This is a genomic window from Gordonia sp. QH-12 (genome assembly GCF_001578675.1).
GTDB lineage: Bacteria > Actinomycetota > Actinomycetes > Mycobacteriales > Mycobacteriaceae > Gordonia > Gordonia sihwensis.
The window spans coordinates 56897-113959 of the sequence record NZ_KQ969286.1 but is presented as its reverse complement, the minus strand read 5'-3'; the positions used below and the strand labels follow the sequence as shown (position 1 = coordinate 113959).

Annotated in this window: 57 protein-coding genes (2 of these 57 only partly in view); 13 read left to right on the top strand and 44 right to left on the bottom strand. The window is 69.6% G+C overall.

The window, feature by feature from the left end; genetic code table 11:
* Positions 1-191, top strand: partial view of an amino-acid N-acetyltransferase gene (locus Y710_RS06310; protein ID WP_006896255.1) — the end only. 343 nt of this gene lie to the left of the window's left edge; 191 of the gene's 534 nt are visible here — the last part of the coding sequence; its start codon lies beyond the left edge, outside the window; its stop codon occupies positions 189-191.
* Between the two features lie 22 nt (positions 192-213).
* Complete coding sequence (locus Y710_RS06305) at positions 214-495, top strand: YciI family protein (RefSeq protein WP_006896254.1); 282 nt, start codon at positions 214-216, stop codon at positions 493-495.
* Here Y710_RS06305 and Y710_RS06300 read toward each other — a convergent pair.
* The 6 genes from Y710_RS06300 to thyX all read right to left on the bottom strand — a co-directional run bounded on the left by Y710_RS06300 (position 489) and on the right by thyX (position 8903).
* Positions 489-1496, bottom strand: a complete 1008-nt coding sequence (locus Y710_RS06300) for a TerC family protein (protein ID WP_006896253.1) — start codon at positions 1494-1496, stop codon at positions 489-491. The two genes, Y710_RS06305 and Y710_RS06300, sit on opposite strands and share 7 nt — an antisense overlap.
* Before the next feature lie 171 nt (positions 1497-1667).
* Complete coding sequence (locus tag Y710_RS06295) at positions 1668-4595, bottom strand: FtsK/SpoIIIE family DNA translocase (RefSeq protein WP_169317714.1); 2928 nt, start codon at positions 4593-4595, stop codon at positions 1668-1670.
* Between the two features lie 84 nt (positions 4596-4679).
* Positions 4680-5312 (bottom strand): TIGR03085 family metal-binding protein, encoded by a 633-nt coding sequence (locus Y710_RS06290; protein WP_006896250.1) that lies wholly within the window; start codon positions 5310-5312, stop codon positions 4680-4682.
* Positions 5309-7210 (bottom strand): ribonuclease J, encoded by a 1902-nt coding sequence (locus tag Y710_RS06285; RefSeq protein ID WP_006896249.1) that lies wholly within the window; start codon positions 7208-7210, stop codon positions 5309-5311. The genes Y710_RS06290 and Y710_RS06285 overlap by 4 nt, the downstream gene beginning before the upstream one ends.
* Positions 7210-8115: a 4-hydroxy-tetrahydrodipicolinate synthase gene (dapA, locus tag Y710_RS06280; protein WP_006896248.1), complete on the bottom strand. Its 906-nt coding sequence runs from the start codon at positions 8113-8115 to the stop codon at positions 7210-7212. Before dapA ends, Y710_RS06285 begins: the two co-directional genes overlap by 1 nt.
* A 38-nt stretch (positions 8116-8153) precedes the next feature.
* On the bottom strand, positions 8154-8903 hold the full coding sequence (gene thyX, locus Y710_RS06275; RefSeq protein ID WP_006896247.1) for an FAD-dependent thymidylate synthase: 750 nt from the start codon (positions 8901-8903) through the stop codon (positions 8154-8156).
* 133 nt (positions 8904-9036) lie between these two features.
* On the opposite strand from thyX, the gene Y710_RS06270 reads away from it, so the two are divergent.
* Entirely contained in the window at positions 9037-9882 is an 846-nt protein-coding gene (locus tag Y710_RS06270) for a tyrosine-protein phosphatase (RefSeq protein ID WP_006896246.1), read from the top strand.
* A 24-nt stretch (positions 9883-9906) separates the two neighbouring features.
* Here the strand turns inward: Y710_RS06270 and Y710_RS06265 are convergent, their stop codons facing one another.
* The 10 genes from Y710_RS06265 to Y710_RS06220 form a co-directional block, all read right to left on the bottom strand.
* Complete coding sequence (locus tag Y710_RS06265) at positions 9907-10671, bottom strand: HAD-IIB family hydrolase (RefSeq protein WP_045540388.1); 765 nt, start codon at positions 10669-10671, stop codon at positions 9907-9909.
* A 67-nt stretch (positions 10672-10738) separates the two neighbouring features.
* A complete protein-coding gene (locus Y710_RS06260; protein ID WP_006896244.1) occupies positions 10739-11686 on the bottom strand; it encodes a beta/alpha barrel domain-containing protein in 948 nt (315 codons plus the stop codon).
* Positions 11683-12909 carry a CaiB/BaiF CoA transferase family protein gene (locus tag Y710_RS06255; protein WP_006896243.1) on the bottom strand — a complete coding sequence of 409 codons (1227 nt, stop codon included), beginning with the start codon at positions 12907-12909 and terminating at the stop codon, positions 11683-11685. Before Y710_RS06255 ends, Y710_RS06260 begins: the two co-directional genes overlap by 4 nt.
* 13 nt (positions 12910-12922) lie before the next feature.
* Positions 12923-14152: a winged helix-turn-helix domain-containing protein gene (locus Y710_RS06250; RefSeq protein WP_062366889.1), complete on the bottom strand. Its 1230-nt coding sequence runs from the start codon at positions 14150-14152 to the stop codon at positions 12923-12925.
* A gap of 8 nt (positions 14153-14160) precedes the next feature.
* Complete coding sequence (locus tag Y710_RS06245) at positions 14161-14508, bottom strand: nitroreductase/quinone reductase family protein (RefSeq protein WP_006896241.1); 348 nt, start codon at positions 14506-14508, stop codon at positions 14161-14163.
* Positions 14509-14540: 32 nt separating this feature from the next.
* On the bottom strand, positions 14541-14948 hold the full coding sequence (locus Y710_RS06240) for a VOC family protein (protein ID WP_006896240.1): 408 nt from the start codon (positions 14946-14948) through the stop codon (positions 14541-14543).
* A gap of 78 nt (positions 14949-15026) precedes the next feature.
* On the bottom strand, positions 15027-15440 hold the full coding sequence (locus Y710_RS06235; protein WP_006896239.1) for a helix-turn-helix domain-containing protein: 414 nt from the start codon (positions 15438-15440) through the stop codon (positions 15027-15029).
* A gap of 1 nt (position 15441) precedes the next feature.
* Positions 15442-16173: a class I SAM-dependent methyltransferase gene (locus Y710_RS06230; protein WP_062366828.1), complete on the bottom strand. Its 732-nt coding sequence runs from the start codon at positions 16171-16173 to the stop codon at positions 15442-15444.
* The gene (locus Y710_RS06225; protein WP_006896237.1) at positions 16170-16658 is read right to left on the bottom strand and encodes a dihydrofolate reductase; all 489 of its coding nucleotides are present in this window, start codon (positions 16656-16658) and stop codon (positions 16170-16172) included. Before Y710_RS06225 ends, Y710_RS06230 begins: the two co-directional genes overlap by 4 nt.
* A 33-nt stretch (positions 16659-16691) precedes the next feature.
* Entirely contained in the window at positions 16692-17498 is an 807-nt protein-coding gene (locus Y710_RS06220; protein WP_006896236.1) for a thymidylate synthase, read from the bottom strand.
* 236 nt (positions 17499-17734) lie between these two features.
* On the opposite strand from Y710_RS06220, the gene Y710_RS06215 reads away from it, so the two are divergent.
* Complete coding sequence (locus Y710_RS06215; protein ID WP_062366827.1) at positions 17735-18262, top strand: hypothetical protein; 528 nt, start codon at positions 17735-17737, stop codon at positions 18260-18262.
* A gap of 179 nt (positions 18263-18441) precedes the next feature.
* Here Y710_RS06215 and Y710_RS06210 read toward each other — a convergent pair whose 3' ends face one another.
* Genes Y710_RS06210 through dapB form a run of 3 tightly spaced genes read right to left on the bottom strand, consistent with a single transcriptional unit; the run spans position 18442 to position 20169 of the window.
* Complete coding sequence (locus Y710_RS06210) at positions 18442-18894, bottom strand: flavodoxin family protein (RefSeq protein ID WP_062366825.1); 453 nt, start codon at positions 18892-18894, stop codon at positions 18442-18444.
* A gap of 27 nt (positions 18895-18921) precedes the next feature.
* A complete protein-coding gene (locus Y710_RS06205) occupies positions 18922-19410 on the bottom strand; it encodes a hypothetical protein (RefSeq protein WP_006896233.1) in 489 nt (162 codons plus the stop codon).
* Positions 19411-19416: 6 nt separating this feature from the next.
* Positions 19417-20169 (bottom strand): 4-hydroxy-tetrahydrodipicolinate reductase, encoded by a 753-nt coding sequence (gene dapB / locus Y710_RS06200; protein WP_006896232.1) that lies wholly within the window; start codon positions 20167-20169, stop codon positions 19417-19419.
* 175 nt (positions 20170-20344) lie between these two features.
* Here dapB and Y710_RS06195 point away from each other — a divergent pair, with 175 nt between their 5' ends.
* On the top strand, positions 20345-22387 hold the full coding sequence (locus Y710_RS06195; RefSeq protein WP_006896231.1) for a neutral/alkaline non-lysosomal ceramidase N-terminal domain-containing protein: 2043 nt from the start codon (positions 20345-20347) through the stop codon (positions 22385-22387).
* 34 nt (positions 22388-22421) lie between these two features.
* Here the strand turns inward: Y710_RS06195 and Y710_RS06190 are convergent, their stop codons facing one another.
* The 5 genes from Y710_RS06190 to Y710_RS06170 all read right to left on the bottom strand — a co-directional run bounded on the left by Y710_RS06190 (position 22422) and on the right by Y710_RS06170 (position 28603).
* A complete protein-coding gene (locus Y710_RS06190; RefSeq protein WP_039867346.1) occupies positions 22422-23060 on the bottom strand; it encodes a response regulator in 639 nt (212 codons plus the stop codon).
* A gap of 43 nt (positions 23061-23103) precedes the next feature.
* Positions 23104-24345 (bottom strand): sensor histidine kinase, encoded by a 1242-nt coding sequence (locus Y710_RS06185; protein ID WP_006896229.1) that lies wholly within the window; start codon positions 24343-24345, stop codon positions 23104-23106.
* 179 nt (positions 24346-24524) lie between these two features.
* Entirely contained in the window at positions 24525-26792 is a 2268-nt protein-coding gene (locus tag Y710_RS06180) for a polyribonucleotide nucleotidyltransferase (protein ID WP_062366823.1), read from the bottom strand.
* Positions 26793-27216: 424 nt separating this feature from the next.
* Positions 27217-27486 carry a 30S ribosomal protein S15 gene (gene rpsO / locus Y710_RS06175; protein WP_006896227.1) on the bottom strand — a complete coding sequence of 90 codons (270 nt, stop codon included), beginning with the start codon at positions 27484-27486 and terminating at the stop codon, positions 27217-27219.
* A 154-nt stretch (positions 27487-27640) separates the two neighbouring features.
* Entirely contained in the window at positions 27641-28603 is a 963-nt protein-coding gene (locus Y710_RS06170; protein ID WP_081598100.1) for a bifunctional riboflavin kinase/FAD synthetase, read from the bottom strand.
* A gap of 58 nt (positions 28604-28661) precedes the next feature.
* On the opposite strand from Y710_RS06170, the gene Y710_RS06165 reads away from it, so the two are divergent.
* A complete protein-coding gene (locus Y710_RS06165) occupies positions 28662-29342 on the top strand; it encodes a metal-dependent transcriptional regulator (RefSeq protein WP_197462915.1) in 681 nt (226 codons plus the stop codon).
* 499 nt (positions 29343-29841) lie between these two features.
* On the opposite strand, the gene truB is transcribed toward Y710_RS06165, so the two are convergent.
* Genes truB through Y710_RS06150 form a run of 3 tightly spaced genes read right to left on the bottom strand, consistent with a single transcriptional unit; the run spans position 29842 to position 32409 of the window.
* Positions 29842-30741, bottom strand: a complete 900-nt coding sequence (truB, locus tag Y710_RS06160) for a tRNA pseudouridine(55) synthase TruB (RefSeq protein WP_045538520.1) — start codon at positions 30739-30741, stop codon at positions 29842-29844.
* A 1-nt stretch (position 30742) separates the two neighbouring features.
* The gene (locus Y710_RS06155) at positions 30743-31417 is read right to left on the bottom strand and encodes a 4'-phosphopantetheinyl transferase family protein (RefSeq protein WP_045538518.1); all 675 of its coding nucleotides are present in this window, start codon (positions 31415-31417) and stop codon (positions 30743-30745) included.
* Positions 31414-32409 carry a metallophosphoesterase family protein gene (locus Y710_RS06150; RefSeq protein ID WP_039867345.1) on the bottom strand — a complete coding sequence of 332 codons (996 nt, stop codon included), beginning with the start codon at positions 32407-32409 and terminating at the stop codon, positions 31414-31416. Before Y710_RS06150 ends, Y710_RS06155 begins: the two co-directional genes overlap by 4 nt.
* An 89-nt stretch (positions 32410-32498) precedes the next feature.
* On the opposite strand from Y710_RS06150, the gene Y710_RS06145 reads away from it, so the two are divergent.
* Positions 32499-32954 carry a GNAT family N-acetyltransferase gene (locus Y710_RS06145; protein ID WP_331436954.1) on the top strand — a complete coding sequence of 152 codons (456 nt, stop codon included), beginning with the start codon at positions 32499-32501 and terminating at the stop codon, positions 32952-32954.
* Between the two features lie 53 nt (positions 32955-33007).
* Here Y710_RS06145 and Y710_RS06140 read toward each other — a convergent pair whose 3' ends face one another.
* The 8 genes from Y710_RS06140 to rimP form a co-directional block, all read right to left on the bottom strand.
* Positions 33008-33889, bottom strand: a complete 882-nt coding sequence (locus Y710_RS06140; protein ID WP_006896219.1) for a type IV toxin-antitoxin system AbiEi family antitoxin domain-containing protein — start codon at positions 33887-33889, stop codon at positions 33008-33010.
* A 45-nt stretch (positions 33890-33934) separates the two neighbouring features.
* Positions 33935-35209, bottom strand: coding sequence for an MATE family efflux transporter (locus Y710_RS06135; protein ID WP_062366821.1), 1275 nt, complete (start codon positions 35207-35209; stop codon positions 33935-33937).
* Between the two features lie 15 nt (positions 35210-35224).
* Positions 35225-36187 (bottom strand): DHH family phosphoesterase, encoded by a 963-nt coding sequence (locus tag Y710_RS06130; RefSeq protein WP_006896217.1) that lies wholly within the window; start codon positions 36185-36187, stop codon positions 35225-35227.
* Entirely contained in the window at positions 36184-36654 is a 471-nt protein-coding gene (rbfA, locus tag Y710_RS06125) for a 30S ribosome-binding factor RbfA (RefSeq protein ID WP_006896216.1), read from the bottom strand. Before rbfA ends, Y710_RS06130 begins: the two co-directional genes overlap by 4 nt.
* Before the next feature lie 3 nt (positions 36655-36657).
* On the bottom strand, positions 36658-39510 hold the full coding sequence (infB, locus tag Y710_RS06120; RefSeq protein ID WP_062366819.1) for a translation initiation factor IF-2: 2853 nt from the start codon (positions 39508-39510) through the stop codon (positions 36658-36660).
* A gap of 102 nt (positions 39511-39612) precedes the next feature.
* On the bottom strand, positions 39613-39843 hold the full coding sequence (locus Y710_RS18425; RefSeq protein WP_231875687.1) for a YlxR family protein: 231 nt from the start codon (positions 39841-39843) through the stop codon (positions 39613-39615).
* Between the two features lie 93 nt (positions 39844-39936).
* Positions 39937-40980 (bottom strand): transcription termination factor NusA, encoded by a 1044-nt coding sequence (gene nusA / locus Y710_RS06115; protein WP_006897857.1) that lies wholly within the window; start codon positions 40978-40980, stop codon positions 39937-39939.
* A gap of 67 nt (positions 40981-41047) precedes the next feature.
* Positions 41048-41593, bottom strand: coding sequence for a ribosome maturation factor RimP (rimP, locus tag Y710_RS06110; RefSeq protein WP_006897858.1), 546 nt, complete (start codon positions 41591-41593; stop codon positions 41048-41050).
* Between the two features lie 111 nt (positions 41594-41704).
* On the opposite strand from rimP, the gene Y710_RS06105 reads away from it, so the two are divergent.
* From Y710_RS06105 to Y710_RS06095, 3 genes are read left to right on the top strand one after another with little or no spacing between them, the layout of a single operon-like run.
* Positions 41705-42235, top strand: coding sequence for a hypothetical protein (locus Y710_RS06105; RefSeq protein ID WP_062366817.1), 531 nt, complete (start codon positions 41705-41707; stop codon positions 42233-42235).
* Complete coding sequence (locus tag Y710_RS06100; RefSeq protein ID WP_006897860.1) at positions 42232-42657, top strand: ferritin-like domain-containing protein; 426 nt, start codon at positions 42232-42234, stop codon at positions 42655-42657. The genes Y710_RS06105 and Y710_RS06100 overlap by 4 nt, the downstream gene beginning before the upstream one ends.
* A gap of 47 nt (positions 42658-42704) precedes the next feature.
* On the top strand, positions 42705-43076 hold the full coding sequence (locus tag Y710_RS06095; protein ID WP_006897861.1) for a VOC family protein: 372 nt from the start codon (positions 42705-42707) through the stop codon (positions 43074-43076).
* Between the two features lie 9 nt (positions 43077-43085).
* Here the strand turns inward: Y710_RS06095 and Y710_RS06090 are convergent, their stop codons facing one another.
* Positions 43086-44816: a proline--tRNA ligase gene (locus Y710_RS06090; RefSeq protein ID WP_039868026.1), complete on the bottom strand. Its 1731-nt coding sequence runs from the start codon at positions 44814-44816 to the stop codon at positions 43086-43088.
* Between the two features lie 60 nt (positions 44817-44876).
* On the opposite strand from Y710_RS06090, the gene yaaA reads away from it, so the two are divergent.
* A complete protein-coding gene (yaaA, locus tag Y710_RS06085) occupies positions 44877-45617 on the top strand; it encodes a peroxide stress protein YaaA (protein WP_006897863.1) in 741 nt (246 codons plus the stop codon).
* Positions 45618-45669: 52 nt separating this feature from the next.
* On the opposite strand, the gene Y710_RS06080 is transcribed toward yaaA, so the two are convergent.
* From Y710_RS06080 to Y710_RS06070, 3 genes are read right to left on the bottom strand one after another with little or no spacing between them, the layout of a single operon-like run.
* A complete protein-coding gene (locus tag Y710_RS06080) occupies positions 45670-46116 on the bottom strand; it encodes a hypothetical protein (protein ID WP_006897864.1) in 447 nt (148 codons plus the stop codon).
* A 13-nt stretch (positions 46117-46129) separates the two neighbouring features.
* Positions 46130-47347, bottom strand: a complete 1218-nt coding sequence (gene cobA, locus Y710_RS06075) for a uroporphyrinogen-III C-methyltransferase (RefSeq protein ID WP_006897865.1) — start codon at positions 47345-47347, stop codon at positions 46130-46132.
* A 32-nt stretch (positions 47348-47379) separates the two neighbouring features.
* Complete coding sequence (locus Y710_RS06070) at positions 47380-48360, bottom strand: acyl-ACP desaturase (RefSeq protein WP_039868014.1); 981 nt, start codon at positions 48358-48360, stop codon at positions 47380-47382.
* Positions 48361-48458: 98 nt separating this feature from the next.
* Between Y710_RS06070 and Y710_RS06065 the strand changes: the two genes are divergently transcribed.
* A complete protein-coding gene (locus Y710_RS06065) occupies positions 48459-49112 on the top strand; it encodes a response regulator (RefSeq protein WP_006897867.1) in 654 nt (217 codons plus the stop codon).
* Between the two features lie 9 nt (positions 49113-49121).
* Here the strand turns inward: Y710_RS06065 and Y710_RS06060 are convergent, their stop codons facing one another.
* Genes Y710_RS06060 through mqo form a run of 5 tightly spaced genes read right to left on the bottom strand, consistent with a single transcriptional unit; the run spans position 49122 to position 56210 of the window.
* Positions 49122-50747: a GAF domain-containing sensor histidine kinase gene (locus Y710_RS06060; protein WP_006897868.1), complete on the bottom strand. Its 1626-nt coding sequence runs from the start codon at positions 50745-50747 to the stop codon at positions 49122-49124.
* Complete coding sequence (locus tag Y710_RS06055) at positions 50744-52165, bottom strand: cobyrinic acid a,c-diamide synthase CobB (RefSeq protein WP_062366815.1); 1422 nt, start codon at positions 52163-52165, stop codon at positions 50744-50746. The genes Y710_RS06060 and Y710_RS06055 overlap by 4 nt, the downstream gene beginning before the upstream one ends.
* The gene (cobO, locus tag Y710_RS06050) at positions 52159-52776 is read right to left on the bottom strand and encodes a cob(I)yrinic acid a,c-diamide adenosyltransferase (protein WP_045541006.1); all 618 of its coding nucleotides are present in this window, start codon (positions 52774-52776) and stop codon (positions 52159-52161) included. The genes Y710_RS06055 and cobO overlap by 7 nt, the downstream gene beginning before the upstream one ends.
* Before the next feature lie 28 nt (positions 52777-52804).
* Positions 52805-54721 (bottom strand): AAA family ATPase, encoded by a 1917-nt coding sequence (locus Y710_RS06045; protein ID WP_062366813.1) that lies wholly within the window; start codon positions 54719-54721, stop codon positions 52805-52807.
* A 4-nt stretch (positions 54722-54725) separates the two neighbouring features.
* Positions 54726-56210 (bottom strand): malate dehydrogenase (quinone), encoded by a 1485-nt coding sequence (gene mqo / locus Y710_RS06040; protein ID WP_039868029.1) that lies wholly within the window; start codon positions 56208-56210, stop codon positions 54726-54728.
* Positions 56211-56371: 161 nt separating this feature from the next.
* Between mqo and Y710_RS06035 the strand changes: the two genes are divergently transcribed.
* A protein-coding gene (locus Y710_RS06035; RefSeq protein ID WP_039868030.1) for an alpha/beta hydrolase crosses the window boundary here: on the top strand, positions 56372-57063 show its 5' portion. The gene runs 340 nt beyond the window's last position; the window shows 692 of its 1032 coding nt (coding positions 1-692); its start codon is at positions 56372-56374; its stop codon lies beyond the right edge, outside the window.

Genomic DNA, 57063 nt, shown 5'->3' with positions numbered 1-57063 from the left:
TCTTCGTCCTCACCTTCGAGACGCAGTTCTTCTCCCGGCACGGCTTCGTGGAGATCGACGGCACCCCGGTCTCCCGCGAGGTCTTCGAGGAGATGTGCCGGTCGTACGACACAGGTGTCGCCGAGTTCCTCGATCTCAGCTTCGTCAAACCCAACACCCTCGGAAACACCCGGATGCTCGCGCATCTGTGACCGCCACGGAAGGACATCGGACATGGCCGGCTTCTTCGCCGTCGAATACACCTACGCCCCGGAGGCCGCGGCGGTGCGGGACCGGTTCCGGCCCGAGCACCGGACCTGGCTGAGTGCACAGCACGAGGCCGGCCGTCTCCAGTTCGTGGGTCCGTACTCCGACGGCAGCGGCGCGCTCCTGATGATCACGGCCGACGACGCCGACGCCGCTCGCGACCTGCTTGCGCAGGACCCGTTCGCGCGCGAGTCGGCCGTCGCCGCCGTCTCCGTCAAAGAGCTGACGCAGGTCTTCGGCCCCTACTGACGCGAGGGTCGGACGTCGGCCGCGTCGCGACTGCGCTTGCGGCTGACCACCAGGCTGGCCACCGTGGTCGCCAGCAGGGTGCCGCCGATGATGCCCAGCGACAGAGGAGTGCCGATCTCCGGCACCGGAACGGACTCGCCGCCGTTGATGAACGGCAGCGTGTTCTCGTGGAGCGCGTGCAGGACCAGCTTCACGCCGATGAAGGCCAGGATCAGCGACAGACCGTACGAGAGGTAGATCAGCCTGTCGAGCATGCCGCCGAGCAGGAAGTAGAGCTGCCGCAGACCCATCAGCGCGAAGGCGTTGGCGGTGAACACCAGGTACGGCTCCTGGGTGAGTCCGTAGATCGCCGGAATGGAGTCGAGGGCGAACAGCACGTCGGTGAAACCGATGATGATCAGCACCACCAGCAGCGGGGTGATGTAGCGCTTGCCGTCGATCTTGGTGGTGAGACGGTCACCGTCGTAGACGTCGGTGGCGCGGAACCACTTCTTGACGAACCGTTCGAGGCGGCTCTCGCGCTCGCGTTCGTGCACGGCGGGCTCGTCGCTCTCCTTGAGCAGCTTCACCGCCGTCACGAGCAGGATGAGCCCGAACAGATAGAACACCCAGCTGTAGGCGTTGATGGCGGCGGCGCCGACCGCGATGAAGGCGCCGCGCATGACGAGCGCCATCACGATGCCGAGGAGCAGCACCTTCTGCTGGTAGACGCGCGGTACGGCGAACGACGTCATGATGACCACGAACACGAACAGGTTGTCGACCGAGAGCGCCTTCTCGGTGACGTAACCGGCGAAGTACTCGCCGCCGTAGGTTCCGCCCCATTTCCACCAGACGAATCCGCCGAACAGGACGGCGATGCCGATGTAGACCGCCGACCAGAATCCGGACTCGCGGAGCGTGGGCTCATGCGGGGTACGGACGTGGGCGAAGAAGTCGAAGACGAACAGGCCCAGGATCACCGCCCCGGTGACCAACCAGGTCACGACAGTGGCATTCATGAATTCCTCCAACACGTAGCACGAAGCGACGATGCTGGAGGTCTCTCCCACCGGCGGCGCCGGCGGCGGCCCCGGGAGCGGTGCACGGCATCCGATCCGCGGATGCCGCACCACCGTTCCGTACTGACGGGAACGCCTGCGAGGCGGGGATACTCCCCTCCAAGATCTCCGTCAGTTTAACGGATCGGCGTCCTCGCCGCCTCCCCCGGTGATCGAGGCGATGACACCGGCGAGGTCCTCGGGCTTGACCAGGACCTCGCGGGCCTTCGATCCCTCGCTGGGGCCGACGATGCCGCGCGTCTCCATCAGGTCCATCAACCGGCCTGCCTTGGCGAATCCGACGCGCAGCTTCCGCTGGAGCATCGACGTCGAACCGAACTGGCTCGACACCACGAGCTCGATGGCCTGCAGCAGATCGTCGAGATCGTTGCCGATGTCGGCGTCGATGTCCTTCTTCTCGCCGGCCTTGGCCGTCGTGACGCCTTCGGTGTAGTCCGGTTCGGACTGCTCGCGGGTGAACTCGACGACGGCCGAGATCTCCTCGTCGGTGATGAACGCGCCCTGCATGCGGATCGGCTTGTTCGCACCCATCGGGAGGAACAGACCGTCGCCCATGCCGATCAGCTTCTCCGCCCCCGGCTGGTCGAGGATCACCCGGGAATCGGTCAGCGAACTGGTGGCGAAGGCCAGTCGGCTCGGGACGTTCGTCTTGATCAGGCCGGTGACCACGTCCACCGACGGTCGCTGCGTGGCGAGGACCAGGTGGATGCCCGCGGCACGCGCCTTCTGCGTGATGCGGACGATCGCCTCCTCCACGTCACGCGGCGCCGTCATCATCAGATCGGCGAGCTCGTCGACGATCGCGACGATGTACGGGTACGGCTTGTACACCCGCTCCGATCCGAGCGGAGTGGTGATCTCACCCGATCGGACCTTGGCGTTGAAGTCATTGATGTGCCGCACCCGGGACGCCTTCATGTCCTGGTAGCGCTGCTCCATCTCCTCCACCAGCCAGGCGAGCGCGGCCGCCGCCTTCTTCGGCTCGGTGATGATCGGTGTGATCAGATGCGGAATGCCCTCGTACGGCGTGAGTTCCACCATCTTCGGATCGATGAGGATCATCCGCACCTCTTCGGGTGTGGCGCGGGTCAGCAGCGACACGAGCATCGAGTTCACGAAGCTCGACTTGCCCGAACCGGTGGAACCCGCCACCAGCAGATGCGGCATCTTCGCGAGGTTGGCGCTCACGAAGTCGCCCTCGATGTCTTTGCCGAGACCGATGACGAGCGGATGATTCTCCTTGCGCGTCGTCGGCGCCGCGAGGACGTCCGAGAGGCGCACCATCTCACGGTCGGAGTTCGGCACCTCGATGCCGACCGCCGACTTGCCCGGGATCGGCGCCAGCAGACGCACGTTGTCGGTGGCGACGGCGTAGGCGATATTGCGCTGCAACTGGGTGATCTTCTCGACCTTGACGGCCGGGCCCAGCTCCACCTCGTACCGCGTCACCGTCGGACCCCGGGTGTATCCGGTGACCGCGGCATCGACCTTGAACTGCTCGAGCACACTGTTGATGCGGTCGATCATCTCGTCGTTGGCAGAGGTCCCCAGCTTGGCGGGCTCGCCCTGCACCAGCAGGTCGGCCGGCGGCAGGAGATATCCCGATTCGGGGTCCTGATCGAGGAACGAACCGCCCGACGGCGCTGCGGGAGGAGCGGTCGTGACCGGCTTGCGAGCGGTCGCCGGTGCGGGAGCCGGCCGGCGGCGCGGGCGCGCCGCGGGAGTCGGCTCGTACGACTCGTGGTCGTCGGCGTCGAAGGCATCGCTGTCGAGAGCACCGGAGTCGAGAGCGCCGCCGTCCAGACCGTCGTCGCCGAGGACATCGCTGAGGTCGCCCAGCGGCGCGGTCGGATTGTCGTCGACGGGAACGTCGAAGGAAGGCTCCCCCGCCCCGGACCGGCGTGCGGACGCCGGCAGCGGCGCGTCGATCAACGGCTCGGTCAGCAGATCGGCCATGTGCGAGTCGCGGTCCTGCCCGGCGGTCCTGCGCCTGCGCGGCGACGCACCGCCGGAGCGGGGACGGCGCCGCGTATCGGGCGGGTAGTTCCGGTACGGGTCGCCGTAGTCGATCGCCGCGTCCGGATCGGCACGGCGCTCGTCCGCCGCATCCGGCTTCGGCTCGTCGCCGTAGTCGTCCGGTCCGTACTCGTCGTACTCGTCGTCGGGCCCGTAGTCGTCGGGCCCGTAGTCGTCGTACTCGTAGTCGTACTCCGCCCCCAGGCCCAGGTAGTCCGACGTGGCGGCGACCACCTCGCCCAGTGTCCGTCCGCTGAGGGCGAGCACGCCGAAGGCGGCCAGAAGCAGGAACAGGGGGACGGTGACCCAGACCGTGACCGCGTTCGTCAGCGGCGAACCCAGTACGTAGCCGACGAAGCCCGCCGATCGGGCGCGGGCGTCGTAGCCGGTCGGTGCGCCGTGCATCAGGTGCGTGAGGGCGAGCACCGGAACTGCGATCAGCAACGTCCCCGCGACATTGCGCAGACGACGCTCCGGGTTGGCCGGAAACCGCATCACCAGCACCGCGACGGCGACCAGGAACACGGGGACGCCGTAGGCGAGCGCGCCGAAACCCGCCCGGACGAGCGTGTCGACGAATGCCCCGACCGGCCCCAGTGCGGTGAACCAGACGCCGAGCGCGACCAGCGCTGCGGCGAGTGTGAGAGCCAGACCCGCGCTGTCGCGTCCCTGCGACGGCGCCTCGTCCCGGTGAGCACCGATGCGTGCGACGCCGCCCAGACCGCGTGCGGCGAGGTTCCAGGTCGCCGCTGCGGCCCGGCCCATCCCCCGCGCCACCGACGACCGTTCCGCCGGCCGGCGCTTGAGATCCTGCGAGTGCGCCGGGCGGCGCGCGGTTCCGGCCCGGTCTGCGGGCGGCTTGCGCGCACCGCCGCGGCCGCCCTGTCCGGACTTGGGCCGTGCCGTCGCCGTGGCCCGAGTCCCCCCACGTGAGGCGCCGCTGCGCGACCGGCCGCCGGCCGACGACTTCGGCTTCCCCGAAGTCTCGGATGAGCGGCTGCGCGTTGATGCATTGGAAGCCATGGCCTCCAGCCTAATGCCCGCCAATCACATCAGTCACACTGGCAACACCGCAGAGATCACGGTCGTGTCGATTTCGTGACCGGTTCACAACGTCCGGTGGGCACTGCGCAGGCTCGCTATCGCTGCCGGAGAACCGGAGAACTCCACGTCGACCGGTGCACGGCCGAACGCGAAGAGCAGCAGTTCCCCGACCGAGCCGGACACTCCCACCGGCTGGCCGCGGCCCACGCTCATCACCTCCCGACCGTCCCCGGTGCGCAGGGTGGCCCGCACGGGAGAGCCCGCCATGATCCGGCGTCCCACCGTCCGCAGCGGAAGCTCTAGAGCCCGCTCGAGATCCGGCGACACCTGCCGCGGCAGGAACGGACCGGCCGGATCGGCGCCCCCGCGCAGCACGTCCTCGTGATGAACGAACATCTCGGCGAGGTTGAGGAAGCGGTCGGCCACCCGGAACGGCGAGTACCAGGGCGGCCCGTCCGACAACATGGCCAGCAGCTCGTCCCAGGGCTTGTCGGCGTAGCTGTCGGCGACGGCAGCGGTGTGTCCGGCCAGCGGGCCGATGAAGATGCCCGCTGTCGCATCGAGCCTGCGTTCCCGCAGGATCAGGTGGATCGCGAGATCACGGTTGTCCCAGCCCGCACACAGCGTGGGGGCGTCGGGCCCCGTCCGGCGCATCGTCTCGACGAGCGCCGCCCGCTCGGATCGGGCGAGATTCACCGCCGCTCCCCCACCGCGATGACGGTCGGGACGATCATCGGCCGGCGCCGGTACTTCTCAGCCACCCATCGACCCACCGCGCGCCGCACGCCCTGAGCGATCCGGTGTGTGTCGGTGACCCCTTCGTTGGCCAGTTCGACGAGCGCCTTGTTCACCAGTTCGGCGGCGTCGTTCAGGGCGCCGGGATCGTCGGAGAAGCCGCGGCCGGACACCGTCGGCTTGCTCACCGCGGCACCCGTCGACGCGTCCACCGCCACCGAGATGGAGATGAAGCCGCCTTCGCCGAGCACGAGGCGGTCCGAGAGCGTCGATTCCCCGACGTCGCCGACCGAGAGTCCGTCGACGTAGACGTATCCGACCGGCACGCGGCCGGTGATCCTGGCGCGTCCGTCCACCAGGTCGACGACCACTCCGTCCTCGGCGAGGACGATCCGGTCGGCGGGAACCCCTGTGGCCTCGGCGAGCGCGGCATTGGCGCGCAGGTGGCGCCATTCACCGTGCACGGGCATGGCATTCGACGGGCGCACCGCGTTGTAGAGGTACAGCAACTCGCCCGCGGAGGCATGGCCGGAGACGTGGACCTTGGCGCTGGCCTGGGTCACCACGGTGGCGCCGCGCTTGGCGAGACCGTTCACCACGGCGAACACGGAGTTCTCGTTGCCCGGGATCAGCGACGACGCGAGGACCACGAGGTCGTCGGCGCGGATGTTGATCTGGCGGTGCTCACCGCGAGCCATGCGCGAGAGGGCCGAGAGCGGCTCTCCCTGCGAGCCGGTGGAGATGAGCACCAGCCGGTGGTCGGGCAGGGTGGCCGCGGTGTCCATGTCCACCACCACGCCGTCCGGCACCGTGAGGTAACCGAGGTCTTGCGCGATCTGCATGTTCCGGACCATCGACCGGCCGACGAAGGTCACGCGCCGACCGTGCCGGTGTGCCACGTCGACGATCTGCTGGATCCGGTGGACGTGGCTCGCGAAGGAGGCGACGATCACGCGCTGGCGGGCCTTGCCGATGACGGTGTCGAGGACGCCGCCGATCTCACGCTCGGGGGTGACGAAACCGGGGACCTCGGCGTTGGTCGAGTCCACCAGGAACAGGTCGACGCCCTCGTCGCCGAGTCTGCTGAAGCCGGCCAGGTCGGTGAGACGGTTGTCCAGCGGCAGCTGATCGAGCTTGATGTCGCCCGTGTGCAGGACCAGACCGGCCGGTGTACGGATCGCGACGGCGAGCGCGTCGGGGATCGAGTGGTTCACCGCGAAGTACTCGCAGTCGAATCCGCCGTGCGAGAGGCGATCGCCCTCGGCCACCTGGACCAGCTTCGGCCGCAGGCGGTGTTCGCGGCACTTGGCCGCGACCAGTGCGAGCGTGAACCGGGAACCGACGATCGGGATGTCGCCGCGGAGCTTGAGCAGGAAGGGCACTGCGCCGATGTGGTCTTCGTGGCCGTGCGTCAGGACCACTGCTTCGATGTCCTCGACGCGGTCTTCGATGTAGCCGAAGTCGGGCAGGATCAGGTCGACGCCGGGCTGCTGGTCCTCGGGGAAGAGCACGCCGCAGTCCACGACGAGCAGCTTGCCGTCGTACTCGAAGACGGTCATGTTGCGGCCGATCTCACCGATGCCGCCGAGCGCGACGACGCGGAGTCCGCCCTTGGGCAGCTTCGGCGGGGCGGGCAGCCGGTCGATGACGTCGCCCGTGACGCTCGATCCGGTGGCCGCGGCCACCTGCGGAGGCAGTTTCGCGGCGCCTGAATCGGCCGCCCGCGCCTTGTTCGGGTGGTCGGCGGGCGGGCCCGCCTTGCGTGAGGCCCGCCGACGACCGCCGCCCTTGCGGCCGCCCCCGTCGGCGTTGCCGTTACCGCTGTTGTCGCCGGCGGTGTTGTTGCTGTTGTCGGCCATCAGGAGATCACCTCGGCTGCGCGCAGATCCGTGATGAGTGCTTCGATCTGGGCGGGTTCGGCCGCGACCTGCGGCAACCGCGGATCCCCCACTTCCAGACCGGTGATGCGCAGGGCCGTCTTGACCATGCACACTCCGCCGAGCCGACCCATCGCGTCGACCAGCGGTGCCATCGAGTCGGCGAGCCGGCGCGCCTGCGCGAGGTCGCCGGCGAGCACGGCGGCCCGCAGATCGCGGAGCCGGCCCGGCACGAGATGGCCGATGACGCTGACGAAACCGGTGGCGCCGATCGACAGCCACGGCAGGTTCAGTGCGTCCTCCCCGGACAGGTACTCCAGGTCGGTGGCCGCCAGGATCTTCGACGCCGCATGCAGATCGCCCTTGGCGTCTTTGACGGCTTTGATGTTGGGGTGCTCGGCGAGGCGCAGGATGGTCTCGGTCTCGATCGGGATCACCGACCGCGGCGGGATGTCGTACAGCATCACCGGCAGACTCGACGCGTCGGCGATGGTGCGGAAGTGTGCTAGGACACCCGACTGGGGCGGCTTGCTGTAATACGGGGTGACGATCAGCACGCCGTCCGCGCCGATCTCCTCCGCTTCGCGGACGCGCCGCGCCGACTCGGCGGTGTCGTAGCTGCCGGCCCCGTGGACGACCTTCGCGCGGTCGCCGACCGCGTCGAGCGCGACCCGCAGAAGGTCGTTCTTCTCCTGCACCGTGGTGGTCGGCGACTCACCGGTGGTGCCGTTCACGACGATGGCGTCACAGCCCCCGTCGACCAGGTGAGCGGCCAGCTCCGCGGCTTTGTCGAGATCGACCTTCCCCTCCCGAGTGAAGGGGGTCACCATTGCCACCGAAACCGTCCCGAACGGGTGTTCCGCAATTCCTGCGTCAGCCGAGTTCATGCCGCTCAGGCTACCGTCTGACGGGCCGATCGCCGCGCTCAGCCCTCGAATACGAAGGGCGAGGTCGCGACTTCGGTTCCGTCGGCGAGTTCGCCGATTTCGAAGTCCCCGAACGCCGTCGGTGCCACCTCGCGGAGCCGGCGCAGGCATTCCACGGCCAGCTGGCGGATCTCGACGTCCGCGTGCTCGGTCGCCCGCATTCCGATGAAGTGGCGCCAGGCCCGGTAGTTGCCGGTCACGACGATCCGCGTCTCCGTCGCATTCGGCAGCACCGAGCGGGCCGCCTGTCGGGCCTGCTTGTGCCGCAGGATCGCATTCGGGACGTCGGCGAACTTGGCCTCGAGCTCGGCCAGGAGGTCGGCATAGGCGCGCCGCGCCGCGTCGGTCGCTTCGACGAACAACTCCTCGAGGCGCTCGTCACCGCGGATCGCCGGCGGCGCGACCACGTTGGAATCGTGTTCGGGGACGAAGCGCTGCGAGAGCTGCGAGTAGGAGAAGTGGCGATGACGGATCAGCTCGTGCGTGCACGACCGGGAGATCCCGGTGATGTAGAAGGTGCACGTGGCGTGTTCGAACAACGACGTGTGGCCCACCTCCAGGACGTGACGCAGATAGCCGGCGTTGGTGGCGGTGCGCGGATTCGGCTTGTGCCAGCTCTCGTAGCAGGCGCGACCGGCGAACTCGATGAGGGCCTCACCACCGTCGGCGTCGGTATCCCAGTCCACCTCCGGCGGCATGAACTGCGTTGCCGCGACCAGCTGGACCTTCAGCGGCACTAATTCGGACACGTCGCAACTCCTCGGCACTGCAGCGGCTCATGACGGGCTCTGCGGGTCATGGCACCCGGACAGCCTCGAGCCTCGATTGTCTCGCATCCGGTTCGTCCTGCGGCATCCGGGCCGGTGGTGCATCATCGGTCCAGTGAGCTCTTCGATCCGCCGCCGTCGCCTCGCGGCCCTCGCCCTGTCCGCCGCCCTGTCCGTCACCGCCCTGTCCGTCACCGTGGTCGTTCCGACGGCCTCCTCTCCGGCCCTGGCCGCACCTGCCGCCGCATCACCGGTGGCCACGGCCGCCGTCACGAACTCGGCGATCACGCCCGGACGGGAGATCGGGCTGGAGGGGACGATCAACACCAGGACGCTCGAGGGCTATCGCGCCGCCGACGGTCGGCATGTCAACGGACTCGTGCTGCGGAGCGACAATCTCTCGCGGCTCACCGCATCCGACATCTCAGCGCTGCGCGCCCGCGGTCTGGCGACGGTGATCGATCTGCGGACCGGTATCGAGCGGGCAGTCCAACCCGACCGTCGCGTGCCCGGCACGCGCCAGGTGAGTGCGGACGTCCTCGGACAGGTGTCGCCGCTGAGTCTGATCGACGTCGCGTCGGCGTATCCGGAATTCGTCACCGACGCCAACGCGCGCGCTCAGCTCCGCACGGCCGTCCTCGAGATCGCGAAGACGGCGAAGACCGGCCGGACCACGCTTTTCCACTGTTCGGCGGGCAAGGACCGCACCGGCTGGGTGGCGGCCGTCCTGCTGACCGTCCTCGGTGTCGACCGCGCGACGATCGAGGCGGACTATCTCGCCTCCAACCACTATCGGCGTGCATCGGCCACCGACCCGATCAACGGCGTGGACATCTCGATGCTGAACTCGGCCTTCGCGGCCGCTGATCGCGTCTACGGCTCGATGGACGGCTACCTCCGCAAGGGGCTGCGCCTGACGGATGAGGACGTCGACTCGCTCCGGAGCAGCCTGCTGAGCTGAGGCCCCGGTGGCCGGCGCGGCGCGTCAGCCGCGGACGATGGCGCCCAGCTTCGCGTAGGTGTCCTGCCAGCCGTGGACGGCGACCGCGTCGATGCCGAGTTCAGCCACCGGACGGTCGTTGCCGCCCTCGTCGAGACGGTCGCCGAAGAACAGGATGTCGTCGGTGCCCAGGCCGAGGATCTCCATCAGACGGCGCGCCCCGTAGGCCTTGTCGATCCCCTTCGCCGTGATGTCGACCGACGTCGATCCGCCGCTGCGGACCTCGAGGTCGGGCAGCCGCTCGGCGGCGTACGCACGCAGCGACTCCTTCTTGCGCCCGTCCGGATCCCACGCCGCCTTCGCGTCGACCGGCGCGGACTGGCCGAGCGCGGAGAAGGTGACCTGACTGCCGCGGTCCTCCAGGATCGGGCCCCAGGTCTTCTCCTCCCAGAGCCCGAGCTCACGTGCGCCGGCCTCCACCACCCGCATGGCCTCGGCCTTCTGGTGGTCGGAGAGGTCCTCGGCGTACACCGTCTCCCAATCCCGGCCGGACCACCGGACGTAGCGGGTGCCGTTGGTGGGCATCAGGTGCAGGTTGCCGCGGTCCGCGAAGTCGCCGAGCCGGTCGAGGACCTGCGACTGGAATTGCCCGTACTGACCGCCGGAGATGATGCAGCCCATGCTTCCGGCGAGCAGTTCCCGGAACAGCCCGACCATCTCGTCGCTCATCGCGGTCTTCGACGGCGCCAGGGTGTCGTCGAGATCGAACATGACGAGTCGGTAGGTCTTGCCGTTGTGCGTGACGGACACGTGTCCACCCTTCCGTTAAGTGTGCGCGCAGAAGTGTAGCCGGGCGCCGGTCCCGGGCCGGTGCGGGTCAGTCCCCGGCGATGACCCAGTCGAAGGCCTGCGCCTTGGACCGCGCTCCCTGCGCGGCCTTCGACCGCGACCGTTCACCGAGTTCGGCGAGCAGCCGTTCACCCGCACGGACGAGGTCCGCGAGCACGGCCGGCGTCAGGTATCCGGGGCGAGTGGCGAAGAGGAGGTCCTCACTCGCGGTGTTGCCGCTGGCGCCGGGAGCGAACGGGCAGCCGCCGAGTCCGCCGAGCGCACCGTCCACCAGTCGGGCGCCGCCGTCGGCGGCGGCCAGCGAGTTCGCGACGCCCATCCCCCAGGTGTCGTGTCCGTGGAAGACGAGCCTGCGTTCGCCCGCGCCGACGGTCGCGAACAGGTCGCGCACCTGATCGGGGTGGGCCTGGCCGAGCGTGTCGGCGAGCACCACGTCGTCGGCGTCCGCCGTGCGCGGGTCGGCGACGATGCCGCGGACACGATCCGGGTCCACCGGACCGTCGAACGGGCAGGTGAACGCGGTGGCCAGACAGAGTTGGATGCGGCCGCCCGCCTCCTTGGCCGCCGCGACGGCTCGCGGCATGGCGGCGATGCTGTCCTCGGCGGACCGGCCGATGTTCGCCTTGTTGTGCGCGTCCGACACCGACAGGCAGTACTGAAAGTTCCGGACGCCCGCCGCGGCGGCCTTCTCGACGTGTCTCGGGGTGGCGACCCACACCCAGCAGCGGTCGAGTTCGTCCGGCGTCAGTTGCGCGACGATGTCGAGGGTGCCCGCCATCGGCGGAACCAGATCGGGTCGCGCCATCGAACCGATCTCGAGTTCGGGCACACCCGCCGCCAACAGGGTGCGTGCCAGTGCCACGCGGACTTCGACGTCGAGCACCTTGCCGGTGAGCTGCAGTCCGTCACGCAGGGTCACGTCCCGGAGGGCGACCTGCGAATAGTCCGTGGCTCCGGAGGCCGACTGCGCGCTCATCGCCGTCCTCCCAGAAAACGCGCGCGGATCTCGTCGGTGTGCTCACCCAGGTCGGGGCCGACCGAGCGGATCGGCAGCGAGGTCTCGCCGAGTACCGGGACGATGCCCGGGAACGCGACCCGGCGCGGCTCGGGGCCGCCGGCGTCGACGTCGAACTCCTGAATCATGTTCCGTGCGCGGTACTGCTCGTCCGCGACGATGTCGGCGGCGGTGTAGATCGGGCCCGCGGGGACGGCCGCGTCGTCGAGCACGGCGAGCACCTCGTCGCGCGACCTCGCGCCGGTCCACTCCCCGATCGCCGCGTCGATCTCGTCGCGCCGCCGCCACCGGCCGTCGTTGGTGGCCAGATCGGGGTCGTCGGCGAGATCGTCGCGGCCGATCGCTCTCATGTAGCGGGGGAAGATCGCATCCGCGTTGCCCGAGATGACGACGGAACTGCCGTCCCGGCAGAGATAGCCGTTCGACGGTGCGATGCCCTCCATGCGTCCGCCGGTCCGTTCTCGCTTCACCCCGTACGCCCCGAGGTCGGGCACCAGCGACTCCATCATCGAGAAGATCGCCTCGTTCAGGGCGACGTCGACGATCCGATCGGCCAACGGCAGTCCGGGCTCACCGTCGCCGCCGCGGTTCTCGTCGCGCCTGCGCAGACGCTCGTAGAGCGCCATCACGGCGCCGAAGGCTCCGTAGAGTCCAGCGATCGAATCCCCGATCGAGACCCCGACGCGCACCGGCGGCCGATCGGGGTCGCCGACCAGTTCGCGGAACCCGCCGTAGGCTTCGGCGACCGCCGCGAAGCCCGGCCTTTCCGAATAGGGGCCGGTCTGACCGAACGCGGAGATGCGGACGAAGATCAGGTCCGGGTTCGCCTCGCTGAGCGCCTCGGGGCCCAGCCCCCATCGCTCCAGAGTCCCGGGACGGAAGTTCTCGAGAACCACATCGCAGTGCGCGGCAAGGCTTTTGACGTCCTCGCGCCCCTGTTCGGTCTTGAGGTCGAGCACCACGGACTTCTTGTTCCGGTTGATCGTCCGGAACAGCATCGACGTCTCGCCGTCGTACAGGCGCCAGTTGCGGAGTTCGTCGCCGGTCTCACGTTCGATCTTGATGACCTCGGCGCCGAAGTCGGCCAGCATGCGCCCGGCGGTCGGCGCCGCGATGTAGTTGCCGAGCTCGAGCACCCGGACCCCGTCGAGCGGCAGCCTCCGCTGGTGTTGTGGAGAGTTCACGCCTGCCAGCCTATTAGCCGGGGGCGGCTTCGGAGCGCAAGGCGGGACCGAGGTCGCCGCGTCCGGTGACCTCCACCCGGTCGAGGCCGCGCCAGTCGGCCAGCGCCGCCAGGTCGACGGCCAGCGACCGCGCGACCCGCGCGGTGTCGGCGCCCGGCTCCGCGTGTGCCGAGAGCACCCGGAGGACTCCCGCGGCGCGGTCGGCTTTGAGGTCGACGCGAGCCGTCAGTTCCTCGTCCATAAGATACGGCAGCACGTAGTATCCGTGCACCCGTTTGTGTTCGGGTACGTAGATCTCGATCCGGTAGCGGAAGCCGAAGAGCCGCTCGGTGCGCGGGCGGTAGAACACCAGCGGATCGAAGGGCGACAGCAGCGTCGAATGCGGTACTCGGCGCGGCAGCCGCGCGTCGCGGTGCAGATAGGCCGGCTCGCTCCAGCCGTCGACCCGCACCTGCGCCACCACTCCGGCGTCGACGAGGTCGCCCAGCACATCGCGGACCTCGGCGGTCCGCAAGCGGTAGTAGTCGGCCAGGTCGGCCGCCGTCGCGACCCCGTGCGCGGCCGCGGCGCGGGACACCAGCTCGCGGTGCGCATCTCGCCGGCCGACCGTGACACCGACGCGCTCGGCGCCGACGACGCGCTCGGCGAGGTCGTAGTGCCGGTGGAAGTGCGGGCTCCGCACCGCCGACAGCGAACCGGCCGCGAACATCGCCTCGCACAGATGCTTCACCTCACCGCGCATCCACCAGGAGCCGCGCTCGGCCGGAGCCCGCGTGATGCCGAGCGCGTCCTCGATCTCGCGCGGGGTCATCGCACCTTGATCGGTGATCACGGCGAGCACGTCGGCCGCACGGGACCTGTTGCGCTGCAGCACCTCTCGCGTATGGCGGTAGCGGCCGTCGCGGTACTCGTCCATCCGCCAGCCGAACAGCGGCCAGTCGTCGACCGGAACCAGGGCCGCCTCGTGTGCCCAGTACTCGGCGAGCAGCCGCGGGCTCCGCGCCCTCGGGCGCCAGGCCGCGCCGTCGAGAAGCCCGTCACGATACGCTCCGAGCCGGCTGAACGCGGGGAGGTAGTGCGCTCGCGCGAGGACGTTCACCGAGTCGAGCTGAAGCAGCCGTGTGCGGCTCAGCACTCGTCGCAGATGTCTACGGGTCGGCTCGCCCGCCGGCGGCGGATCCGCGAATCCCTGCGCCGCAAGGGCGATGCGGCGGGCCTGCGCCACCGAGAGTTCGGCGCGCATCGCCGTCATCAGTGTACGGCGTCGAGGGTGATGTACACCGCGGTGCCCTCGTCCGTGGACTTCGCGACAGCCGTGCCGGTGCGGTCGACGCCCTCGAGCCGGATCCCGATCGGCGCCGGTCCGGGATCGAAGTTGCGCCACCAGTTCTTCTTGTCCGGCATCGCGACGCCGACGATCACCTCGTCGGCGCCGCGGCGGCGGTATGCGACCGGCAGCGAGAACTGCTTCCCACTCCGCCGGCCGGTGTAGGTGATCTCGGTCATCGATCTCGACAGCATCCCACCGACCACGGGCGCCCTCAGAATCGGGGCCACCAGCCTGTTGACACCGTGCGCGACTCGCTGAAACGTGTTCATCTCGACGAGCCTAACCGCGCCGCGCCCGCGCGTCAGCCGGCGGCGTTGATGCGGACCATGTTCCCGGCGGGGTCGCGGAACGCACAGTCCCGCGGCCCCCACGGCTGATCGATCGGCTCCTGGAGCACTTCGGCTCCGGACGCGGAGACCTTCTCGAAGATCGCATCGAGATCGTCGGAGCGGAACACGATCGGCGGCATCATGCCCTTGGCGACGAGACGGTGGATCGCCTCGGCGTCCTCGGGCGAGCGGCCGCCTCCGGGCTGCGACAGCACCACCTCGACCGACGGCTGATCGGGCAGGCGCAGGGTGACCCAGTGGTGGTCGCCGTTGGCGACGTCGCGCGTCACCTCCAGACCGAGGGCGTCGCGGTAGAAGCCGAGTGCGGCGTCGATGTCGTCGACGGTGATGGGACAGTAGGTCAGTTCGATGTTCGTCATGCGGACAACGCTAGAGGTCCCGCCGTCGCCGTGCTTCTCGAAAACTGCTCGGTTCCCACGGCCGTGCTCCTCGGGGCGTCAGCCGAACGGCATCGGACGCGCGAGGATCTTGGTCATACACGACGGCAGCCCCTCGAGAGGCTCGTGCGAGCGCGCCCGGTAGGCGCTGGGCGTCTCCCCCGTCAGGCGCCGGAACGTGGAACTGAACGAGCCGAGCGAGGTGAACCCGACCTCGACGCACGCATCGGTGACGCTCATACCGGACCGGAGCAGCGCCATCGCCCGTTCCACCCGCCTCGTGACCAGGTAGCCGTACGGGGTCTCGCCGTACGCGATCTTGAACTCCCGGCTGAAATGCGCCGTGGACATCAGCGCCCGGCGCGCCATCGTCGGCACGTCGAGGGGTTCGGCGTATTCGCGATCCATCAGGTCCCGAGCGCGACGGAGGTGGGCGAGCGTCTCCGGAGACTGCGGGGTGGACGGACCGGGCATGTCAGCGCACCCTCCCGGCGATGACCGTCACCGGCCATCGCACGACGCGGCGGTCGTCGCCCCAGCGCGGCGCGAGGTCGGCGGCGAGTGCGTCGACGAGCCCGCCGGCATCGGCCTCGCCGGCGCGGCGGACCGCGGACCAGGTGCCGAGGTAGCCGACGAACTCCTCGAGCGTCCACGATCGTTCGATGGTGACCGCCGGTGTGTCGAGACGCTCGAACGGGAACTCCAGCTCGGCGTAGCCGTTGTCGACGTGCCGGCGCTCGGACGGCCAGTAGGGTCCGATCTCCTCGCGGTAGAACGTCCCGAACCGGTCCGCCAGATCGTCGTCGAGCACGAGGACCCCGTATGTGATCAAGGCCAGCACTGCGTCGTCGACCGCGATCCGGCGCACCTCGCCGTAGAACGCGCTCAGATCGAACCAGTGCGCGGCCTGCGCGGCCGTGACCAGGTCCGCGGTGTGGTCTTCGACTGCGAGGTGCTCGGCCGCACAGACGCGGTAGTCGATGTTGCCCGCGGTCACCGCGTGATGAATCTGCTCGCCCGCCGGATCGAGTCCGACGACGCCGGTGAAGCGCTCGGCCAGCAGCGCGGTGAGCTGGCCGGTTCCGCAGCCGACGTCGACCGCGCGGCGAGTGTCCGGCGCCGCCGAGGCGAGGGCGTCGACCAGTGCGACCGGGTACGTCGGCCGATAGCGGGCGTAGTCGTCACCGCCCGCGCTGAACCACCTCACCGTCGCCGGTAGTCGATGAACCGGTACAGCGTGCCGGTCGACGAGTACAGCCACTCGCCGACGGTCACCGACTCCCATCGGTCGGGATCCACGACGGGTGCGAAGGCGTCGGCGCCGTCCACCAGCACGTCGATCTCGGTGACCCGCAGGTGTGTGGCCCGGTCGATGGCCGCGGCGTAGATCTCCCCGCCGCCGATCACCGCGGCCGCCTCGCCCGCCGCGTCGAGCGCCGCCTCGAGGCCGGCGACGATCTCGGCACCGTCGGCGCGGTAGTCGCGCGCCCGCGTGATCACGATGTTGCGCCGCCCGGGCAGCGGACGCACCGCGGTCGGCAACGACTCCCAGGTCTTGCGACCCATGATCACGGTCGAGCCGCCGGTGATCTCCTTGAAGCGCCGCATGTCCTCCGGGACGCGCCACGGGATCACGCCGGCGCGGCCGATGGCTCCCGCGCGGTCCTGCGCCCACACCAGGGTGATTGTCATGTCCGCTCCGTTCCCGAGGAGGGTGTCACCGGCTCAGACCGCGACCGGCGCTTTGATCGCCGGATGCGACCGGTATCCCACGACCTCGAAGTCGTCGTACTGGTAGTCGAAGATCGAGTCGGCCCTGCGCAACTTGAGCGTCGGATACGGCAGCGGTTCGCGCGAGAGCTGCTCGCGCACCTGGTCGACGTGGTTGTCGTAGATGTGGCAGTCGCCGCCGGTCCACACGAACTCGCCGACCTCCAGCTCGGCCTGCTGCGCCATCATGTGCGTGAGCAGGGCGTAGGACGCGATGTTGAACGGAACGCCGAGGAACAGGTCGGCGCTGCGCTGGTACAGCTGGCAGCTCAGCCGCCCGTCGGCGACGTAGAACTGGAAGAACGCGTGGCACGGCGGCAGCGCCATCTGCGGAATCTCTCCGACGTTCCACGCGGATACGATGTTGCGCCGCGAGTCGGGGTCGGTGGTCAGCGTCTCCAGCGCCAGGGCGATCTGGTCGACGTGCTCACCCGACGGCGTGGGCCAGTTGCGCCACTGCACGCCGTAGACCGGGCCGAGCTCCCCGTCCGGCGACGCCCACTCGTCCCAGATGCTCACCCCGTGCTCCTGCAGCCACCGGACGTTCGAGTCGCCGCGCAGGAACCACAGGAGTTCGTAGATGATCGACTTGAGATGCACCTTCTTGGTGGTGATCAGAGGAAAGCCCTGCGCGAGGTCGAAGCGCATCTGGTGGCCGAACACGCTGCGTGTTCCGGTCCCGGTGCGGTCGGCCTTCGGGGTTCCGGTCTCCAGCACCAGTCTCAGCAGGTCCTCGTACGGGGTCGGGATCGGCGCGCTCACGCCGTCGAGTCTAGCGAGCGTTCGCCGGTCCCGGTCGCAGCGGCGAGATCGGCGGTTCCGGCTCACCCATCCACGGAGCCGTCTTCCGACTCTCCGACTGCGTATTCTTGATCCGAGAACTGGATGGCGCACAGAAGTGCAGCACGAGCAAGAGCCCGTCGGTCGTCCGTCGTCGATCGGCGAGCGACCGCCGACCAGAACTCGGCCTGCCGACTGAACGGACTTGATTCGACAACGTGTTCACGGACTACACCAGCAGCAAGGACACCGATCGTCGCCCCGTCGACCTGACTGCCCTCGGAGTGCAAGACCTGCTCCGGCTCGACGCCGCCATCATCGCTGAGCTACGTCGACGCGGCCTCGTACGCACCAGCAACAAGCCGCTCGGCGACGTCGCCGAGGCGGTGGTCCATGCCGCACGCGGCGGTGTGCTGGAGCCGAACAGTACCAAGTCCCACGACATCACAGCGCCGGGTGGGCAGCGCATCCAGGTCAAGGCGATGGGTGTGCGATCCGCAGGCACCGCAGCGAAGTTCAGCGCGTTCCGTTCGACTGACTTCACCACCGCCGTGTTCCTGGTGTTCGACCTCGACTTCCATCTGATCGAAGCGCGTGAGGTCGACGCCGCCGACATCGAGCAGACCAAAGTGGTCGCCCACGTCAATGGGCGGCAGCCGACCCTGCGCTGGGTCCGTTCGGTCGGCACCGACGTGACCGCCGAGATGCAGGCAGCGTGGACTCGCATCAACGAGACGTCCACCTGACCGGACCGCCTCTGCACCCGCCGGGTCGACTACGCATCGAGCCCTGTCGGAGTCCGTTCTGGCAGGTCCTCGGCGTCTCTGCGCAGCCCCAGGTGAGCCTGCCGTTCACCGGCGTCAGCGGTGAGTCCGACAACCTCCATCACGCTTGTGTATGACTGTGCCTCACGCAAACCTTGGTGCTACCTCATGAGTCCGGCGGCGACCGTCGCCCCCAGATCCCAGCACGCCTCAAGCACCGCCTTGTCCGGCTTGTTCGCGGCGATGACGTACTCGGCGGACTTCTCCCAGCCGAGTCCGGCGGTGATGCGGTCGATCATGTTCTCCGCGCCTTCGGTCCCCTCGTTGCCGTGTAGGTACAGCCCGAACGGGCGACCCCGCGTCGAGTCGAGGATCTGGTAGTACGAACAATCGAAGGCGTGTTTGAGGGCACCTGAAATGGAGCCGAGATTCGCCGGGCTGCCGAGCACGTACCCGTCGGCGTCGAGGAAGTCGCTCGTGGATACCGACAGCGCCGCGCGGCGCACCACCTCGACCCCCTCGATCTCGGGATCGGTGGCGCCGGCGATCACCGCCTCGAACATCGCCTGGCAGTGCGGCGAGGGCGTGTGGTGAACGATCAGCAATCGAGCCATGACGCCATCATGCCCCCGATCGCGCGATCACGACCGCTGCTCGGCCTTCGCCGCCCGATACTGCTCCGCGGCGCGCCGCATCATCTCGCGCGCCCGCGAGCGGTCGCCCGCGTAGTCGTAGGCGCGAGCGATGCGATAGGTGCTCACCCAGTCGGACGGGTCGGCCTCCCATTCCACCTTGACCTGCTCGAAAAGTTCCAGGGCGGCGTTTTTCTCGATCCGCCCCGAGGGCCGCCGGGGCAGGTCGTCCACGTCGAGGTCGCGCCCCAGATCCTGCGCGGCCGCCACCATCCGCTGATGCTCGATCCCCGACCGCAGCGTCGACACCACCATCCAGACGCCGAGCAGCGGCAGCACGATCACACCGACGCCGAGCCCGATGCCGACGACACCGCCGTCGGAGATCAGGCCGATCGCGGTCCGGCTCAGCAGGACGAAGTACACGCAGAGCGCGACCACCAGGAAGGCGATGAGCGCGACGATCGGCCGGGCGTCGGCCTTCTTCTTCGCAGCCACCGACGACTACAGATCCATGAAGGTCTCGAGCCCCACCGTGAGCCCGGGACGGTCGACGATCTCGCGGACACCCAGCAGCACCCCGGGAACGAAGGAGTTCCGGTCGATGGAGTCGTGACGGATGGTGAGGGTCTCACCCTGGGTGCCGAAGAGCACCTCCTGGTGCGCGACCAGACCGGCCAGACGCACCGAATGCACGCGGACCCCGTCGACGTCGGCGCCGCGGGCACCCTCGAGTCCGGTCGACGTCGCGTCCGGACTCGCGCCGAGCCCGGCTTCCGCGCGCGCCGTCGCGATGAGCTGCGCGGTGCGCCCGGCGGTGCCGGACGGCGCGTCGGCCTTGTGCGGGTGGTGCAGTTCGATCACCTCCGCCGACTCGAAGAACCGCGCGGCCTGCTGCGCGAAGTGCATCGAGAGCACCGCACCGATCGCGAAGTTCGGAGCGATGAGCACGCCGACGCCGGGGTTCTGCTCCACCCAGCCGCGGACGGTGTCGAGCCGCTCGGCGGTGAAGCCGGTGGTGCCGACGACGGCGTGGATGCCGTTCTCGATGAGGAACTCGAGGTTGTCCATCACGACGTCCGGGTGCGTGAAATCGACGACGACGCGGGTCTGCGAGTCGACGAAAGCCGAGAGCGGATCGCCCTTGTCGACGCCCACGGTGAACACGGTCTCCGCCGACGCCTCGACGCCTTCGACGATCGCCTTGCCGACCTTGCCGTTACTGCCCAGCACACCCACGCGGATGCCGTTGCCCATGAGGGACCCTTTCGTCTCGTGAATCCACCCCAGTCTAGAAGGCGCCCGAACGCACCGCTCCGGCCGCTCGAGCCGTAACGTGCGCCAATCCCGAGCCATCTGTTGATCGTTCGATCAACAGCGGGCTAGGGTCACACCCGATCTGCGCTGAAGCACCAGTCACACGAGGAGTCCCATGAGTTCCGTCTCACGCCGAACCTTCCTGCAAGCCGCGGCCGTAGGGGCCACCGCGGCGACGGCGCTCGGCGCCGCATCGTTCGGCGAGACGGGACCGGCCTCCGCCGCGTCGGGTTATCTCGTCGGCGCGGGCAAGGGTGACATGACGGGAGCGATCGCCGGTCAGGGCATGATGGGCTACTCCGACATGGAACAGGTGGCGAAGGGACTGCTGCAGCGCACCTGGGCGCGGGCGTACATCATCGCCGACGCGGCCACCGGCAAGCGCGTCCTGTTCATCACCGCCGACATCGCGTGCGTCTTCGTCTCACACCATCAGACTTTGCTCGCCGAACTCGCGAAGCGGTACGGCACGACGTACACCGCGCAGAACGTCAACATCAACGCGACGCACAACCACAACTCCTGCGGCGGCACCGCATGGGATTACGCCTACGTCCTCGCCGCCAGGGGCCATCGGCACAATTCTTTCCGTGCCGAGATCGACGGGCTGCTCGACGCCGTCGCGGCCGCGCACGCCTCGCTGGGGCCGGGGACCGTCGAACTCGGGCACGCCGAACTCCACGACGCGAGCGCGAACCGGTCGATGCCGGCGTTCGAGCTCAATCCCGCCGCCGACCGCAAGCACTTCCCCGACGCCATCGACCCGCAGGTGACGGCCATCCGCCTGCGCCGCGGCGGAGCCGTCATCGGCGAGATCACCTGGTTCGCCACGCACGGCACTTCGCTCACCGACGCGAACTTCCTGATCAGTGCCGACAACAAGGGCTATGCCGCATACCTGGCCGAACAGCGCGACCCGAACGTCGTGAGCGCCCACGCGCAGACCAACGCGGGCGACATGAGCCCCAACCTGTGGCTGCGCAAGATGCATCCGGGCGGTCCGACCGCCGATCACCGGGCCAATCGCATCATCATCGGGCGCCGCCAGGATCAGGCCGCGCAGGCGGCCTTCCGTGCGGCGCGCCCGATGACCGCCGGCGGTGTCGACTCCGCCACCCGGTACGTCGACATGGCGAACGTCTCGATCGACGGCCGCTACACACCGCACGGCAAGGCGGCTCGCACCTCACCCGCCATGATGGGCGCCGCTGCGGCGGCCACCAGCCAGGAGGACAACACCCGCAGCCAACTGGGATTCCTCAACGAGGGCGTGCGGAACGAGTTCGCGATGGCGCTCGGCGCCGGTACGGCCCCGACGCCCGATCCGTGGATCGTCGACAACCAGGCGCCGAAGGCGATTCTGTTCCCGCTCGGCATCCTCCCGCCGCGGCCGTGGATCGAACAGACTCTTCCGGTGCAATTGATCCGGATCGGCGACCTCGTGCTCGCCGCATTGCCGAGCGAGTCGACGATCGTCGCCGGCCTCCGAATCCGCCGGATCGTCGCCGACGCCCTCAAGGTCCCGCTGGAGAACGTCCTGCTGCAGGGCTACTCGAACGGCTACAGCCAGTACACCGTGACGCCGGAGGAGTACGTGGCCCAGCAGTACGAGGGCGGCGAGACGATGTTCGGCCGATGGACGCTGTGCGCCTACATGCAGGAGTTCGACGCCATGGCGCGGGCGATGGCCCGCGGAACCCGGCTGGCCGCCGGGCGCCGTCCGGCCGACACCTCGGGCCTGCAGCCGGATCTGCTGGGCTCACAGCCCGCCGACACCCCGATACCCGGCCGCCGGTTCGGCCAGGTGATCTCGAAGGTGCCCGCCGCGGCGAAGCCCGGCACCACGCTCCGGGTGGCCTTCTGCGGCGCCTACCCGAGCAACCGGATCCGTCGTGGCGGATCGACCACCGGGTACTTCGCCGTCGAGAAGCTCACCGCCCGCGGCTGGACCGTCGCCTACGACGACGATCACGAGACCACCGAGATGACGTGGGAACGTCCCGGCGGCAGCCCGTCGGCGTCGAAGGTGACCGTCACGTGGCGTGTGCCGCGGGGCGCGGAGGGCGACTACCGGGTGCGGTACTACGGCGATGTGAAGAGCGCCTCGGGAGCGCTCCGCCCGATCAGCGGCGCGACCGGCCGCATCAAAGTCGGCTGAGACAGCACGCGGATCCGTCGGCTCGCGGGCGAAGTCAGCTCTGAGCGAGATACAGCAGGATCGCGCGCACCCGGCGGTTGTCGGTCTCCGGGGGCAGGTCGAGTTTGAGGAAGATGTTGGCGACGTGTTTGGCGACCGCGGCGTCCGAGACCACCAGGGCGGCCGCGATCTCCGAGTTGCTCGCACCCCGCGCCATCAGTGCCAGCACCTGGGACTCCCGCGGGGAGAGCCGGTCGAGCGCGGCGGTGGCGAACAGCGCCGAGACGACCTCCGGGTCGACCACCACGCCGCCCGCGCACACCGTCTCGACCGCCCGGAGGAAGTCGGCGATCCGCCCCACACGCTCCTTGAGCAGGTAGCCGACCCGACCCCCGCCTTCGGTTCCGAGCAGTCGCCGCGCATAGGCCGCCGCCACGTACTGGGACAGGACCAGCACCGGCAGGTCGGGCCGGCGGCGACGCAGATCGAGCGCCGCCCGCAGGCCGTCGTCCCCGTCACCGGGCGGCATCCGTACGTCCGTGATCAGCAGGTCGATCGAATCCACGTCGATCTCGCGCAGCGCCGGGGCATCGGCGACGGTGCCGACCACCTGGTGCCCGGCGCCCTCGAGAATCCGCACGAGACCTTCGGTCAGCAGCACCGAGTCCTCCGCCACCACGATTCGCACGCTCACGCCTGTCAGTGTGGCCGACGGCCCGCCGGGCACGCCGACGGGGTCACCCGCGGACCGACCCGGACCAGCGAAGGACGGTCGGCCCGCCGACCGGGCTGACGACGGTGAGACTCGCCCCGATCGTCGCCGCCCGTTCCACCAGGCCCGCCAGCCCGCGTCCGGCTGCGGGCACCGCTCCCCCGCAGCCGTCGTCGGTCACGGTCATGCTGACGACGCCCGCCGCCTCGGCGAACTCGATCGTCACCGTCGACGCGCCGCCGTGCTTGGCCGCGTTCGTCACCGCTTCGCTGGCGGTGTAGAACAGTGCGCGCTCGGTCTCTCCCGGGAGCCGCCGGCCGGGTATCCATCCCGGACCCCGGATCACCCGGACCAGGACCGGTCCGCCGAGTTCGGCGCAGGCCGCCTCCACTCCGTGGTCGTCGAGCACCCGTGGATTGACGCCGCGCACCGTGTCGCGCAGTTCGGCCAGCGCCCGCTCCACACGCGCCTGAGCGGTCTCGATATGGGCCCGCGTGGCCGGATCGTCACTGTCCTGCGCGATCTCGCCGAGGTGCATCACCGCACCGACGAGGTGCTGCTGCGGACCGTCGTGCAGATCGCGCTCGATCCGTCGGCGCTCGGCCTCGAACGATCCGACGAGCGTTCCTCGCGACGACCGCAGGTCGGCCACCTGCGCCGCCAGTTCCTCTTCTCGCGGACCGAGCAGCCCGGCCGCGATGGACGCCACGATCGCGGCCGCCGCGCCGAACAGATACAGGGTGAGGATGAACAACGGCAGCGCGACTGGAACCACGCGCCAGGCCTCCTGCGGCGTCTCCAGCTGCCACGGCCCGATCGACATCTGACCGCCGGCCGCGACGACCAGCGGCGCCGCAGCGAATCCGCCGGTCAGCACGCAGGCGATCAGCAGACCGAGCGTCGCCAACGGAGCGAAGGCCGCCAGCGCCAGCGAGTACACCACCTCACGCCAGGTGACCGGCTCGGCGAGTCGGGCTCGCGCGCGGGCGCCGAACGATCCGGTCACCGCCGGATGCGGGTCGGCGATGGCCGCCATCCGGAGCATCCGGACCCGCTGCCGCTCGATGCGGCCCAAGAGGATCGACCAGGCGGGAGCGAACGGGAGCAGCACGATCACCACGTACGCCATGAACACCGTCCAGCCCAGTGCCAGCGAGATGATCGTGTACGCCACCGCGCGCCACGGGTAGGAGGAGAAGAGGAAGCGCAGCGGCGATCCCGAGAGCATTCGCCAGGGTGAGAGCCGATAGGCGTCGTCTGATGTCATGGCAAGAACGCTATCGATCGCCGTCGGTCCAGGGCACGGGAGCGGCCGCGAGTCTTCGGGGTAGTGCCCGCACTACCCCCACTCCGGCGCGGACCGGATGCCTACCGCGACGAGCTCGGCCCGGGACGCATGACACGTCCCGGGCCGAGCTCGTCTAGATCGAACAGGTGCGGTCGCCGTCAGGCGTCGACCGCGACCTCGTCCTTCGCGGCTTCGGCCGCATCGGCGCCGTCGCGCACCGGAACGAGGCTGATCTTGCCGCGCTCGTCGATGTCGGCGATCTCGACCTGCAGCTTGTCGCCGACCTTGACCACGTCCTCGACCTTGCCGATCCGCTTGCCGTTGCCCAGCTTGCTGATGTGGACCAGTCCGTCGCGGCCGGGGAGCAGGGAGACGAAGGCGCCGAAGGCGGCCGTCTTGACGACGGTGCCCAGGAAGCGCTCGCCGACCTTCGGCAGCTGCGGGTTGGCGATGGCGTTGACCTTGTCGATCGCCGCCTGCGCGGACGGGCCGTCTGCGGCGCCGATGAACACGGTGCCGTCGTCCTCGATCGAGATATTGGCGCCGGTCTCCTCGGTGATGCCGTTGATCGTCTTGCCCTTCGGGCCGATCAGCTCACCGATCTTGTCCATCGGGATCTTGATGGTGGTGATGCGCGGCGCGTACGGGCTCATCTCGTCCGGCTCGTCGATGGCCTCGGCCAGCACGTCGAGAATGGTGAGACGGGCCTGCTTGGCCTGGCTCAGCGCACCGGCCAGGACCTTGGAGGGGATGCCGTCGAGCTTCGTGTCGAGCTGCAGAGCCGTCACGAAGTCCTTGGTGCCCGCGACCTTGAAGTCCATGTCGCCGAACGCGTCCTCGGCTCCGAGGATGTCGGTCAGGGCGACGTAGCGGGTCTCGGTCTTGCCGTCGATGGTGACCTCGTCGGAGACGAGGCCCATCGCGATGCCTGCGACCGGCGCCTTCAGCGGAACGCCCGCGTTCAGCAGCGAGATGGTCGACGCACACACCGAGCCCATCGAGGTGGAGCCGTTGGAGCCGAGGGCCTCGGAGACCTGACGGATCGCGTACGGGAACTCCTCCACGCTCGGGAGCACCGGCACCAGGGCCCGCTCGGCGAGCGCACCGTGACCGATCTCACGGCGCTTGGGCGAACCCACGCGGCCGGTCTCACCGGTCGAGTACGGCGGGAAGTTGTAGTGGTGCATGTACCGCTTGCTGGTCTCGGGGCCGAGCGAATCGATCTGCTGGGCCATCTTGACCATGTCCAGGGTGGTGATGCCCATGATCTGGGTCTCGCCACGCTCGAACAGCGCGCTGCCGTGTGCGCGCGGAACGACGCCGATCTCGGCGGACAACGCACGGATGTCGGTGATGCCGCGACCGTCGATGCGGAAGTGATCGGTGAGGATGCGCTGACGCACGAGTTTCTTGGTCAGCGACCGGTAGGCTGCGCCGAGCTCGCTCTCGCGGCCCTCGAAGCGCTCGCCGAGCGCCTCGAGCACGTCGCCCTTGAGTGCGTCGGTCGCGTTGTCGCGCTCCTGCTTGTCGGCGATCGCCATCGCCTCGCCGAGGCGGGTGGTGGCGAACTCGGCGACCGCCTCGTAAGCGTCGTCCTGGTAGGCCGGGAACAGCGGGAACTCGCGGGTCTCCTTCGCGGCGGCCGCGGCGAGCTGCTTCTGCGCCTCGCACAGGGTGGCGATGAACGGCTTGGCGGCCTCGAGGCCCTCGGCGACGACGGCCTCACTCGGCGCCTGGGCGCCGTCGGCGATCAGCGCGAGGACGTTGTCGGTGGCCTCGGCCTCGACCATCATGATCGCGACGTCGCCGCCGTCGATCAGGCGTCCCGCGACGACCATGTCGAAGACCGCGCCCTCGAGCTGCTCGACGGTGGGGAATGCGACCCACTGGCCGGCCTTGTTCTGCTCGGTCGGGATCAGCGCGACGCGCACGGCGCCCACCGGACCGGAGAACGGCAGACCCGAGATCTGCGTGGATGCGGACGCCGCGTTGATCGCGACCACGTCGTAGAGGTCCTTGGGGTCGAGCGACAGGACGGTCTCGACGATCTGGATCTCGTTGCGCAGGCCGTCGACGAACGACGGACGCAGCGGACGGTCGATGAGGCGGCAGGTGAGGATCGCGTCGGTCGACGGGCGGCCCTCGCGGCGGAAGAACGAGCCGGGGATGCGACCCGCGGCGTACATGCGCTCCTCGACGTCGACCGTGAGCGGGAAGAAGTCGAAGTGCTCCTTCGGCGACTTGGACGCGGTGGTCGTCGAGAGGATCATCGTGCCCTCGTCGAGGTACGCGGTCACCGAACCCGCGGCCTGCAGAGCCAGGCGGCCGGTCTCGAAGCGGATCGTGCGCTTGCCGAACGTTCCGTTGTCGATGACGGCGGAGACTTCGGTGATCGAATCATCGAAGTCGGCGTTGACGTCAGTCAAGAGTGTTTACCTTTCGTGGCGGCCGCGACGACACCACGACGGCGCCTGCGGCCTGTATTCAGCGGTCGGTTCGCGCAAGGCGCGGCGAACCGACAGACGATGGGCGCGAGTCTCGCGCCGGAAGTGGACGGCGCACCTGCGCCGTGAGCAGACGGCCTTCGATCGAAGCGGCCGGAATCGCTTGGGGATTCCGGCGGCCACTACCGAGGACCGATCCGACGATCACTACCGAACTGCCGCCAAGCGGCCTTCGTCCGCTACCAGCCTAACATTCTCCCTGCTGGGACGGCGGCTGTCGTCTGCGGCGACCGTCGGGCGTGTCCGCGGCGTCCTCGCCGACGAATCCCGATGCCGCCGTGCCCGACAGACAGCTGTGGCCGCCGTTCCGCGTGGGAACGACGGCCACAGAAGCAATCAGGGGGCGTCAGCGACGCAGACCCAGGCGCTCGATCAGCGAGCGGTAGCGGTTGATGTCGACGCTCGCGACGTACTTGAGCAGGCGGCGACGGCGACCGACGAGCAGCAGCAGACCACGACGGCTGTGGTGGTCGTGCTTGTGGAACTTGAGGTGCTCGGTCAGATCCGTGATGCGCTTGGTCAGCAGTGCGACCTGCGCCTCCGGCGAACCGGTGTCGGTCTCGTGCAGACCGTACTCGCTGAGGATGGCCTTCTTCTCTTCGGCGGTCAGAGCCATGAGAGATCTCCTTGATTTTTCAGTTCCGTGCTCCAGGCCCTGCAACCAGCAGGGGGTGCGCCGCCACGGACCGCAGCTGACACCGGCGGCCAAGACTACCAGCGCTCGACCCCCGACCGGAAATCAGCGCCGGCGCATGGAGCGCTCGGGCGGGTCACTCCGCCCGCAGCAGGGTGCGCGTGCGCTCGACGTCGTTGTTCATCTCCGCGATCAGTGCGTCGACGCTGTCGAAGGGCTCCATGCCGCGCAGCCGTGCGACGAAGTCGACCGCCACATGCTGACCGTAGAGGTCGGCCTCCACATCCAGCACGTAGGCCTCCACCGTGCGGACTCTGCCGGAGAAGGTCGGGTTGGTGCCCACCGAGACCGCGGCCGGGTACCGCCGGCCGATGGTGACCCCGTCGGGCTGCGTGGCGCTGTCGAGCACGGTGAACCATGCCGCGTACACGCCGTCGCCGGGGATCGCGGTGTGCTCGGGCGGCGCGACGTTGGCGGTCGGGAAACCCAGGTCGCGGCCCCGGCGTTCGCCGTGCACCACGACGCCTTCCACACGATGCGGCCGGCCGAGCGCCTCGGCGGCCAGTTCCACGTCGCCCGCCGCGATGCACGACCGGATGTAGGTGGACGAGAAGGTCACGGCATGCTCACCGAACAGGGAGATCGCGGTGACCTCGAAGCCGAACCGCTCCCCCAGTTCACGCAGTTTGGGCACGTCGCCGAGCGCCTTGTGGCCGAAGGTGAAGTTGTCGCCGACCACCACCTCGGCCGCGTGCAGTTCCTCGACGAGGACCGAGTGCACGAAATCCTCCGGCGACTGGGCCGCGAGGGTCGCGGAGAACGGGATCACGCAGAACACGTCGATCCCCATCTCCTCGGCGAGATCGGCACGCCGCCGCAGCGTCGACAACTGCGGCGGGTAAGCACCCGACCGCACCACCGACGACGGGTGCGGGTCGAAGGTCATCAGCACCGAGGGCACACCGCGCTCGGCCGCCGCCTTCGTGGCGGCGGCGACCAACTGCGCGTGCCCGCGATGGATTCCGTCGAACACGCCGATCGTGACCACGCATCGGCCCCAGCCCGCAGGGATGTCGTCCAAACCTCGCCAACGCAACACACGCTAAGCCTACGACTCGCCAGCAGCCGCTGCGCGTTCGGTGGGTAAGGTCGTACGCATGCCCGACTCTCGCCCGGTGAACGAACTCACCTCGGTAACCCAGGACTATCTGAAAGTGATTTGGACCTCGCAGGAGTGGTCGGACACGAAGGTCACCACGAAGTTGCTGGCCGAGAAGCTCGGCGTCTCACCGTCCACCGCGTCGGAGGGCATTCGGAAACTGGCCGATCAAGGTCTCGTGGACCATGCGCCCTACGGCGCGGTGACCCTGACCGAGACGGGGCGGGTGGCCGCCGTCGGCATGGTCCGGCGGCACCGCCTGCTCGAGACCTTCCTCGTCCGAGAGCTCGGCTATCGCTGGGACGAGGTGCACGCCGAGGCCGAGATCCTCGAACACGCGGTCTCGGAGCAGTTGCTGGCGCACATCGACGCCAAGCTGGGCCACCCGAAGCGCGACCCGCACGGCGACCCGATCCCGGCGTCCGACGGCACCGTGCCCGAGGCCGGCGCCGTGCAGCTGGCCGACCTCGACGTGGACCAGACCGGGGTCATCACCCGCATCTCCGACTCGGATCCGGAGATGCTGCGGTACTTCGAGGAGATCGGCGTCAATCTCGACTGCCGGGTGCGGGTCACCGAGAAGCGCTCGTTCGCCGGCACCATCACCGTCTGCGTCGACGATTCGGACCCGATCCATCTCGGTGACATCGCCGCCCGCGCGATTTTCGTCGACGGCTGAGTGCCGGCGCGCAGCGCCGCGGCCTATCGAGACCTGCACCACGATCACACTCGAATCTCGGTACGCTCGCTCACTACGTTCGCGGGCTACTCGATGAGCCTGCCTGAAACCACCCTCCCGACAGGCTCGTCGAGTAGCCCCGGCGCGCAGCGCCGCGGCCTATCGAGACCTGCACCACGTTCAGACTCGAGTCTCGATGCGCTCGCTACTCGATGAGCCTGCCAGAAACCCCCTCCCGACAGGCTCCTCGAGTAGCCCCGGCGCGCAGCGCCGCGGCCTATCGAGACCTGCACCACGTTCACACTCGAGTCTCGATGCGCTCGCTACTCGATGAGCCTGCCTGAAACCACCCTCCCGACAGGCTCCTCGAGTAGCCCCGGCGCGCAGCGCCGCGGCCTATCGAGACCCGCACCACGTTCAGACTCGAGTCTCGATGCGCTCGCTACTCGATGAGCCTGCCTGCCCCCTCTGGCGGACCTGACCAGACCTTCGGCCGCCCTCAGCGCAGCGTCGCCGGTCGCACGACCATCACCGAACTCGCCCGCTTGCCCTTCTCCTGCACGAGAGCGATGGCCTGCCCGCGCGGATCGACCACCGTGTAGATACCCTTCATGCCCACCGGCTCCAGCCAGCGGCCCTGGCTGATCGACTCGGCCTCGTCGTCGGAGATCGCGCGATGCGGGAAGCACAACTTGGCCGCGTCGTCGATGCCGAGACTCAAACCGGGATTCTCGTCGACATCGGCCATCGTTCGCGAGTGCTCCAGGGTGAACGGCCCGACGGCGGTGCGTCGCAGCGCCGTCAGGTGCCCGCCGACGCCGAGCGCGGCACCGAGATCCCTTGCCAGAGAACGGATATAAGTGCCCGACGAGCAGTCGACCTCGACGTCGAGGTCGATGAACTCGCCGTCCCGGCGAGTATCGAGCACGTCGAAACGGTCGACGGTGACCGGCCGCGCCTGCAGTTCGAACTCGGCCCCGGTGCGGACGAGCGCGTGGGCGCGACGACCGTCGACCTTGATCGCGCTGACCTTGGCGGGCACCTGCTCGATGTCGCCGGTGAGCGACGCGACGACCGCCGCGATCTCCTCGTCGCGGACCCCCGAGGCGTCCCGCGATTCGATGACCTCGCCCTCGGCGTCGTCGGTCGACGTCGACTGCCCCAGCCGGATGGTCGCAGCGTACGACTTGGTGGTGAGCGAGAGCAGCCCGAGCAGCTTGGTCGCGCGTTCGATGCCGATGACGAGAACCCCGGTCGCCATCGGGTCGAGGGTGCCCGCGTGTCCGACGCGACGGGTGTTGAACGCCTTGCGGCACTTGGCCACCACGTCGTGGCTGGTGATGCCGGCGGCCTTATCTACGACGAGGAGTCCGGCGTTCTCGATGGAGGCGTCTGCCATGTCAGGTGAGTGCAATCGTGGTGAGGATCAAACCGCGGGAGATCTGCCAGCGGCCGGGCAGCGTCAGCAGCGGCGGTCCGCCGTCGATCACCGCTCCGTCGATCAGGATGGTCGAGGTGAAAGTACCCGCAGGCGCGCCCGCGGTGCCAATCGAGTCGTCTCGCTCGAACGTGATGTGCGCGTCCTCGAAACCCAGCCACCGCTCGGTGAGCGGAAACCAGGCCTTGTAGGTGGCTTCCTTGGCGCAGAACAGGAGCCGGTCCCAGTGCAGGTCGTGGTCCCGGTCGGCGAGGACCTCGCGTTCGGCCTCGATGCTGGTGTGGTCGAGGACGCCGTCGGGCAGGGCCTGATGCGGTTCGGCATCGATACCCAGCGAGCGAACCTGCATCGAATATGCCGCGACGGCCGCACGGTAGCCGTCGCAGTGCGTCAGGCTGCCGACCACCTGACGGGGCCACAGCGGCATCCCGCGTTCACCGCGCAGGATCGGCACCGGCGCGACTCCCAACTGCCCCAGCGCCTGCCGTGCGCAGTGCCGGGCGGTGGTGAACTCCCGGCGGCGCTTCTCCACGGCCTTGGCGATCAACGCCTCCTCGGCGGGAAGCACGGTGAGCCCGTCGGGGTCGCCGAACGACTCGGCGGTCCCGACTCCCGCGGGCATGAGGTCGTCGATCATCGACCGTCCTTCCTGTTCTTCTCGGCCCTGTCCTTCTCTGCTTCAGCACGGCGCGCGCGGGTGCGCTCCACTCGCGCCCGGAACTCGGCGGCACGCTCCCGGTAGTCCGGCGGCAGGTCGAACCGGGCGCCGAACTCGTTGAGATCGGCCGGATGCAGTCCCTCGTCCGGTGCGATCTTCCGCAGCAGCGGCGACGGCAACCCGCGTCTGCTCCACTCACGCGGATATCCCACCGACACCTCCTCGAAGCGCACGTCGTCGTACCACGTGGTCCTCGGGATGTGCAGATGCCCGTATACGCAGCAGGCCGCGTTGAATCGGGTGTGCCAGTCCGCGGTGAGCTCCGAGCCGCACCAGAGCGCGAACTCGGGATACATCAGCGCATCGCACGGTTCCCGCCGCAGCGGCCAATGGTTGATCAGCACGGTCTTCTCGGCGGGGTCGAGCGCCTCCAGTCGCGACCGCGTGGCCTCGATCCGGGCGCGCCCCCAGGCGTCGCGCGTGCCGAACGGTTCGGGCGAGAGGAGGAATTCGTCTGTGGCGACGACGTTCGCCTCGCGTGCGACGGCGAGCGCCTGCAGCGCCGTCGAGGTGCCCTCCGGCCGGAACGTGTAGTCGTAGAGCAGGAACATCGGCACCACCCGGACCGGCGGTGTCCCGTCCCCGGGATCGAACAGCGGATACCGGTCCTCGGGAGTCACTACGCCGAGATCACGGCAGGCCTGCACGAGGTAGTCGTACCGTGCGACGCCGAACACCTGGAGCGGGTCCTTGGCCGTGGTGTACAGCTCATGGTTCCCGGGCACCCACACCACCGTGCGGAATCTGTTCTTGAGCCGGCGGAGGGTGTCGATGATGTCGTCGGTGCGCTCGGCGACGTCGCCCGCGACGATCAGCCAGTCCCCCGGTTCGGCCGGCTTGATCCGATCGAGGATCGCCTCGTTGCCGCGGTGTGAGACGTGCAGGTCGCTGACCGCCCAGAGCGTTGGCATGGGGACCATGGTGCCACGAGCCCGCTCGGCGACGAACCCGGCTTCGGCTCCACACCGGCGACGACGTCCTCGGCGAGAAGGTGGGCGCGGTGATCGCCGAATTCACGGTGCCGCAGTTCGTCTCCGTGATCACCGCTGAGCGGTCACCGGGAGTGGCACGCTTGGGGCGTGGCGGCGTCGACCTGCACCGATCCGGTAGTAGCGTCGACGACATGACCGCATCAGTCCCCGTTCCGCCGCCGACGGTCGAGCTCACTCCGGCGCCGACACTGCGCAACTTTCCCGATCGGGACCGCTACGAGCTCTGGTCGGGTGATGAACTCGTCGGAGTGGAGGGCTACGAACGCCGCGACGAGCACACCCTCGTCCTGCTCCACACCGTCGTCACCGAGAAGTACGGCCGGGCGGGCTTCGCTCGGTTGCTCGTCGCCTCGGTGCTCGACGAACTCTCCGCGCAGGGCACGAAGATCGTCCCGGTGTGCACGTACGTGCAGTCGTTCCTCGAGCGTTTCCCGCAGTATCAGCCGGTCGTCGCCGAGCAGTGATCCGGCTGCGATGAATCTGCGCCCGGTGCGGGCACAGATTCATCGCGGTGAGGTCATACCCGCGCGTTGAGCATCTCGAGCACTTCGTCCACGACCTCTCCCGGCCGATCCGTCAGGTCGTGCCAGGTGTACACCTTCTTGCGCCACCCGGCGGCGTCGAGCGCGTTGTATTTCGCCCGGTCCGCCTGGAACCGGTCATGCTGGTAGTGGAAGGCCAGTCCGTCGATCTCGATCGCGACGCGGAGATCGGGCCAGCCGAAGTCGATACGCCACCGTCCGAATCGGAGCTGCTGCACCCACCCGGTGACGCCCGCCTCTCGAAGCAGACGTACGAAGAGCCGTTCGGCCTCTGACTCCGAGTCCTGCGAGGCGATGCGCACGAGCCGGCGTGCCTCACCTATCCCGCGACTGCCCGCGTAGCGCTCGACGACGGCCTCGAGTTCGGTGACTGTGACGACACCGCGCTGCAGCGCCCGGTCGAGGAATCGACCACCGTCCGGCATCGCTGCCGCGCCGAACACCACCGTCGCCGGCGGCGTGGTCACGCGGAGCCCGCGGACCGTGGTCAGGTCCGCATCGTCGTAGTGCCGACGAGTGAGGCCCAGCGGGCCGAGCGACCACCGGTCGGCGGTGGTCGTGTTGGCTGTCGCGACGGTCAACGGATACGCCAGGGCATCGAGCATTCCGTGCCACCAAGCCGCCGTGGTGCGGTCAGCCACGCCATGGTGCGCGGCCACCGCTGCGCGGACCAACAGGCTCTCAGTCAGCGGATGCGAACTCGATCGATAGATTCCGCGGACGAGCGCGCACCACTCCCGCCGGTCCAGTCGGCCGCGGATCTCCTTGCGGGAGAGACCGGCCCGGAGTGCCTGCGCCGAGGTGATGAGTCCATCCTGTTCAGCGATCAACGCGGCCAGCGCGCCCGAGTCCCCCATGTCCTATTGGACGCAGCGGCACGCTCCTCGGTTCCACCGACACGACTACTTCACCCACGCGCCGCTGCGCACCCGCCACACCACCGCGGCGAGTCGAGTGCACATGAACGCGAGCAGTCCGCTCCAGATTCCCGCCAGCCCCCAGTCGAAGGCCCACGACAGCCAGATCAGCGGCAGGAACGCGCCGAGCGCGCCCGCGAGAGTCGCCGTCCGGAGGAATGAGGCGTCGCCGCTGCCCAGCAGCACACCGTCGAGCGCGAACACCGCGCCAGCGATCGGCAGCATCGCGACGAAGAACCACCACGGCGTGCGCATCGCGTCAAGGATCGCCGCATCGTCGGTGAAGATCCGCGGAATCACCGCGACCCCGGCCGCCAGCACGGCGGCGAGAAGAACCGAGATCCCCACCGACACGGCGGTGGCCCGCGTCGCCGCACGCCGGGCCACCCGGAACGCACCCGCGCCCAGCGCCGCGCCCACGAGTTGCTGAGCCGCGATCGCCAGCGAGTCGAGCAGCAGCGAGCTGAACTCCCACAGCTGCAGTACCACCTGATGCGCGGCCACCTGCGCGACGCCGAAGCGCGCGGCCACAGCCGCCGCGGAGATGAAGCACACCTGAAACGACAGGCTCCGCAGCACCAGATCGCGGGCCATCGTCAGCTGGGCGCGGATCACCGGCCAGTCGGGGCGCAGCCGGCCACGACTCTCGCCGATCAGCCGGACCGCGAAGGCGATCCCCGTCAGCGACTGCCCCACGAGATTCGCCCAGGCGCTGCCCTGCAGGCCGAGTCGCGGGAGTCCGCCGACCCCGTGCACCAGACCGACGCAGAGCACGGCGGCCACGGCCAGTCCCGCGACCACGAAATACACCGGCCGCCGGGTGTCCTGCACTCCGCGCATCCACCCGTTGCCGGCCATCGCCAGAAGGATCAGCGGCACGCCGAACACGGCGATGCGCAACCAGGACGCCGCTTCGGCCGCGACCTGGTGGTCGGGCACCAGCGCGCCGGTGACCGCGGGCGCCAGGAGCCACGCGACGACGACGATCGCCGCCCCCACGCCCACCGCGATCCAGCTCGCCTGCACTCCCTCGTCGACGGCCCGGCGTCGATCACCCGCACCGAAGGCGCGCGCCGACCGCGCGGTGGTTCCATAGGAGAGGAAGGTCAACTGAGTGCTGATGACCGACAGGACCAGCGTCGCCACGGTCAGGGCCGCGAGTTCGGTCGCGCCGAGGCGGCCGACCACGGCCAGATCGAGCATCAGGTACAGCGGCGGCGCGATGAGCACCACCAGTGCCGACCCGGCGAGTCTCAGCACTCTCGACGCCGCCGATCACCTGCGCAGGGCGGCGAGCAGATGCCCGACGACCTCTGCCGCGTCTCCGGTGTCGCTGTACCCGGCCGCACGCACGTGGCCGCCACCGCCGAGCGACCTCGCGATCGGCACCACGTCGACGTCGGTCTTGCTCCGCAGCGACACGGTCCATTCGCCCGCCCGCACCTCTTTGAAGACGGCTGCCACCTCGGCCTCCCGCGCAGTGCGCACGACGTCGATGACGCTCTCCGACTCGTCCCAGTTCATATCCGACATCTGATCGGCGTTCACGACCGCGTACACCAGTCCGCGCCCGTCCAGTGCGCCTTCATCGAGCACGGAATCGGCGAGCACCTCCGAGAGCATCTGCAGCCACGAGTACGGGTGGGCGTCGAGGAGGAGACGGCTCCACCGCGGACCGTCGACACCGGCCTCGAGGAGTCGTGCCGCCACACCGAACGACGCGGGCCGCGCCCATTTGAACGAGCCCGTATCAGTCACCAGGCCCGCGTACAGGCAGGTCGCGATGTCCGCGGTGAGGCTCGCGCCGAGCCGATCGATCACCCGGAGCACGATCGACGCCGTGCAATCGGACTGCGGGTCCACCAGATCCAGATCCGCGAATCCCGGATTGGAGACGTGGTGGTCGATGCAGACGGTGGTGCTTCCGGAGGTGAAGACCTGCTCCAGCCCGCCGAGACGTTCGACGGTGGCCGCGTCGACCGCCACCGTCACATCGGCGACGGGCAGCCCCGCCTCGTCCACGAGCAGGTCTACTCCCGGCAGTTCGCGCAGCGGACCGGGCAGCGCCTCGGGACCGGAGAACGCGCAGTGCACGCGTTTCCCCAGCCCCGTGAGCGCCAGCCCGAGTCCCAGTGCACTGCCGATGGTGTCGGCGTCCGGACGGACGTGGCTGATGATCGACACCGAATCGGCGCCGAGCAGCGTGGCAGCCACGGAGTCGCTCGAAGCGGGATTCACCCGAGCGCGCCCCCGGATTCGTCCGACGCGGACTCTTCCTCGTCGTGCCGATACGGGTCGACGTCGCCCGCCGGCCGCGCATTGCGAGCGGCGCGGGCCACCGACTCGTCCCGGGCGCGTGCGCGGGCGAGGAGCTCGTCCATCGCACGCGTCGCGTCCGGCACCGTGTCGAGTTCGAACCGCAGAGTGGGGGTGAACCGGACTCCGGTGCCGGCGCCGACCTTCGACCGGAGCACGCCGGTCGCGGCGGCCAGGCCGGCCGCCGCTTCCGCTACGTTCGGCTCGGCATCCACCGAGTCGCCCAGCACCGTGTAGAACACGGTGGCGTCGTGCAGATCGCCGGTGACCCGGCAATCGGTGATCGTCACATGAGCCAGGCGCGGGTCCTTGATCTCCCCACCGATCGCCGAGGCGACGATGGTGGTGATCCGTTTGGCGAGCCGAGCGGCCCGTGCAGGATCTGCCATGACCTAGTCCCGTGCCTTCTCGACCATCTCGAAGGCCTCGATCACGTCGCCGACCTTGATGTCGCCGTAGGTCAGCGTCAGACCGCACTCGTAGCCTTCGCGGACCTCGGTCGCGTCGTCCTTCTCACGCTTGAGCGAGCTGATCGTGAGGTTGTCGGCGACCACCGCGTTGTCGCGCAGCAGGCGTGCCTTGGCATTGCGCCGCATGATGCCCGACTGCACGAGGCAACCGGCGATGTTGCCGACCTTGGACGACTTGAAGATCGCACGGATCTCCGCCCGGCCCAGCTCGGACTCCTCGTAGATCGGCTTGAGCATGCCCTTGAGCGCGGCCTCGATCTCCTCGATCGCCTTGTAGATGACCGAGTAGTACCGGATCTCCACGCCCTCGCGGTTGGCCAGCTCGGTGGCCTTGCCCTCCGCGCGGACATTGAATCCGATGATGATCGCATCCGACGCCGCGGCCAGGTTGACGTTGGTCTCGGTGATGCCACCGACACCGCGGTCGATGACCCGCAGCGAGACCTCGTCGTCGATCTCGATCTGAAGGAGCGCCTCTTCGAGCGCCTCGACGGTACCCGAGTTGTCGCCCTTCAGGATCAGGTTGAGCTGACTGGTCTCCTTGAGCGCCGAATCCAGATCCTCGAGGCTGATCCGCTTGCGGCTGCGTGCCGCCAGCGCATTGCGCTTGCGCGCATTGCGGCGGTCGGCGATCTGCCGGGCGATGCGGTCTTCTTCGACCACCAGGAGGTTGTCGCCCGCACCCGGAACCGAAGTGAAGCCGATCACCTGCACCGGACGCGACGGCAGCGCCTCTTCGACGTCGTCGCCGTGCTCGTCGACCATCCGACGGACGCGGCCGTATGCGTCGCCGGCGACGATCGAGTCGCCGACGCGCAGGGTGCCGCGCTGGATGAGGACGGTCGCGACCGGGCCGCGGCCGCGGTCGAGGTGCGCCTCGATGGCGACACCCTGAGCGTCCATGTCCGGGTTCGCCCGCAGATCGAGCGAGGCGTCGGCGGTCAGCAGGACCGCCTCCAGCAGCTGGTCGATGTTCAGCCCCTGCTTGGCCGAGATGTCGACGAACATGGTGTCGCCGCCGTACTCCTCGGGAACCAGGCCGTACTCGGTCAGCTGTCCGCGGATCTTGGCCGGGTCCGCGCCCTCCTTGTCGATCTTGTTGACCGCCACGACGATCGGCACGTCGGCCGCCTGCGCGTGGTTGACGGCTTCCACCGTCTGCGGCATGACACCGTCGTCGGCCGCCACCACGAGGATCGCGATGTCGGTGGCCTTCGCACCGCGGGCACGCATGGCGGTGAACGCCTCGTGACCCGGGGTGTCGATGAAGGTGATCAACCGGTCCTCGTCGTTCAGGTGAGTGTTCACCTGGTACGCGCCGATGTGCTGCGTGATGCCGCCGGCCTCGCCCGCGCCGACGTTCTCCTTGCGGATGGTGTCGAGCAGTCGGGTCTTGCCGTGGTCGACGTGACCCATGACGGTGACCACCGGCGGACGCTGCGCGAGGTCCTCTTCGCCGCCCTCGTCTTCGCCGTAGGTCAGGTCGAAGCTCTCCAGGAGCTCACGATCCTCGTCCTCCGGGCTCACGACCTGGACGACGTAGTTCATCTCGCCGCCGAGCAACTCCAGCGTCTCGTCGTTGACCGACTCGGTCGCGGTGACCATCTCGCCGAGGTTGAACAGCGCCTGGACCAGCGAAGCCGGGTTGGCGTTGATCTTGTCCGCGAAGTCCGAGAGCGAGGCGCCGCGAGCGAGGCGGATGACCTCGCCGTTGCCGTGAGGCAACCGGACGCCGCCGACCTCGGGTGCGCGCATCGAGTCGTACTCTTGCCGCTTCTGACGCTTCGACTTGCGTCCCTTGCGGGGTGCGCCGCCGGGGCGACCGAACGCTCCCGCGGTTCCGCCGCGGCCACGACCGCCGCCACCGCCGCCGGGACGACCGCGGAAGCCGCCGCCCGGAGCCGCACCGCCACCGCCGCCGTTACGGAAGCCACCGCCGCCGCCGGGACCACCGCTGCGGCCGCCTGGGCCACCGCGGCCACCGGGCCGAGCGTCGGGACGCGCCGCACGCTGCGGCATCGCTCCCGGGCTGGGACGCGAAGGCATGTTGCCCGGCGTGGGGCGTGCGCCGCCCTGACCGCCGGGACGAGGGCCGCCGGCACCCGGGCGTGCGCCCTGACCGCCACCCGGACGGGGACCGCCCTGACCGGCGCCGGGACGCGGACCGCCCTGACCGGGTCGACCGCCCGGACGCGGACCCGCCGCACCCGGACGCGGACCCATCGGACGCGGCGCGGGCGCCGGGGCCGAGGAATACGGATTGTTGCCCACTCGGGGCTGCCGGGGACCGGGGCGCGGACCCGGACGGGGACCCGGCGTCGCCGGTGCCTGACCCGACTGCGCCGCCGGTGCCGAGGGCTTGCCGGCCGGCTCGGTAGACTCGGCCGCCGGTGCGGCCGGAGCCTGCGGTGCCGGAGCCGCCTTCGGTGCGGGCTTGGGGCCCGGCTTGGGGCCGCCCGCCGCCGGCTGAGCCGGGGCGGATGCTCGTGCCGCCGGGGCCGCCTCGGCGGCCGGAGCGGAGTTCGCCGCTGCCGGCTTGGGTGCCGGACCGGGCTTGGGACCCGGCTTGGCGCCGGATGCCTTGGCCGCCGGCTTCGCCGAAGCGGAACCGGAGCCGGATTCGAAAGACTCACGCAGTCGACGGGCCACCGGGGCCTCGACAGTCGACGATGCGGATTTGACGAACTCGCCCTGCTCCTTGAGCCGCTCCAGCACTGCTTTGCTGGGTACGCCCAATTCCTTGGCCAGTTCGTGAACGCGGGCCTTGCCTGCCACTGCTCTCCTCACTTGGAGGTCGAGCGGGCTGCCCGCAACGACCTCGGTTTATTCAGTAAACGTGCTCATCGTGGAGACTTCACGGTGTGCTCATGTCTTCTGCTACCTGTCCTGACTCCCTGCGGAGCCCTCACTGTTGATGATCCCGCCGATGTGCTCGGCCAGATCCTCTGGTCTCACGGCGACGCCGCGATCCCGTAGCGCCGTGCCGAAGGCGTTGCGCCGCACCGCAAGCGAGAGACATCTCTCATCGCGGTGCAGCCAGGCGCCTCGTCCCGGCAGTCTCCCCCGTTCGTCGATCGCCACCTGCGATGCGCTGTCCGCGTCTCGCACAGCCACCAGCCTGACCAGGTGTGAAGCTTGATCACGCCGGCGACAGCCGATACAGGTACGCACCGGAGATGTCGACGTTCGAAGGGCCACAGGTCAGTCTAGCGTATCGGAGGACTCGACGGCGCCACCGTCGGCGTCGCGGGGACCGCCGTCGCCCGCATCCGACCGGATGTCGATCCGCCACCCGGTGAGCCGGGCCGCCAGCCGGGCGTTCTGCCCCTCCTTGCCGATCGCCAGCGACAACTGGTAGTCGGGCACGATGACGCGCGCGGCCTTGGTCTCCTTGTCGATCACGGTGACCGAGACCACCTTGGCCGGCGACAGCGCGTTGCCGACGAAGACCGCCGGATCCGCGGCGTAATCGATGATGTCGATCTTCTCGCCGGACAGTTCGCTCATCACGTTGCGCACCCGCTGTCCCATCGGACCGATGCACGCGCCCTTGGCGTTCAGTCCGGCCACGCCGGTGTGGACCGCGATCTTGGAACGGTGACCGGCCTCGCGGGCCACGGCGACGATCTCGACCGACCCGTCCGCGATCTCGGGTACCTCGAGCGAGAACAGCTTGCGGACCAGGTTGGGATGCGTGCGCGAGAGCGTGATCTGAGGTCCGCGGGCCCCGCGCGCCACCCCGACGACGTAGCACTTGATCCGCTCGCCGTGCTTGTAGCTCTCACCGGGCACCTGCTCCGCGGGCGGGATCACGCCCTCGGTGGCGTTGGAGTCGGTGCCGATCTGCACGATCACCATGCCTCGCGCATTCGCCTTGGCGTCGGCCTGCACGATGCCGCCGACCACTTCGCCCTCGTGGGCGACCAGTTCGCCGTACGTCTTCTCGTTCTCGGCGTCGCGCAGACGCTGCAGGATCACCTGGCGCGCAGTGGTCGCGGCGATGCGGCCGAATCCCTCCGGCGTGTCGTCCCACTCGTGGACCACGGTGCGGTTCTCGTCGAGTTCCTGAGCCATCACGCGGACCTGACCCGATTTGCGGTCGATGTCGATGCGGGCGTTCGGTGCGAACCCGTCGGTGTGCCGGTAGGCGGTGAGCAGAGCTGTCTCGATCGCCGAGAGCACGGTCTCGGTCGGCACGCCCTTGTCGGCCTCGATCAAACGCAGCGCGCTGATGTCTATGTGCATGGTGGCGACTCCTATTCGCTTTTCGGATTGAGTTGTCGGCGGGTGAAGTGAATGTCGTTGGCGGGCGTCACGATTCGCGACGACGCGCGATCTCGTCGTCGTCCAGGCCGCAGGCACGCAGGGCCGCTTCGCCGGGCCTGCCGAAGTCGACCTCGACCACCGCGCGCGCGATATCGGCCAGCTCGACCTCGAAGGAGCGGATCCGGCTCTTGTCGACTGTCACCAGGGTGACGCGGCCCTCGTCGCTGGGGCCCACCCGGGCTTCGACGGTGCGGTCCACACCCTCGTCGGTGTACTCGACGCGGACCTTGCGTCCCTGATTGCGGCGCCAGTGGCGCGGCAGCGTCAGCGGCCGGCCGATCCCCGGCGTCGTGACTTCGAGGTCGTACGGGGACTCGCCGAGCAGGTCGGACTCGTCGAACACCGCCTCCAGGCTCCGGCTGAGCTCGGCGACCGCGTCGAGCGACACTCCGCCGTCACGATCGACGACGATCCGGATCTCGCGGCGTCCCGGCGGGGTCAGCACCGCGACCTCCTCCAGATCGAATCCGAGCCGATCGAGGGTCGAAGCCACCAGGTCGCTGATGCCGCCGGTCAGAGCCTCCGCAGTCATCGTGCGCGTCCTCCTGGGTTTCGGTATCGGGAACCGCTGCCGCGGTTCCCGTCGGCCGCCGGGCCGGGCTTCGAGTGTAGTCGACTCGTCCGACTGGCAGAATCGTCCACCGTGACACGAGTGCCGATACAGGATCCCCCCGCCCCCGAGCCTCCGCAAGCCGGTCGCCCCGCCACGGGGGTGCCGCGCCGCAGTGTGCTCCGCGGCGGCGTCCTCGCCGGTGCCGCCGCAGTCGCGGGATGGTCGCTGACCGCATGCGATACCGGGCCGACGCAGCGACAGCTCGACGCCGAGACGCTGCTCCCGCACGCCCAGGCGGCGCTGCGGCAGCAGCGGGCGGCCACCGCGCTCGCGCCGCGGAACACCGCGTACACCGAGGCCCTGCGGACCGTCGCCGATCAGCGCGGCGCGCACCTGAAAGCGCTGCGCGACGAGATCAACCGGCTGCACTCCTCGACTGCCGACCGGATCGACTCGCCACCGGCCGCGCCCACGGCGTCGGTGGCGGCCCTCGGCGTCTCGATCGAACGGTCGGCCACCAGCGCGGCGGATGCGTGCGCGGGTCTGTCCGGCTTCAGCGCCGGGCTCCTCGGCTCGATCAGCGCCTCCTGCCAGACCCTCGCGAAAGTGCAACTCGCATGAGCCAGAACGCCGCTCTCGACACCGCCGCGGACGCGGAGAACACCGCCGTCTTCACCTACGGCGTGCTCACCGCCTTCACCACCGGAGAGGTGCGCGACACCGTCGCGGAGTACATCGCCGCGCACCGGGTGCGACGCGACCAGCTGAACGAGGCACTGCTCGCCGCCGGCCAGCCCGAGCGCACCCCGGCGGCCGGATACCTGCTGCCCGTCGACGTGACGGACCAGGCCACCGCCGCGAAGGCCGCGCTGGCCGCCGAGAACGACTGTGCGAAGGCCTACCGGGCACTGTTGGAGCAGGCCGATTCGCAGGCGGTGCGCCGGACCGCCGTCGACGGGCTCACCGACTGCGCCCTGCGATCCTCGTACTGGCGCTCGATCGCGGGCGAGAAACCGCTGACGGTGGCCTTCCCCGGTCAGTAGGACCGGAGAGGGCGCCTGGCCCGCGTCACCCGCCTAGGGTCGTCACCATGGCGACAGCGCGCATCGGTTCGATCACCCTCGACTGCGACGATCCCGTCGAGCTCGCCCGCTTCTGGTCGGCGATGCTCGACGGGACCGTGACGCACACGTCCACGAGATATGCCTGTGTGCGGGCCGGCTCCATCGTGATCACCGCGCTTCGGGTGCCCGACCACCGGCCTCCGGAATGGCCCGGCGGTGCGGTGCCGAAGCAGATCCATCTCGACCTGGTGGTCGCCGATCTCGACGAGGGTGCGGCCGAGGCGGTCCGCCTCGGCGCACGGCTGTCGCCACAGCAGGCCGCGCCGGACCTGTGCCGAGTTCTCTTCGACCCCGCCGGGCATCCGTTCTGCGTCTGCCTCGACCGCGCGCCGTTCTAGCGCCGGCGGTCAGCCGCGCGCGGCCGTGACCACCGCGTCGACGGCTCCGTCGACCGGCGCCGCGGAGGTCTCTCCGGTGAGCCGGTCGCGGATCTCGACGGTGCCGTCGGCCCAGCCGCGGCCGACGACCACCACGACCGGCATACCGAGCAGCTCGGCGTCCTTGAACTTGACGCCGGGCGAAGCCTTGCGGTCGTCGAAGAGCACGGACAGTCCGGCGGCGTCGAGATCGGCGGCCAGCTGTTGCGCACCGGCCACCGCGGCCTCGTCCTTGTTCGCGATCACCAGGTGGACGTCGAACGGCGCCACCTCGCGCGGCCAGCGCAGGCCCTTCTCGTCGTGCCACTGCTCGGCGAGCACCGCGACCATCCGCGAGACGCCGAGACCGTACGAGCCCATCGTGGGGCGCACCGGCTTGCCGTTCTCGCCGAGCACGTCGAACTCGAAGGCGTCGGTGTACTTGCGGCCGAGCTGGAAGATGTGACCGATCTCGATGCCCTTGGCGGCCTCGAGCACACCTCTGCCGTCGGGGGACGGATCACCGGCGCGCACCTCGGCGGCCTCGATGACGCCGTCGGGAGTGAAGTCGCGGCCGCACACCAGATCGACGTAGTGCTTACCGGGCGCATCGGCCCCGGTGATCCACGCGGTGCCGCTGACCACACGCGGGTCGACCAGGTACGCCAAGCCCGCCGCCTGGACGGCCTTCGGTCCGATGTACCCCTTGACGAGCTGCGGATTGGCCGCGAAGTCCGCGTCGGTGAGCAGTTCCACCTCCGCCGGCTCCACCGAGGCCTCCAGCCTCTTGAAGTCGACCTCCCGATCGCCCGGCACCGCCACCGCGGTGATCTCCCACTCACCTCCCGGCCTGCGGATCTTGACCATCACGTTCTTGAGGGTGTCGGCGGCGGTGTAGTCACCGTCGAGCTCGCGGTTGGCCCAGTCGACCAGGGTCTCGATGGTCGGGGTGTCGCCGGTGTCGTGGACCACCGCCTCGGGGAGCCCGTCGAGCGGGATCGCCTCGGGAACCGGGGTCACCACGGCCTCGACGTTGGCCGCGTAGCCCGACTCGGTGCTGCGGACGAAGGTGTCCTCGCCGACCTCGCATTCGGCCAGGAACTCCTCCGAGGCGCTGCCGCCCATGGCGCCGGAGGTCGCCGCGACGATGACGTACTTGATGCCGAGACGGTCGAAGATGCGCTGGTACGCGGCACGATGAGCGTCGTACGAGGCCTGCAGACCCCGCTCGTCGAGGTCGAACGAGTACGAGTCCTTCATCACGAACTCGCGCCCACGCAACAGCCCGGCCCGCGGGCGCTCCTCATCGCGGTACTTGGTCTGGATCTGGTACAGGGTGACCGGCAGATCCTTGTACGAGCTGTACTCGCCCTTGACCAGCTGCGTGAAGATCTCCTCGTGCGTGGGCCCGAGCATCATGTCCGCGCCCTTGCGGTCCTTGACGCGGAACAACGCCGGCCCGTACTCGGTCCAGCGCCCGGTGGTCTCGTACGGGTCGCGCGGCAGCAGCGCGGGCAACAGGATCTCCTGCGCGCCCATCGCGTCCATCTCCTCGCGAACGAGGTTCTCGACCGCGCGGAACACCTTGAGCCCCAAGGGCAGCCACTCGTAGACGCCGGGGGCGGCACGCCGGATGTAGCCCGCGCGCACGAGCAGCTTGTGGCTCGGCACCTCGGCATCGGCCGGGTCGTCGCGGAGGGTGCGCAGGAACAGGTTCGACATCCGTGTGATCACGATGTACCAGCTTAATGGGATCACCGGCGGGTTCGTTAGGGTGGTCGCGTGCTCGTCATCCTGCCTCCCTCGGAGACCAAGTCGGACGGCGGCGAGGCCGCTCCGCTCGATCTCGACTCGCTGGTTCTGCCGGAGCTCAATCCGGTCCGGCGCAAGCTCGCCGAGGCGATCGTCGACCTCTCCGCCGATCTCGACGCATCCCGCACGGCGCTGGGTCTGGGCGCGACGGCCGTCGCCGAGATCGAGCGCAACGCCGATCTCTGGGAGTCGCCGACGCGCACCGCGATCACCCGGTACACCGGCGTCCTGTACGACGCCCTCGACTATCCGGGCATGACCCGCGCGGCCAAGACCAAGGCCGGCGACCGACTGATGATCGGCTCGGCGCTGTTCGGCGTGGTCCGGGCCGACGACCGCATCCCGGCCTACCGGCTCTCCGGCGGGTCCCGGCTGCCCGGTTTCGGCACCCTCGGCGCACTGTGGAAGCCGGTGCTGTCCCCCGCTCTCGACCGCATCGACGACTTCGTCGTCGATCTGCGCTCGGGCGTCTACCAGAAACTCGGTCCCGTCGACGGTGCGGTGACCGCGACCGTGGTGACCGAGGCCGCGGACGGCTCGCGGAAGGTCGTGAGCCATTTCAACAAGCACTTCAAGGGACTGGTGGCGCGCGAACTGGTCCGGACCCGGCGGAACGTCCGGGATGTGAACGCGCTCGCCGCCGTCCTGTCCGACGCCGGCCAGCGCGTCGAGATCACCTCTGAGTCGCAGATCACGGTCGTCACCGGCTGATCCGACCCCCGATCGGCGGTCCGCACCGCGACTCGCACGGCGCGAGAGCCGGTCACTTGGCCTGAGGGAAGAACCACTGGTCGTCGTCGGTCTCCGGAGTGTCGTCGGCCGGATTCACTTCGACCACCTCGTCGAGCTGTGCCTTCTGTGCCCGGAGGCGGCCGTATCCGTACGCGGCGGCCATGCCGATGACGCCGGTGACCAGGCCGATCGTCTGCAGCTCGCCGGAATCGCCTGCCTCCGCCGAGATCCGGTAGATCCAGCCGTTGAGCGCGACGACCGCCAGCGCTCCGAACGTGAGCGGGATGACGAAGGTGGTCATGGTGCTCGGCGGTGTGGGCGCGATGCCCGCGCGGCGGCGATGGATCTGCCAGGCCGACATGACGACGACGGCCAGCGCGACGAGAATCGCCGTGACCGACGGGGGCACGAACCAGGAGGCGACGGCCGCGACGAGCAGGATCAGTCCGGAGAGTCCTGCGGCTGTGCGTGCGTTCATCTCGACCACCCGCTCAGAACCGCAGAGCCCGGTCGGCGTCGGTGAAACCGGCGACCGGACCGATCACCGCGATCGCCGGGGCGATCAGCTTCTCGTCGACAGCGGTCTGCGCGGCGTGCGCGAGGTCGGTGCGCAGGAGACGCTGATCCGGCCGCGAGGCGTTCTCGATGAACGCCACCGGGGTGTCGGCCGGTCGCCCGCCCTCGAGCAGGGCCGTCGCGAACTCGTCGATGCGCTTGACCGCCATCATCAGCACGATGGTGCCCCGCAGCCGCGCGAGCGCCGCCCAATCGGTGAGCGAGTCGGGGTGCCCCGGAGCCACGTGGCCCGACACGATGACCACCTCGTGCGTCACGCCGCGGTGAGTCACCGGGATTCCGGCCAGGCCGGGAGCCGCGATCGGGCTGCTGATGCCGGGGACCACGGTGACCGGCACACCCGCCGCCACGCAGGCCTGGAGTTCTTCGAATCCGCGGCCGTAGACGTATGGGTCGCCGCCTTTGAGGCGGACCACGAACTTGCCCGCCCGCGCGCGGTCGACGAGGAGATCGTTGATCTGTTCCTGACGCATCGCGCGGCCGTAGGGCACCTTGGCCGCGTCGATGATCTCCACCTGCGGACCGAGCTCGTCGAGGAGTGCGATGGGCGCGAGCCGGTCGGCCACCACCACGTCCGCCTCGGCGAGCAGCTTGCGGCCGCGCACCGTGATGAGATCGGCGTCGCCGGGACCTCCGCCCACCAGGGCCACGCCCGCGGCGTGCCTGCGGTCGTCGTCGATGCGCAGCGAGGTGCCGTCCGCGAGAGCCTCGGTGATCGCGGCGCGCACGGCCGCGGAGCGACGATGGTCGCCGGCCGCCAGCACCCCGAACTGCAGATCGCGGTGGACTCCGGACGCCGGGGTGACGGCGGTTCCGCGGCGGGCGTCGTCGGCGCGCACGCAGAACACTCGCCTGCGTTCGGCCTCCGCCACCACCGCCGCGTTGACGTCGGGATCGTCGGTGCAGGCCATCGCATACCAGGCTCCCTCGAGGTCGCCGTCGGCGTACGCACGCCGATGCACGGTGATCGCGACCTCCGACTCGACGGCCGGCGTGGGGTCGAGCGCGACGACGTGGACGTCGGCGCCGGCGGCGATCAGGTTCGGCAGGCGCCGTTGCGCGACGCTCCCGCCGCCGATGACGACGACCTTGCGTCCGTGCAGATCCAGCCCCGCGAGGTAATGCGCTTGCATGAGCGATCAGCCTACCGGGACCGCACCGGCGGCTAGACGTGCAGTCCGCGCCTGCGCTCCCGCTCGATCGCGCGCTCGCGGGCGTCCTCGAACTTGGCGACCTTGATGTCCATCTCGGCGAGGAAGGCGGCGAGCTTGTCGCGGTACATCTGGCCGACCGGGCCGAAGTCGTCGCGATCGAAGATCCGCCACTTGCGCAGCACGGGCATCACGACATCGGCCATGTGCTGCGGCAGGTCGTAGATGCCGCCCTTGGCGATCAGGACCGCGTTCCTGCGGAAGTTCGGCATCGTCGCACCGGGCATCTGGAAGTTCGAGACGATCGTGTAGATCGCCACCATCGCCTCGTCGGGCACCAGATCGAGCGCCCCGGCGACGACGTTCCGGTAGAAGAGCATGTGCAGGTTCTCGTCGGCAGCGACTCGCTGGAGCATCCGGTCGGCGATCGGGTCGCCGCAGGCCTTGCCGGTGTTGCGGTGGCTGACGCGCGTCGCGAGCTCCTGGAACGAGACGTAGGCCACCGCGAAGAGCATGTCGTAGCTGTGGTCGCGCTGTCCGTCGTCGTCCGGCAGCGGGTTGAACCCACCGATCATGTGCGTCATCCGGGTCTGCTCGAGTTCCACCGGATCGACGCCCCGCGTCACGACGAGGTAGTCGCGCATCACGATCGAGTGCCGCATCTCCTCGGCCGTCCAGCGCCCCACCCAGAAGCCCCAGGCGTCGTCGAGGCTGAAGTTCTCGGCGATCACCCGGTGGTACGACGGCAGATTGTCCTCGGTCAGCAGGTTCGTGATCATCGCCGCCTTGGCGGTCTCCGACAGCTGCGACTGCTCCGGATCCCAGTCGACGCCGCCGAGCGCCGCGAAGTTCCGGCCGTCGTCCCACGGCACGTAGTCGTGCGGGTTCCAGTCCCTCGTCATCTTCATGTGGCGCTCCACCTCCGTCTCGCAGACGGGCAGGAGTTCGCGAAGCAGGTCCGAGCCGCTCATGGGCTTGCCGATCAAACTGGTCATATTCCTACGATCTCGCTCACGACCAGCGATTTCAGGGGGCGAAGGTCCCGTGGCGATTAGGCCCCGAGTCGCCCGCCGCCCTGTTGTAGCGTTGAGGCATGGTCGAGTCGCCTCGTAAGTACCGCGTGTTCCTCGTCGACGACCACGAGCTCGTCCGCCGTGGCCTTCGCGATCTGCTCAGCACCGCCGACGATCTCGAGGTCGTCGGCGAGGCGGCCACCGTCGCCGAAGCCGGAGTCGGCATCGCTGCGACGAAACCCGACGTCGCGGTGCTCGACGTGCGGCTGCCCGACGGCAACGGCGTGGAACTGTGCCGAAGCGTGCGGAGTGCGCAGCCGTCGGTGCACTGCCTGATGCTGACGAGCTACGCCGACGACGACGCCCTCCTCGCCGCAGTCCTCGCCGGGGCCTCCGGCTTCGTACTCAAGCAGATCCTCGGCCACAATCTGATCGCCGCTGTGCGGACGGTCGGCGCCGGCGGATCGCTGCTCGACGACCGCAGCACCGCCGCGCTGCTGGCTCGCCTGCGCGACGGTGAACCGTCCGATCCCCTGGCCCGGCTCACCGGCCAGGAGCGCGAGGTCTTCACCCTGATCGGCCAGGGCATGACCAACCGGCAGATCGCCGACCGGATGTTCTTGGCGGAGAAGACGATCAAGAACTACGTCTCGCGCATCCTCTCGAAGCTCGACATGCAGCGCCGCACTCAGGTGGCGGTGCTGGCCACCGAACTGCGCGAACGCGAACGGTAGTCGACGGCGTCAGCGCAACGGCGCGGTCCACGTCAACGTGGTGCCCGACGCCGCGCTCGAGGTGATCGTGAAGCTGCCGTCGCAGTCGTCGGCGCGGCGGGTCAGGTTCGCCAGTCCCGACTGCCGGGCGGTCGGCGGAATACCGCATCCGTCGTCGGAGATCTCGACGGTCACGACGTCGTCGGCCGCGATGCGCACCCGGATGTGCTCGGCGCCCGAATGCCGGAGCGCGTTGGAGATGCCCTCCCGCAGCACTGCCTCGATGTGCGGCGCCAGGGCGTCGGGGACGAGCGTGTCGACCGGCCCCATGAACGCGACGCTCGGCACGATCGGCGCATGGGTCGCCAACTCGGCGACCACGTCGAGCGCGCGCCTGCGCAGCGTCGCCGCCTCGCCATGACCGGGAAGGCCCTGCAGATCGAAGATCGAGGTGCGGATCTGCGCGATGGTGGCGTCGAGGTCGGTGATGACCTGCTCCATCCGGGCGTCGTCGGCCGAGGCGGACCCGGCCTGCATGGTCTGCAGCGACATCCCGATCGCGAAGAGCCGCTGAATCACCAGATCGTGCAGGTCGCGGGCGATCCGGTGGCGGTCTTCGAGCAACTGCAGATCGCGCGCCAGTTCCTGCTGGTCGGCGTAGGCCAGGGCCAGCGAGGCCACGCGCGCGACACCCTGCAGGCCCGCGACCTCCTCCCCGGTCCAGACCCGTCGCTCGGGGTGGGTGAGGACGATCGCGCTCCGGCCGTTGGTCGGCTGCAGGGGCTGCATCGAGACCCACCGCGCTCCGTGCCGCAGCCACGGCACCGTGTGTGTTCGCACCTCGCGGACCAGGAGCTTGCCGTCGGCGCGCTCGTTGTCCGGGTCGACGACCTCGAACAGGTCCTCGGTGCAGGGCGCGGTACCGGTGTGTCCGGTGAGGACGCTGCCGGTCACGATGAACACGTCCACCGCCCCGGTGAGCGCGGAGACGTCGCGGCACAGTCCGTCGAGGGTGTCTTCGAGCGCCGTGCCCGCCAGCGGTTCGGATCCGCGGTCGGCGATCACCTGCATCCAGCGCAGCCGGGCCTGGGCCCGCTCGAAGGCGCGCGCGTTGTCGACTGCGATGCCCGCGGCCACCGCGAGGACCGCGACGATCTTCTCATCGAGCGGCGTGAACTCGGGGGCACCCTGCTTCTCAGTCAGGTAGATGCTGCCGAACAACTCGTCGCGGACGATGATCGGCGCGCCCAGGAAGGTGTCCATCGGCGGATGGTTGGGCGGGAACCCCACCGAGGCCGGATGATCGGACAGCTTCGGTATGCGCAGCACCTCGGGACGGTGCAGCAGTTCGCCGAGGACGCCGCGGCCCACCGGCAGCGGCCCCATCCGAGCGCGGACCTCCGGTTCGATGCCCGTGTACACGAACGCCTGGAGACCGAGCTCGGGCCCGCGGACCCCGAGCGCACAGTATCGGGCGTCGAGGACGTCGGCCGCCACCTCGACGATCCGCTGCAGCGCCTGGTCGAGTTCGAGACCGCGACCCACCAGCAGGACCGCTTCGAGCAGGTCGCGGAGCGCGGTCGGGTCCTCGACGCTGGCGTGGGCGAGCGCGTCCAGTGCCGCGTGGACCTCCGCCAGATCGCGCCTGCGAGTCATCGGACCGCCTCCTCCGGCGAAGGGCTCGGGATGTCGGCGGCCGCGGCCGCCGACACGAATCGTGCCACGGCGGCCGGCTGTCCCACCGGGTGAACGTGCAGATACGACGCGTGCACCCCGCGGTGGATCACGCCGTCGGTCGCCGGTCCGTCGCCACCGTGCCACCCCCAGGCGGGCACCACGTCAGTGGCGAGATCGACGCTGCTGCGGTGGAATTCGTGGCCGGTCACCCGTTCACCGGTGCGATAGAGAACCGAATCGGCCACGGCGACGGCGTCGCGGTAGCCGAGCGTGAGCCGCGGCCCGAAGGCCCCGGTGCCCGGCAGTGCGCCGACCATCGGGACGCCGTCGAGCGCGGACAGCAGGTACAGCAGGCCCGCGCACTCGGCCTGCACCGGCCGGCCCGCGGCCACGTGATCGCGCAGTCCGGCACGGAGGGAGTGGTTGGCGGCGAGCTCGTCCGCGTGGGCCTCGGGGAAGCCGCCGCCGATCACCACCGCCGCGGCGTGCTCCGGAAGCGGATCGTGCAGCGGGTCGAAGCCGGCCACCTCGGCTCCCGCCGCGCGCAGGAGTTCGGCGTGCTCGGCGTACCCGAAGGTGAAGGCGGCGCCCTCCGCGACGGCCACCACCGGCCGCCGGTGTGGGCCCGTCACCGCGCTCGGGTCCGCGGCGGCGATCGCGTCGGCCGCCGACCAGGCGATCGCCGCGGGCGGTCGGGCCCGGCGTGCGATCTGGACGATCGCCGGAAGGTCGAGCGCCGCCCCCACCTTGGCGACGATCGCGGCCACCGAGTCCAGCGCGTCCCGCCGGCGCTCGGCGGCCGGGATGAGTCCTAGGTGCCGCGACGGCACGGTCAGATCGGCGTCGCGCCGCACCGCGCCGAGCACCGGCAGTCCGACGCGGTCGCAGGCCTGTCGGAGGACCTGTTCGTGCCGCTGTGAGCCGACGCGGTTGAGGATCACGCCCGCCACGCGGACCCGGGCGTCGTACCCGAGGAAGCCGTGGAGCAGTGCGGCGAGCGACTGGCTGTGCCCGCCGGCGTCGACCACCAGGATCACCGGTGCGCCGATGAGGGTGGCGACGTGCGCGGTGGAGCCGACGCCGAGCGGGTCGGGATCGTCGGTGATGCGGCCGTCGAACAGGCCCATCACGCCCTCCACCACGGCGATGTCGGCGTCGGCGGAGCCCGCGGCCAGCAGTGGTGCGATGACGTCGGCGCCGACCAGGTTGGGGTCGAGGTTCCGGCCGACCCGGCCCGCCGCGACGGCGTGGTATCCGGGATCGATGTAGTCCGGTCCCACCTTGAAGGGCGCGACCCGGTGCCTGGCGGCGACGAGCGCGCCGATCAGGCCGGTGGTGATCGTCGTCTTTCCGCTGCCGGACGCCGGCGCGGCGATCACGACCGCCGGGACTACCACTCGATGCCCTTCTGGCCTTTGCGGCCCGCATCCATCGGATGCTTGATCTTCGTCATCTCGGTGACCAGATCGGCGGCCTCGATCAGCGCCTGGGGCGCATACCGTCCGGTGATGACGACGTGCTGCGTCCCGGGGCGGTTGCGGAGGGTCTCGACCACTTCGTCGGTGTCGATCCAGCCCCAGTGCAGCGGGTAGGTGAACTCGTCGAGGACGTAGAAGTCGTGCTCCTGCGCGGCGAGGCGCCGCGTGATCTCCGCCCATCCGGCCCGCGCCGATTCGGCGTGGTCCTCGACGGCGTCGTCACCGCGCTGAATCCACGACCATCCCTGTCCCATCTTGTGCCACTGCACAGGGCCGCCGGCGCCGGTGTCCCGATTCAGGCCGCCGAGGGCGAGCATGGAGTTCTCCTCACCGACCTTCCACTTCGCGCTCTTGACGAACTGGAAGACGGCGACGTCCAGACCGGCGTTCCAGGCGCGCATCGCCATGCCGAACGCGGCTGTCGACTTCCCCTTGCCTGCCCCGGTGTGTACGGCGAGCACCGGCAGCCGGCGTCGCTGCCGGGTGGTCAGTCCGTCGTCGGGAACGGTCTCGGGTACGCCCTTGGGCACAGTGCATCCTCCAGTTCAGCCACCGGCGTCACGCGACGCCGCGGACGTGCTCGGCCAGTCCGGACGAGGTCAGCGAATCCATCGTCGCGTACTGCGCGCCCAGCCGGCGCGCCAGGTCGGCGGCCAGACCGAGACGGACCAGGCCCTGCTCACAGTCCACCACAACGGCGCAGACTCCCCTGCGCGCGACCTCGTCCGCGGCGGCGTCGGCGCGGCGCGGCGCGTCGGCCCCGGCCGTGGCTCGGCCGTCGGTGAGCGCCACCAGCAGGGGCCTGCGCTCCGGGTCGGTGCGGCGGGCCCGCTCGATCACCTCGAGCGCCCGGTGCAGTCCCTCGGCCAGCGGCGTGCGTCCGCCGGTGCGCACCTGTGCCAGGCGCGCCACCGCCAGGTCCACCGACCGGGTCGGCGGAACCGCGACGTAGGCATCCCTTCCGCAGGCCACGACCACCGCCACCCGGTCACGCCGGGTGTACGAGTCGCGCAGGAGGTCGACGCAGGCGTTGCGCACCGCGGTGAGCCGGGCGCGGGCGGTCATCGATCCGGAGAGGTCGACGACGAAGACCACGAGATTGGCTTCGGTGCCGATGCGCTCGGCTCCGCGGAGATCGTCGGCGATGAGCGCGGGGAGCCCGTCGCCGCTGCTGCGGTGGGCGGCGGCGAGCACGGTGCCGAACAGGTGCACCCCGGTCCGCGGACCGAAGTCGACGGCCCGGGTGGTGATGCCGCGGCTGGTCCGGGCCCGCGAACGGCGGCCCACATCACCGTCACCGACGCCCTCGGCGCGGAAGGTGCGGATGCGGGCACCACCGGGTGCGGAACCGAAGTCCGGGCCGGTCGGCGCTCCTGAACCGCCGGGCGGATCGGTGTCGGGAGGATCCGTGTCGGGTCCGTCCGGATCGTCGTCCGGTTCCGGGCCACCCGAGTCTGGGCCGCCTGAGTCTGGGCCGTCTGAGTTCGGGCCGCTGTCGTCGGGTCCGTCCGGCTGCTGCGGCCCGGACTCGGACTCGTCCCGCGGGCCCGCGGCCTGCTCACCGGCGTCCAGGGCGTCGTCGAGCTGCTGGTCGGTCATGCTCGACTCGTCGAAGGGATTGCGGCGCCGTCGATGCGGCAGTGCCAGTTCCACGGCCACCCGCACGTCGTCGGCGTCGATCTCGTCGGCGCCGCGCCATGCGGCGTGTGCGGCGGCGGTCCGGGCCACGACGATGTCGCCGCGCAGACCGTCGACGTCGAGGTGAGAGCAGACGCCGGCGATCCGGCGGAGCTCCCGCTGCGGGATCCGGACGGTCGCGACGCGGTCGCGGGCCGCGACGATCCGTTGCGCGAGATCGGCCTCGGCGCCGGCGAACCGCTCCGCATAGCCCTGCGGATCGGCGTCGAAGGCCAGCCGTGAGGTGACGATCTCGACGCGCTCGTCGACGTCACGGGCACCGGCGACGTCGACCACCAGCCCGAACCGGTCGAGCAACTGCGGACGCAGTTCGCCCTCTTCCGGGTTCATCGTCCCGACCAGCACGAATGCCGCCGCCTGGGTGTGCGAGACGCCGTCACGCTCAACGGTGACTCGGCCGCTCGCGGCCGCATCGAGCAGGACGTCGACGAGATGGTCCGACAGGAGGTTGACCTCGTCGATGTACAGGACGCCGCCGTCGGCCTGCGCCAGCAGACCCGGCGTGAACCGGGCTTCACCGTCGCGCAGCACCCGAGTCAGGTCGAGCGACCCGATCACCCGGTCCTCGGTGGCGCCGATCGGCAGGTCGACCACGCGCGAATCCTCGCCGAGCAGCGGGGCGAGCCCGCGGACGATGGTCGACTTCGCGGTCCCTTTCTCACCGCGGATCAGGACACCGCCGATCCCCGGCGAGACGGCGGACAGGATCAGTGCGAGCTTGAGGCGATCCTGTCCGACCACCGCGCTGAACGGGAAGCGAACGCCGGCGTCACTCATCGAATCAGGCGTCGGGCCGCGCGGTGAGCCGGAGGCTGCGGTTGGTCCAGTCCCACAACTCGCGGTACAGGGCGGGGTTCTCGTCGAGCTTCTGGCCGAACGACGGGATCATCTCGGTCAGGGTGCTCTTCCAGCCCTCGAAACGACCGCTGAAGCACTGCTGAAGCACCGAGATCATCGCGGGAACCGCGGTCGAGGCGCCCGGCGACGCTCCGAGGAGACCGGCGAGCGTGCCGTCGCCCTCCGCGACCACCGCGGTGCCGAACTCGAGGCTGCCGCCGACACCGGTCTTGCGGATCACCTGGACGCGCTGACCGGCGGTGATCAGCTCCCAGTCCTCGCCGACGGCGCGCGGCGCGAAGTCCTGCAGCGTCTTGACGCGGTCGGCGGGGCTCGCGGCGAGCTCGGAGATCAGGTACTTGAGCAGACCGAACTCCTGCGGGGCGATCGACATCATCGGCAGCAGGTTGCCCGGCTTCACCGACTTCGGCAGGTCCATGACGCCGCCGGTCTTGAGGAACTTCGGCGACCAGCCCGCGTACGGGCCGAAGAGCAGGCCCTTGTCGTGGTTGATGACGCGCGTGTCCAGGTGCGGCACCGACATCGGCGGGGCGCCCACCGCGGCCTGGCCGTACACCTTCGCCGAATGCTGTGCGATCACGTCGGGGTTGGTGCAGCGGAAGAACTCGCCGCTGACCGGGAAGCCGCCGAAGCCCTTGGCCTCGGAGATGCCCGACTTCTGCAGCAGGTGCAGTGCGCCGCCGCCTGCGCCGACGAAGACGAACTTCGCTTCGACGCGAACCTTCTCGCCGGTGCGGTTGTTGCGGATCTTCATCACCCAGCTGCCGTCCGACTGCTTGGTGAGGTTGCGGACCTCGTGCCCGAAGTAGAGGTCGGCGTCACGGCCGACGAAGTTCAGCAGCTGCTGGGTGAGCGCGCCGAAATCGACGTCGGTTCCCTGGGTGTACCAGTTCAGGGCCACCGGATCGGAGTAGTCCCGGCCGGCGCCCATCAGCGGCAGCCGCGCCGCGAACTCGGCGTCGTCGTCGATGAACTCCATGCCCTCGAAGAGGGTGTGGCTCGAGAGCGCCGCATGGCGCTTGCGCAGGTACTCGACGCCGTCGGCGCCGTGGCAGAAGCTCACGTGCGGGATCGGGTTGATGAACTCGTCGGGCGCACCGAGCAGGCCGTTGTCGACACCGTAGGCCCAGAACTGCCGCGAGACCTGGAACTGCTCGTTGATGTTCAGCGCCTTGGTGATGTCGATGTCGCCGTTGGCGTCGGCCGGCGTGTAGTTGAGCTCGCAGAGCGCCGAGTGGCCGGTGCCGGCGTTGTTCCACGGGTCGCTGCTCTCGGCGGCGGCCGCCTCCAGGCGCTCGAACAGGCTGATCGACCAGCTGGGCTCCAGTCGGCGCAGCAGCGCGCCGAGCGTGGCGCTCATGATTCCGGCACCGACGAGCGCCACGTCTGTCTTAATCACCTTGGCCACGCTGCTGAACTCCTCCACCCATAGGGCATTCACGACCTGTATCGCGGATCATTGTTCACCATCGCGTTGTCTGAGGCAGCATCGGTGCGCGCAAGTGTGGGGTGTGCGACACCGGGTGCCACGCCGACGCCCGATCCGCGCACCGACGGGTGCGGCCTAAGCTGGTCGGCGTGAGCAGCGTGAAAAGCCGGCAATGGCGTCCCGACGAACTCCTCGACCGATACGAAGTGCTGACCATCCCCCTCGGCGACGACCCGGACGGCGAGGGCGCCGTGGAGGCCACCCTGATCCGCCAGGCCGGAGCGGAACCGGCCACCGCCGGGACGGTCCTGTACGTCCACGGCTTCACCGACTACTTCTTCCAGGAGGAGCTGGCCGAGTTCTTCCACGATCGGGGCTACGGTTTCTACGCGCTCGATCTGCGCAAGTGCGGGCGGTCGCTCCTGGACGGGCAGCAACCGCACTTCACCACCGACCTCGAGTTCTACGACCAGGAGCTGAACGCGGCACTCGATGTCGTGACCGAGGAATCCGGGTCCGGCGACGAGCCGGCTCGGGTGATCGTGGTCGCCCACTCCACCGGAGGACTGATCACGCCGCTCTGGCTCGACCGACTCCGGCGCACCGATCCGGACCGGCACCGCCGCATCAAGGGGCTGGTCCTCAACAGCCCCTGGCTGGACTTGCAGGGCGATCCCCTGCTGCGCACCGACGCCGTCAATCTGCTGATCCGCGGAGTCGGCCGAGTTCGGGCCAAAGCCGTGCTGCCGCAGAAACTCTCGGCAGCGTACGGCGAGAGCCTGTCCGCCGACGCCCACGGCGAGTGGACCTACGATCTGCGGCGCAAGCCGCT

Coding starts and splice junctions, on each gene's coding strand:
- Y710_RS06185 (WP_006896229.1), bottom strand. CDS start 24,345: ATGACATCAGACGACGCCTATCGGCTCTCACCCTGGCGAATGCTCTCG.
- Y710_RS06245 (WP_006896241.1), bottom strand. CDS start 14,508: ATGAACACGTTTCAGCGAGTCGCGCACGGTGTCAACAGGCTGGTGGCC.
- dapA (WP_006896248.1), bottom strand. CDS start 8,115: ATGAACTCGGCTGACGCAGGAATTGCGGAACACCCGTTCGGGACGGTT.
- Y710_RS06195 (WP_006896231.1), top strand. CDS start 20,345: ATGAGTTCCGTCTCACGCCGAACCTTCCTGCAAGCCGCGGCCGTAGGG.
- Y710_RS06285 (WP_006896249.1), bottom strand. CDS start 7,210: ATGGCCGACAACAGCAACAACACCGCCGGCGACAACAGCGGTAACGGC.
- Y710_RS06165 (WP_197462915.1), top strand. CDS start 28,662: ATGCCCGACTCTCGCCCGGTGAACGAACTCACCTCGGTAACCCAGGAC.
- Y710_RS06140 (WP_006896219.1), bottom strand. CDS start 33,889: ATGGGGGACTCGGGCGCGCTGGCCGCGTTGATCGCTGAACAGGATGGA.
- Y710_RS06300 (WP_006896253.1), bottom strand. CDS start 1,496: ATGAATGCCACTGTCGTGACCTGGTTGGTCACCGGGGCGGTGATCCTG.
- Y710_RS06250 (WP_062366889.1), bottom strand. CDS start 14,152: ATGCGCGCCGAACTCTCGGTGGCGCAGGCCCGCCGCATCGCCCTTGCG.
- Y710_RS06155 (WP_045538518.1), bottom strand. CDS start 31,417: ATGATCGACGACCTCATGCCCGCGGGAGTCGGGACCGCCGAGTCGTTC.
- Y710_RS06235 (WP_006896239.1), bottom strand. CDS start 15,440: ATGCCCGGTCCGTCCACCCCGCAGTCTCCGGAGACGCTCGCCCACCTC.
- truB (WP_045538520.1), bottom strand. CDS start 30,741: ATGGCAGACGCCTCCATCGAGAACGCCGGACTCCTCGTCGTAGATAAG.
- rpsO (WP_006896227.1), bottom strand. CDS start 27,486: ATGGCTCTGACCGCCGAAGAGAAGAAGGCCATCCTCAGCGAGTACGGT.
- Y710_RS06080 (WP_006897864.1), bottom strand. CDS start 46,116: ATGAACGCACGCACAGCCGCAGGACTCTCCGGACTGATCCTGCTCGTC.
- Y710_RS06095 (WP_006897861.1), top strand. CDS start 42,705: ATGGCGACAGCGCGCATCGGTTCGATCACCCTCGACTGCGACGATCCC.
- Y710_RS06060 (WP_006897868.1), bottom strand. CDS start 50,747: ATGACTCGCAGGCGCGATCTGGCGGAGGTCCACGCGGCACTGGACGCG.
- Y710_RS06295 (WP_169317714.1), bottom strand. CDS start 4,595: ATGGCTTCCAATGCATCAACGCGCAGCCGCTCATCCGAGACTTCGGGG.
- Y710_RS06240 (WP_006896240.1), bottom strand. CDS start 14,948: ATGACGAACATCGAACTGACCTACTGTCCCATCACCGTCGACGACATC.
- Y710_RS06065 (WP_006897867.1), top strand. CDS start 48,459: ATGGTCGAGTCGCCTCGTAAGTACCGCGTGTTCCTCGTCGACGACCAC.
- Y710_RS06260 (WP_006896244.1), bottom strand. CDS start 11,686: ATGAGCGCGCAGTCGGCCTCCGGAGCCACGGACTATTCGCAGGTCGCC.
- Y710_RS06090 (WP_039868026.1), bottom strand. CDS start 44,816: ATGTCGAACCTGTTCCTGCGCACCCTCCGCGACGACCCGGCCGATGCC.
- Y710_RS06100 (WP_006897860.1), top strand. CDS start 42,232: ATGAGCCAGAACGCCGCTCTCGACACCGCCGCGGACGCGGAGAACACC.
- nusA (WP_006897857.1), bottom strand. CDS start 40,980: ATGCACATAGACATCAGCGCGCTGCGTTTGATCGAGGCCGACAAGGGC.
- Y710_RS06150 (WP_039867345.1), bottom strand. CDS start 32,409: ATGCCAACGCTCTGGGCGGTCAGCGACCTGCACGTCTCACACCGCGGC.
- Y710_RS06305 (WP_006896254.1), top strand. CDS start 214: ATGGCCGGCTTCTTCGCCGTCGAATACACCTACGCCCCGGAGGCCGCG.
- Y710_RS06045 (WP_062366813.1), bottom strand. CDS start 54,721: ATGAGTGACGCCGGCGTTCGCTTCCCGTTCAGCGCGGTGGTCGGACAG.
- Y710_RS06070 (WP_039868014.1), bottom strand. CDS start 48,360: ATGACCAGTTTGATCGGCAAGCCCATGAGCGGCTCGGACCTGCTTCGC.
- cobA (WP_006897865.1), bottom strand. CDS start 47,347: ATGCAAGCGCATTACCTCGCGGGGCTGGATCTGCACGGACGCAAGGTC.
- rbfA (WP_006896216.1), bottom strand. CDS start 36,654: ATGGCAGATCCTGCACGGGCCGCTCGGCTCGCCAAACGGATCACCACC.
- rimP (WP_006897858.1), bottom strand. CDS start 41,593: ATGACTGCGGAGGCTCTGACCGGCGGCATCAGCGACCTGGTGGCTTCG.
- dapB (WP_006896232.1), bottom strand. CDS start 20,169: ATGGGCAACGGCATCCGCGTGGGTGTGCTGGGCAGTAACGGCAAGGTC.
- Y710_RS06210 (WP_062366825.1), bottom strand. CDS start 18,894: ATGGCTCGATTGCTGATCGTTCACCACACGCCCTCGCCGCACTGCCAG.
- Y710_RS06225 (WP_006896237.1), bottom strand. CDS start 16,658: ATGACAATCACCCTGGTGTGGGCGCAGGACCGCGCGGGAGCCATCGGC.